This window comes from Streptomyces sp. T028 (assembly GCF_048159505.1).
Classification (GTDB): Bacteria; Actinomycetota; Actinomycetes; order Streptomycetales; family Streptomycetaceae; genus Streptomyces.
In genome coordinates this window covers 32,177-89,847 of sequence record NZ_JBLRVZ010000016.1, presented here as the reverse complement: position 1 = coordinate 89,847, position 57,671 = coordinate 32,177, and the positions used below count along the sequence as shown (strand labels likewise).

Below are 57,671 nucleotides of genomic sequence, written 5' to 3'. Positions count from 1 at the left end.
TCTGATCGAGGATGTGCCCGGCACCGGCAAGACGACCCTGGCGCGCTGTCTGGCGTCCTCCATCGAGGCCGACTTCGGGCGGGTGCAGTTCACCCCGGACCTGCTGCCCTCCGACATCACCGGTGTCACCGTCTACCGGCAGAACACCGGTGCGTTCGAGTTCCTCCCCGGCCCGGTCTTCGCCAACATCGTGCTCGGCGACGAGATCAACCGCGCCTCGCCGAAGACACAGTCCGCGCTGCTGGAGGTCATGGAGGAGCGCCGGGTCACGGCGGACGGCAAGGCCCACCAGGTGCCCCGTCCGTTCATGGTGCTCGCCACACAGAACTCGGTCGACATGGGCGGCACCTACCCGCTGCCCGAGGCGCAGCTGGACCGCTTCCTGATGCGGATCACCATGGGCTACCCCGACCACGCCTCCGAGGTGGCGATCCTCACCGGAGCCGCCGTCAGCGCCACCCCGGAGTCGCTGTCCACCATCGCCACCGCCCAGCACATCGCGGACTTCGTCAAGGTCGCCGCCCAGGTGCAGGTGGCCGAGCCGCTCTACGACTACCTGGTGCGGGTGGTGGCGGCGACCCGCTCGCTGCCCGACGTACGGCTCGGCGCCTCGCCGCGCGGCTCCGTCGCCCTGCTGCGCGCGATCAGGGTGCGCGCGGCCTCCGAGGGACGGTCGTACGCGCTGCCCGAGGACGTCAAGGCGCTCGCCGGGTCCGTTCTCGCCCACCGGCTGATCCTCACGCCGGAGGCCGAACTCAGCGGCCGTACCGGCGCGGACGTGATCGCCGAAGTGCTGGCCTCGGTACCGCAGAGCGGTGGGGCGCGCGTCTGATGCTGTCGGCCACGGGGTGGGGCACGGCGGTCGGCGGCGCCGCGCTGACCGCCGCCGGTTACGCGCTCGGATACGGCGAGGCCGCGGCGCTCGGAGGGACCTGTCTGCTCGCGGTCGCCGTCGCCGCCCTCTGGACCCTCCCCAGCCCCAGGCTGGGCGCCGAACGGCGGATCGCGCCGCGCAAGGTGGGCCGGGGCGAACCCGCCGAGGGCATCGCCGTCCTGACCAACAAGGGAGGGCGCACCCGGCGGGGGCTGCGGGTCACCGACCACAGCGGCGACGAGGAGATCACCGTCGGCATACCGCCGCTGCGCGCGGGCACGCCGTACGAACTGCGGTACGCGCTGCCCACCGCCCGCCGCGGCCCGGTGCCGGTGGGACCGCTGCGCCTGGAGCGTACCGACCCCCTGGGACTGGCCCGCCGGCTGCGCTCGTACGGCGCCTCGGACACGCTGCTCGTCAGGCCCCGGATCTGTCTGCTGCCCGTGCTGCCGTCCGGGCGGGCGCACCATGTGGAGGGCCCGACCTCCGACACCGCCGACGACGGTTCGCTGACCTTCCACGCGCTGCGCGAGTACGTGCTCGGCGACGACCTGCGCCGGGTCCACTGGCGGTCGACGGCCCGTACCAACAAGCTGATGGTCCGCCAGATGGTCGATGTCTCGCTCCCGCACACCACCCTTGTGCTGGACACCCGGGAGCGTGCCTACGCCACGGAGGACGACTTCGAACTGGCCGTGGACTGCACGGCCTCCATCGCCTACGCGGCCGCCCGCTCCCATTTCCCCGTGCATCTGCTCAGCGAGACCGGCACGGTCCTGCACACCGAGGGCTCGGGCAACGACGGTGAGGCGCTGCTGGACCGGCTGGCTCTCGTGCTGCGCTCGGACCTGGCCTCCGCGGCCGCCGCCTTCGACGGCCTGGAACACCACCGCGGCGGCGGGGCGCTGATCGTCGTCACCGGCACCGGCGACACCCAGGGGCTCAGCGCCGTCGGCCGGGTGCGGCGTCGCTTCGACCGGGTGACCATGCTGCGTGCCGGAACCGGCCCCGCGGCCGCCCCCGACCTCTCCGGCTCCGGCACCGACGTACCGCAGCCGCACATCGCCTCGCTCGACGAGCTGCTGGCCGGATGGCGCTGGGAGGCCGTGCGATGAGCATCCCCACCCGGACCACCCCGCTGCCGGCCGCCGGTGACGGACCGCGCTGGGACTGGGCCCCGGCACCCCCCACCGCGCCGCGTCCCGCCGAACGCCCACAGGCCGTGCGGGCGAGCGCCGCCGCCGGGGAGCTGGGCCGGGCCCGCCGGCTGTGGTCCCTGCTGCCGGTGGCGGCCCTGTGCGGCGCGTCGGGATACGGGTTCGCACGGGTCTTCCCGCCGGCCGATCTGCTTCCGGTGCTGGCGGTGGCCGTCCTCGCCCCGATCCTCCTGTCGGCGCTCCTGTCGGGCCTGCTCGGGCCCCGGGCCGGGGCATCGGGCCGCCCCGCCACCGCGCTCTGGCCGTCCCTGGTGCTGACCGTGGTCGCCTGGGCCGTGGTCGTCAGTGCCACCCTGTTCCGCGACGCGAGTGGCGGACTGCCCGGCGGGACCGCGCTGCGCGCCGCGTGGACCTCGCTGCTCGACGCCCCGCACGCGCTGCTCTCCACGATCCTGCCCGCGCCCGCCGACCCCGAACTGCTGGTGCTGCCGCACGCCGTCGTCTGGCCGGCCGCCTTCGCCGCCGCGGAACTCGCCCTGCGCACCCGCGCCCCACTGCTCCCCGCCCTGCCGCCGGTCCTCGCGTTCGGCTTCCCGCTGGTGCTCGGCGTGGACGGTCCGGGATCCTTGTACCCGGCCGTGGGCGCGCTGGCCGGGGCCACCGCGCTGCTGGTCCTGGTGCGCTCACGGACCCGGCTCCCGCTGCGCACCATGGCGCTGCGGCTGCCCGTCGTGGCCGCGCTCGCACTCGTCGCGGCCCTGCTGGGCCCACATCTGCCCGGCCTCGGCGCCCCCTACGACCCGCGGGAGGCCGTCACTCCGCCGACCGTACGGCCGCAGTCCACCAGCCCGCTGGACCAGGTCGCCGTCTGGACGCGCAACGGTGACGAGAAGGTCTTCACCGTACGCACTGCGGGCACCACCCCCGGGAACTACCGGCTCGCCGTCCTCGACACCTACGACGGGACGACCTGGACCAGCGGCGCCGAGCTGACCCCGACCGGCGGCCGGGTCCCGGCCGAGAAGAACGTCCGTCCGGGCACGACCAGGACGCTCGAACAGCGCTTCACCGTCCAGTCGCTGCCCGGCATCTGGCTCCCCGCCGCCGACCGGCCGACGACCGTGCGCATGCCCGGGGACACCGCTCTGGCGGTCGACCCCGACAGCGCGGTGCTCTCCACGGGACAGGCCCTGCCGAGCGGCTTCACCTACACCGTGACCTCGCACATCCCGGTGTACGACGCGGCGCGTCTCCAGTACGCGGCAGCCGCCCACGACCCCGCGCGTGTGGCGCTGCCCGACATCGACGCGGCCGGGCAGCCGATCCCGTCCGTGCCGTCGTTCAGAAAGATCGCCGAGCAGGCGACCAAGGGCAGCACCTACCCGTACCAGCAGGCCGGCCGGCTGGCGGACTGGCTGCGCGGGAACTACCAGCTGGATCCCGACGCACTGCCCGGGCACACCTACCGGGGTCTGGAGTTCTTCCTGGCCGACGGCAGGCGCGGCACCTCCGAGCAGTTCGCCGCCTCGTTCGCGGTCCTCGCCCGCACCCTGGGCCTGCCCACCCGGGTGGCCGTGGGCTTCCGCTCGGGACAGCGGACCGGCTCCGGCGCCTGGCAGATCCACGGACGGGACGTACTGGCCTGGCCGGAGGTGGAGTTCAGCGGCGTCGGCTGGGTGCCCTTCTACCCGACCCCCGGCGAGGCCACACAGGGCGGCTCCGTCGTCCCCCCGGCGGGCGAGCCCAAGGAACGGGAGCAGGTGGACCGGGAGATCAGCGGAGGGGCCCGGCCGTCGACCCCGCCGCGTACGACGCGGGAGGGCGACTCCGCCACCGCCGCGACGCCCGGCTCCGGACCGCCGGCGTGGCTCTGGGCCCCGCTCGGCGTGCTCCTGCTCGCCACTGCCTATGTGCTGTACGCGCTCTGGCTGCCCCACCGCCTGCGCCGACGGCGGCGCACCGACCCGGACGCCCGGCGCCGGGTCCGCGGCGCCTGGCAGCAGATCGTCGAACGGCTCACCGAAACCGGTCTGCCCACCACGGGAGCGCACACGGCGCAGGAGGTCGCCGCCTTCGGCGCGGCGCGCGTGGGCGGCCCCGTGGGCGGACGTCTGCCGGCCCTGGCCGCGCTGGTCAACGAGGTCGACTACGCGGGGCGTACGCCCGATGCCGCGGCCGCCGACGCCGCGTGGGCGGACTGTGACGCGATCGAGAAGACCGTCCTGCGCTCCGTCCCCCGCCGCACCCGGCTGCGGCGCCTGCTGCATCCTGCGGCCGTGTGGCGCGGACGGACCCGAGGGGGCTCCCGGTGAACTGGCAGGCATCCGGCGGCTTCAGAAGCGGTACGGCGCAGCAGCCCGCCGATCCGATGTGGAAGCCGCCGACCGGGTACGCGCAGCTCAGCCGACTCGCCGTCGGCCGGCACAGCACGGTGTTCCAGGGTCGTGAACAGGCCACCGGCGCCGTGGTCGCCGTCAAGATCCTCCATGCCGTCGTCCACGACGAGTCCCGCCGACTGTCCGCCCACTCCGAGTTGCTGTCCGCGGCCGTGGCGGCGAAGCATCCCTGCTCCGTGCCGGTGACCGAGGCCGGCTTCACCCCCGACCACCGGCCCTTCCTCGTCCAGGCGTTCCTCCGGGGCGGCACCGCGCAGGCCCGGCTCGCCGCATCCGGCCCGCTCTCCGCCGCCGACGCCGTCGTCGTGGGCATACGGCTGTCCCTCGCCCTGCACGCGTCCCACCACCGTGGAGTCCTGCACCTCGATGTGCGCCCCGCGAACATCCTCTACGACGACGTCGGCGACGCGTTCCTCGCCGACCACGGCATCTCCCGCATCCTCCAGCGCTGCGATCCCGGCACGGGGGCGGTCTTCGACCCCGCGTACGCCCCGCGCGAACTCCTCGGCTGGGAGAACCCCGGACCCGCCACCGACGTCTACGGCCTCGGCGCCACCCTGTACGCCCTGCTGAGCGGCGGACCCCCGCGCAGCGAGGCCGCCCGCACCAGCCCCTCGGCGCTCTACACGGAGGTCCTCGGCGGCGAACCGCCGCCCCCGCGCACCCCGGGTGTCCCCGACCAACTGCTCGCCCTCGTACGGCGCATGATGTCCCGGGACCCGGAGGGCCGCCCTCCGCTGACCGAGGTGCACCGCGTCCTGCGGCTGCTGTTGCCCGCCTCGCACACGGCCCGCGTCCCGGAGCTCGAACCCGAGCCCGCGCCCAGGCCGCCGCTGCCGGGCTGGGACCCCGCGGAGGACGTCGCGGCGGAGGAGGCGGCCGAGGAGACCGGCGTCCACGCGCGCGACCGGTCCCGCAGACGGCTCATCGGCACCGGAGTCGTCACCGCCGTCTTCGCCGCCACGGCGGTGACGGTGACCCTGGTGCTGAGCGACGGCGACGCCTCGGACGGCCCCGGCTCCAAGCCCTCGCCGACGGGCGCGCAGACCGCCCAGCAGGTCCCCGCCGCCGAACTGCCGGCGCTGATGCCCCGCAACGTGACGGCGATCAGGGTCGAGGACAGCGTCCAGGTCACCTGGCAGGCCCCGGAGAAGACGACCGGGGTCGTCGGGTACGTCGTCGACGCCCGCGCGCCGGACAACGGCAAGCCGGTCCGCAAAACGACGAGCACCGCGGAGCCGACGGTCGTCTTCTCCGCAGGCTCCGTCCCGGACGGCACCTGTTACACCGTGACCACGCTCATCCTGACCGATGGTCAAAGCCGCTTCGCGCCCGCGGAGCCGCTGTGCCGGACGGAGGCGCCGTAGGCCGATGGAGTTGCAGCTGAGCGTGATCGACCCGGCGGGCGACCACCGGACCGACCTCCTGGTCGACGCCGATCCGGCCGCGCCCGTGGGATCGCTGGCCCTGGAACTGGCGCGCCGGCTCGGCATGACCGCCGAGGCCGGCCGCCCGCCCGCCCTGCACATCAACGGCTTCCGGGTCGACCCCGAGCTGCCGCTGGACGCCTCCCCGGTCCGTGACGGAGTGCTCGTCTCCATCGACGGGCCCACCGCGTGCCCACCGCCCCCGGCCCAGGGCAACGTCGAGATACGCGTCGTCGGCGGCCCCGACGCGGGCGGGGTGCACCGGCTCGGACCCGGAGCGGCCGTCGCCGGCAGCGGCCCCGAAGCCTGGATCCGGCTCGCGGACAGCGCGCTGCCGAGCACCGCGGTCGAGATCGACGTCGCCGTCGACGGCAGCGTCGCCATCGACCCGGCCTTCGGCAGCTCCGTGACCCTGGACGGCGAGCCGGTCGGCGGCCGCACCCCCTGGCGGCGCCGCAGCGTGGTCGCCGTCGGACAGTCCCTGCTCGAACTGCGCGACCCCGTCTTCCCCGACACCGCGCTCAAGCCGTCGGAGGACGGCACCGGTCTCGACTACAACCGGCCGCCGCGGATCACCCCTCCGTCCCGCAGGACCGCCTTCCAACTCCCCCCGAAGCCGCGGCAGCCGGACCCCCACCCGCTGCCCTGGGCCATGGCGCTGCTGCCGCTCGTCGGCGCGGTCACGCTGGCCGTGGTCATGGGCAGGGCGATCTATCTGCTCATCGCCGTCCTCAGCCCCCTCGCACTGGTCGGCAACCACCTCGCCGACCGCAGACACGGCAGGAAGTCCCACCGCAGGACGCTCGCCGAGTACGAGCAGCAGAAGGTCTCGATCGACCGTCAGGCACGCCGGGCGACCGCCGAGGAGACCGCGGCCCGCCGCGACGCGCATCCCGACCCGGCCGAGGTGTTCCTCGCCGCCACCGGCCCCGGACAGCGGCTGTGGGAGCGACGCGTCACCGACGACGACCACGGCGTGCTCCGCGTCGGCACCGGAACCCTGCCGTCCGAGGTCGAGCTCACCGACCCCGACCAGCAGGAACACCGGCGGACCGAGCGCCACGGGCTCGACAACGTCCCGGTCTGCGTTTCCCTGCGCACGCACGGCGTGCTCGGCGTCGCGGGCCGCGGCGAACTGCCCCGCGCCATCGGGCGCTGGCTCGTCGCCCAGGCCGCCGTCCTGCACAGCCCCACCGACCTCACCGTCCACGTCCTCACCGAACCCTCCGGGCGGGTCGGCTGGGAGTGGGTGCGCTGGCTGCCGCACGCCCGGGCCCGCGAGGGGCGCGGCGCGGTCGCCCTCCTCGGCACCGACGCGGACAGCGTGGCCCGCCGGATCGCCGAGCTGCTCGCCGCTCTCAGCGCCCGCCACGAGGCACTGAACGAGGTCGGCCAGAGCAGCGGCCGGCCGTGGAACGGCCCGTCCATCCTGGTCGTCCTCGACGGCTCACGCCGACTGCGCGCCCTGCCCGGCCTCACCCAGGTGCTGCGCCAAGGGCCACGCGTCGGCATCCATCTGATCTGCCTCGACACGGACCGCAGACAACTGCCCGAGGAGTGCCGTGCGCTCGTCGAGGAGGACCACCACGGTCTGCTCCAGGTCTCGCAGGCCGGTGCGGAGCCCGTCGAGTCGGTGCGCCCGGACTGTGTGACCCCGCAGTGGGCCGAACAGGTCGCCCGCGCCCTGGCGCCCGTCCGCGACGTGACCGACGAGGAGAGCGGCGGGCTGCCGGACACCTGCCGGCTGCTGGACGTGATCGGCATGGAGCCGCCGTCCCCCGACGCGATCGCCGCGCGATGGTCCCTGAACGGCCGCTCCACCACCGCCGTGATAGGGGAGTCCCTCGACGGCGCGTTCGCGATCGACCTGGTGCGCGACGGTCCGCACGGCCTGGTGGCCGGCACCACGGGTTCCGGCAAGTCGGAGCTGCTGCAGACGATCGTGGCCTCGCTCGCCGTGGCCAACCGCCCCGACGCGATGACCTTCGTCCTCGTGGACTACAAGGGCGGCGCGGCTTTCAAGGACTGCGTGAAGCTCCCGCACACCGTCGGCATGGTCACCGACCTCGACACCCACCTTGTGGAGCGGGCGCTGGTGTCACTCGGCGCCGAGCTGCGACGGCGCGAGCACATCCTGGCCGACGCCGGCACCAAGGATCTGGAGGACTACATCGTGGCGATGCGAGGCGACCCCTCGCTGGCACCGGTGCCGCGCCTGCTCATCGTGATCGACGAGTTCGCCTCCATGGCCCGCGAACTGCCCGACTTCGTCACCGGCCTGGTCAACATCGCCCAGCGCGGCCGCTCCCTGGGCATCCACCTCATTCTGGCCACCCAGCGGCCGAGCGGCGTGGTGTCCCCGGAGATCCGCGCGAACACCAATCTGCGGATCGCGCTCCGGGTCACCGACGCCTCGGAGAGCACGGACGTGATCGACGCCCCGGACTCCGGCTTCATCGCCAAGAGCACCCCGGGACGCGCGTTCGTCCGGCTCGGGGCGTCGTCGCTGCTGCCGTTCCAGTCGGGGCGCGTCGGCGGCCGTCGGCCCGGACGGAGGGCACCCGACGCCCCGGCCGCGCCCTGGGTCGTTCCGGTGGACTGGGAGGCCGTCGGCCGCCCGGCGCCCACCCGCCCCGCCCCCGCCCAGCAGGACGACGACCTGCTGACCGATCTCGCGGTGCTCGTCGACGCGATCAACGCCGGCGCCGACACCATGGGCTTCGGCGAACAGCACCGGCCCTGGCTGCCGCCGCTGACCGACACCGTGACGACCGGCGAACTCCCGCGCCCCGAGCCGTCCGGGCACGGCGATGTGCAGCCCGCCGTCTTCGGCGTCACCGACGTCCCCTCCCGGCAGGCCCGGATGCCCCTCACCCTCGACCTGGTCGACGGTAGTCATCTGCTGCTGGTCGGCGGCCCGCGCTCCGGCCGCTCGACGGCGCTGCGCACCCTCGCCGGGGCGCTGGCGTCCACAGCGTCACCGAGCGATGTCCACCTCTACGGCGTGGACTGCGGCTCCAACGCGCTGATGCCGCTCGCGGAACTCCCGCACTGCGGCGCCGTCGTCACCCGGGACCAGACCGACCGCGTCACGCGCCTGCTCGGCCGGCTGCACCAGGAGGTGGCCCGGCGGCAGCAGCTCCTCGCCATGACGGGAGTCGCCGGCGCCGCCGAACAGCGTGCCTCGGCCGCGTCGCCGGAGGAACGGCTGCCGTGGCTGGTGCTCCTCCTGGACGGCTGGGAGGGATACACCGCGGCCTTCGAGTCGTACGACCTGGGCAAACTCGTCGAGAGCATGAAGCGGCTCTTCCAGGACGGCCCCTCGGTCGGGCTGCGGGTCGTGATGACGGCCGATCGCAGCAGTCTGACCGGAGCGGTCTCCTCCGCCTTCGGCGACCGGCTCGTCCTGCGGATGGCCGACCCCAACGACTACGCGTCGGCGGGTCTGTCACCCCGTGACGTACCGGGCGACATGCCGCCGGGCCGTGCCCTGCGGGCGACCGACGAGGGCGTGCAGGAGAGCCAGATCGCCCTGCTGGCCCCCGACCCTTCCGGACAGGCGCAGGTCCAGGCACTCCGCGCGATCGGAAGGGAGGCCGCCGAGGCCGGGGCGGGCCGGTCCCGCCGACTGCGTCCCATGCGCGTCGACGCCCTCCCGGTCCGGGCCACCGTGCGGGACGCGTACGCACTCGACCCGGACTTCACCCCGCCGTCCCCGATGTGGGCGCTGCTCGGTGTGGGCGGTGACGAACTCGGCCCGGTCGGGGTCGACCTGAGCGAGTCCGGACCGGGCTTCGTCATCGCGGGACCGCCGAGGTCCGGCCGTTCGACCACGCTGGTGGCCGCGGCGCGTTCACTGCTGCGCGCGCGGCTGCCCCTGGTCCTGATCACCCCGAGGAGGTCGCCGCTGCGCGGTCTGGAAGGCGAACCGGGTGTCCTGGGCGTGCTGAGGGACGGCGCCTCGCCGGACGACCTGCGGACGCTGCTCGCGCGTGTGCACGGCGGCCGCTACGTCGTCGTCGTGGACGATGCGGAACTCCTCTACGACACCCCGCTGGACGGCCCGCTGCAGGAGGTCGTGCGCAGTGGCCGGGACGGCGATCACGGACTGATCGCCGCGGGCGCGGTCGACGTCATGTCGTCGCAGTACCGCGGTTTCCTGGTGGAGTCCCGACGCTCCCGGAGCGGAGTGCTGCTGTCCCCGCAGAACGTCTCGGAGGGGGACCTGTTCAGTATCAGTCTTCCGCGCGGCATCGGCGGCGGACCCACGGGCCGCGGCCTGCTGATCCGTGGCGGCAAGGCCGTCCCGCTCCAGACGGTGACCGAGGAGTAGGCGGCGCGGCACGGTACGCGGGCGCGGAGGGCCCGGGGAACCCACTGGTGGGTTCCCCGGCTCGGGCCGAAACCGTGCTGCCGCCCGGAGGCGTCAGTACGTGGCACGCTCGATGTTGTCGGCGTTGATCTTGGTCGCCTGTCCGGCGTCGGTCAGCGTCTGGACGAACTTGTCGAACGTCGGCTTGAGCGAGTCCCATTCGCTGCGGAACTGGTCCGCCTTGCCGCCCTTCCAGTAGTCCGTGCTGCCGGTCGTGGCGGCCTGCAGCACTGAGATCAGGTCCTGGAGTTGCCCGGCCTGTGTGTCGAACTTGCCTGCCAGCTCTCGCAGCAGGGGGATGTCGGCACCGCTCATTCCTGACATGGAGGATCCTCCCCGTATGGACGTTCTGAGACGTCGTCTCCACTCCAGGACGGTAACGCAAGATCGCGGAAGCAACGCTCGCGCGGCCCTCGGACTGCGAGCCCGAGCAACCAGGTTCCGCCCCGTCCTGGATGAGGAAATACTAGGGCCGAAACGGGAGTTGGGGCGCGGGGTGTTCCGACAAACATGGGGGACGACTCATCATGAGCGACACGGTTCCGAATCCTTACAAGTCCGCGCTGGCGACAGCCATCGGCAGGGCCCGGCCGCATGCGCAGAACGCCGCCACGATGCTGGACCAGGCCATCCAGGCGATGCAGGGCAAGGCGTGGGTCAGCCCGACCGCCGACACGTTCTTCGCCGGACTCAAGGACGCCGACGACAAGGCGAGGGCCGGCGGTGAGGCGTGTGTCGCCGAGCTCCAGCGGGTGCACGACGGGGAGCCGGACCAGGTGGAACGGCACGCCTGGCAGACGCACTGGCGCAATCTCTGAATTCCACGGGGGAAGATCAGCATGAGCATGGCATCCATCGACATCAGCGGGATGCAGGCCCTGACATCGGCCATGGAGAGGGCCACCTCGGACCTGCCGAGCGTCAGGGGCGCACTCTCCGGCGTGTGCTCCGATGTTCAGGTGCAGTTCCTCGGTGGCGACGGCGGACTCGACCGGGCCGTCGCCTTCGTGTCGGACCAACTGCCCGGCGTACGCCGCAGACTCGCCCTGGCCATCGCCCTGCGGGACGCGGAACCGGGAGGCTTCCGGCCGGGCGTGGTGCAGATCGACGAGTCCACGCTGTCCACGCTCACTCCGCAGCAGGCGGAGGCGACGGCGAAGGAACTCGCCGACAAGTTGCGCAACACCTACGGCGATCCGAGCCCCGAACTCATCGCCGAACTGGAGAGGTACGCCAACGATCCCTACTTCGCGAGCGCGCTGGCGAAGAACCTCTCGCCGCAGGAAATGGCCACGCTGATCGCGGCGACCTCCTCGCGGTTCCAGAGTCCTCCGTCAATGCAGACCAAGGAGGAGTACGACGCGTTCAAGAACCGCTACGGCCGCCTGCTGAGCGCACTGAGCACCACGGTCTCGACCGCCACGCGCCAGACCGGCGCCGACCTGAAACTGCCGGCCGACTACGCCGACAACTGGGTCAGGACAATCACCGAGAGCATCGATCCCCGCTCGCCGGCCGCCGCCGCGCTGATTCTGCGCAACGGCGTGTACGGCAAGGATTTCCTGACCGCGCTCGGGACCGGCGTCCTGGACTTCGAGCGCCGGGAGAACCGCAGGGGGATGTGGGACAGCAAGAAGGAGGGGCACGGCGGCCAGCACATCCTCGGCCCCGACGGGAAGGCGTACTACGACCCGATGGCCGGCATCATGGAGGCCTTCGGCAACAACCCGGACGCCGCCCAGGCGTGGTTCAACGAGGACCGGCTCAAGTACCTGATCCAGGAACGCGTCTGGCCCACCGACGACGGCAGCGGGCTCGGCAACGCGCTGGAGGCCGCCACCACCGTCTATCGCGACCGTGGACCGCTGGGCGAGCGTTCCGCCGAACTGGCCAGCCTGAGCTTCAGACTCATCGGTGAGAAGGTCGGCACCGGCACGAGCGGCGGCTTCCTGGGAATCGGCAAGGACACCACCGGCTGGCAGGTGCCCGCGGGAATGCGGGACAGCGTCGGCCGTATGCTCGCCGGCTACATGCCCGACGTCTACCGGGTCGCCGCGGGAGGCGGCGACGACGGAGTGCCCGGGGTGTTCAAGGGGCAGGACGACGGCATGCCGCCCGGTTACCCCTGGGGGGCCAGGATCAGCCAGGACGACCTGGCGAAGATGTTGCAGTCGATCGGCGCCGACCGGACCGCCTTCGAGTATGTGTCGGGCGCCGCGCTGCAGATGCAGACCAACGTCATGGACTGGACGCTCAGCGAGGCGCTGAAACGGGACCCCGACGCGGTCAACAAGTTCCTGTCCGGACAGAACATCGACCTGGTGGACCAGAACGGCGACCGCTCGGCGGCCGTCCTGGGCTTTCTGCTGAAGAACGGAATCGACGGCAACCTGGCCGACGAGGACGCCCGGAAGGAACAAAGAGAGCAGCTGGTCGACCTGTTCTCGGGAGCGGTCGACCTCGTTCCCATTCCCGGCGGCACCTTCGTGGAATTCGTGGTCGACCAGGCCAAGTCCGGTCTGTGGGACCAGATGAAGGAAGTCGGCGGCACATCGGCGGCGGACTGGGGCGACACGACCGATGAACAAGCCAGGGGCATCATGGAACGGCAGGCGTACAACTCCCTGCTGAACGCGGGCTATCTGCAGGGGCCCATGAAGCCGCCGGACTCGATCGTCGTCAAGGAGGGCGACAAGTTCCGCCTGAAGACCCCGGAGGAACTCACCCGCGACGGCGCGACCGAGGAATACCAGAACTGGTACAACAACCACGCGCCGAAGTCATGGGTCAACGAGAACATTCTGACCCGGTACCAGAGCCAGTACCCCCTCATGTTCGGGAAGTAGCCAGATGCGAAGCCGCCCGTTTCCAAGGCGCGCCCCGGCCGCGGCCGTCGTGGCGCTGTGCGTGGTGCTGTGCGCGGTGCTCGGCGGATGTGCGGATGCGAAAGGTGATGACGTGGAGCCGACTTCGACCGCCCCCCTTGCCGCCCGGGCGTCGGGGAAGCGCGTATGCGACATGGTGGCGGAGCGGAGCCTGCGCGACGCCACCGGCGGCGTGGACTACGTCGTCCAGGACAACGGCGGTCCCGTGTACCGGAGCAACCGCGAGCTGAACTTCGCTTACTGCCGCGTTCTGCTCGCCGGTGACGCCAAGGGCACGGACGCCGATCTGCTGGAGGTCAGGGTCGCCCACGGCACCGACACCAACCTGCTGCGTGACGTCTACGCGGGCCGGAAACCGCAGAAGTACCCGGTCGCGGAGGTGCCGGGGTATGTCGAACCGCAGAGCTTCGTCGATCCGGAGGGCGCCGAGCACCCCGGTGCGGTGGCCAAGGCGCAGTGGGGAGACTGGACGATCTTCCTCACCCTGCGCCGCTCGCCGGAGGGCCGTGACCCGTCCGGCGACGTGGTGGCCCTCTCCCGACAGGTGGCGGACTCGCTGAAACTGTCCAAGGAACGCGAGGAACCCCTGCCCTCCGCCGCCGACCTGGGGGTCACGGCGACACCCGATCGGTGACAGTGGGAGCGAGGACGAGCGCCTGGACGTCCTCGGCCGACTCCTGGCCGACACCGAGATACCGGTGCGACTCCGTGTCGCCGGGATCATATGCAAGTCACTCACCGATTCAAGATCTACAGAGACCTCGTCATAGTGATCGTCCGTCGTCTTCCGCCACAAGCAGTCCGTCACGACGGGCACGCCGTCCTCGTCGGTGAACGCCGGCTCCTCGACGAAGGCCTGAAGACATCGGAAACGTCGTCGATCACTCCCGGCCAGATCGGCGATGGTGGGAAGCCGGCGGGCTACGTCATGGAATGGATGGTTCCGTCGACGACACCGAGGCCCCGGCCCTGAGCGTCATGAGCCAGGGCGAACCGCACTCGCGCAGAGACCCGACTGGTCGGCCACCGGTGCGCGGCGCGGCTGACGAGCGGACGGCCTGCCGGGCGCCCGCCCCGGCACAGGGGGCGGCTGACCGCGTCTCAGCGGCGCATCCGACCGTGTCTCAGCGGGGCCCCTCGATCAGGGCGAAGCGGGCCCCCTCGGGATCGGTCACCGTGGCCACGCGCCCGTACGCGCTGTCCCGGGCCGGTCCGAGGGCGTGTCCGCCGAGTTCGGTGACGAGATCGAGCGCCTGGTCCGCGTCGGCCACCTCGAAGTACGTCACCCAGTGCGGGCCCCGGTCGCGGGGCAGCGCGGAGCCCACCCCGTGGATGCCGGCGACGGGGTGCCCGCCGATGTGCAGGGTCACGTAGTCGAAGTCGGCGGACACCTCCGCCTCCTGGGTGTAGCCGAACACCGTCTCGTAGAACTTGCCGACGCTCGCGGTCTCGAAGGTCACCAGCTCGTTCCAGGCGGGGGTGCCGGGCACCCCGGTGATGTCCGTGCCGCGGTGGGCCGCAGCCTGCCAGATGCCGAAGACGGCGCCGGAGGGGTCGGAACCGATGGCGAGCCGACCGGCCTCGGCGGCGTCCAGCGGACCGACCCCGATGGTTCCGCCGCACAGCCGTACCGTCTCGGCACTCGCGTCCACGTCGTCGGAGGCGAGATACGGCGTCCAGGCGACCGGGAGATGGCGGTCCGGGGGCAGTTGGCCGATCCCGGCCACCTCACGGCCGTCGAGCAGGGCCCGTACGTAGGGGCCGAGCTGCTGCGGACCGGGTTGGAACTCCCAACCGAAGAGCTCGCCGTAGAAGGCCTGGGTGGCCGTCAACCCGTGCACCATCAAACTCACCCAACAGGGTGTACCGGGCGCGTACCGGGCGTGCGCTGTGCCGTCCAGGCCGGCCGACCCACGTGCCTCGGTCATCGTCCCTCTCTCCTCGGCCCCTCGCGGTGGCCGTGTCGCTTCCGCCTTCGGAGGATGCCTGATGGGGGGTTTCTCCGCGGTTTACGCGCGGTTGTCGCCGTATGTCGATCGCCTGTACGGCATGTGCTCGATCCCGTACGCCTCGTGATCGAGCGTGTCCGGCCGAGCAGAGTAGCCGGAGCCGAGCATGGGGGCCACCCCGTGCGCGAGGATGGTGGCCATGAACGCCATCATCACCGCAACCGAACTCGCCGGCGACCTGGCGGGGGAGAACCCGCCCGTCGTCCTCGATGTCCGCTGGCAGCTCACCGTGGCGAAGGCGGCGGGCGAACCGCCCTTCGACGGCCCGGCCGCCTATGCCGCCGGGCACGTCCCCGGCGCGGTCTACGTCGACCTCGACCGGGAGCTCGCGGGAGCGGCGGGCGCCGCCGGCCGTCATCCGCTGCCCGGTCTCGCGGAGTTCGGCGCGGCGATGCGCCGGGCCGGTGTGTCGGCCGCCCGGCCGGTGGTCGTGTACGACGGAGGGCAGGGCTGGGCCGCGGCCCGCGCGTGGTGGCTGCTGCGCTGGACGGGGCACCCGGACGTGCGGGTCCTCGACGGCGGGCTGCCGCAGTGGCAGGGGGAGCTCTCGACCGACGCCCCCGCGCGCGTGGAGGGCGACTTCGAGCCGGCGGCGGGCGCGGCGGGCCTCCTCGACGCGGACGGCGCCGCCGCTCTGGCACGCTCCGGGGTGCTGTTCGACGCGCGGGCGGGGGAGCGGTACCGGGGCGAGGTCGAGCCGATCGACCGGGTCGGCGGGCACATCCCGGGCGCGGTGTCCGCGCCCACCACCGACAACGTGGGTCCGGACGGCCGTTTCCTGCCCGCCGAGGAACTGCACGACCGCTTCAAGGCGCTGGGGGCGTCCGACGGTGCCGAGGTGGGCGTGTACTGCGGCTCGGGTGTCTCGGGCGCCCACGAGGTGCTGGCGCTGGCCGTGGCGGGAATTCCGGCGGCCCTGTACGTGGGCTCCTGGTCGGAGTGGTCCTCGGACCCGTCCCGGCCGGTCGCCGTGGGCCCCGACCCGCAGTGACCTGCCTCGCATCCGGGCATGGGAAAAGGGCCGCACCGAGCAGGTGCGGCCCTTCCGTACGTATGAACCGGTGTGCGAAGCGATTTACGTGAACCGGCGGGTGCCGGGGGCGAGTTGCCGGACGGCGACCCGGCCCCGTCACTCCTGTTTCTTGCGGCGCGTCCCGAACACGATCTCGTCCCAGCTCGGCACCGCGGCGCGGCGGCCCGGACGGACGCCGTCCGCCTCGGCCTGCCGGTCGGTGGCGCCGATCAGCCGGTCGCGGTGGCTGCCCACCGACCGCGGCATGAGGACGTCCGCGTAGGCGGAGCCGGCGGAGGCGGCGGGCGCCGGGGGCTCCTCGGCCTCCGGCTCCTGCTCCTCGGGCTCGTCCAAGGGCTCGGCGGGGCGCTCCGGGACGACCATGTCGCCCCGGAAGCTCGGTACCGCCTCCAGCAGGCTGGTCAGCGAGTCCCGCTCGCGCTCGCCGGTGCTCTCCTCGGCGGGCTCGGACGCCTGGGAGGGCAGGCTCGGCCGCTCCAGCGCACGGTCCATCGAACGGTCGCGCGGGAGCCGCGCGATGCGCGGGACGAACGGAAAGCTGGGCTCCGGGGCGGCGAGGTCGTCGGACTCGCCGATCAGCGAGCGCGCCTCGTCGTCGACGGCCTGCACGAGCCGCCGGGGCGGGTCGTACGTCCAGCTCGCCGAGTGCGGTTCGCCCGCGACCCGGTAGACGAGCAGGACCTCCCAGGTGCCGTCGTCGCGGCGCCAGGAGTCCCACTGGACGGTGTCCTTCTCGGCGCCGCGCAGCAGCAGCCGTTCCTGGACGGCCTCGCCGAGCTGGGGCCCCGCGGCGTTCTCGCCGGGCCTGCGGACGGGTGTCTTGCGGGCCCGCTCCGCCATGAAGGCGCGCTCGGCCAGCACGGGACCCTCGAACCGGCGTACGCGGTCCACGGGGATGCCTGCCATCTGCGCGACCTCTTCAGCGGTCGCGCCGGCTCGTATACGTGCCTGGATGTCTCGGGGGCGGAGATGGCTCTCCACCTCGATCTCGATCTGGCCGAGGCGGGGACGGTCGCCGCGTACGGCGGCGCGCAGACGCTCGTCGATCGGAAGCGTGTACTCCGTGCTGTCCGCAGCCTTCAGCACCAGCCGTGTGCCGTCATTCGAGACGGCCACGACACGCAGTTCGGGCATGGGGACCTCCCGGGTGGTGCCTGCCGACGTCACGTGCGTCGCTGCTTCCGCTAGTCGAGTGTGGCCTGCCCGGGTGCAGCCTGCCACAACCTTGCCGAGTTGCCCGGCGTGTCGGGCGCGTGCCCTGGATCGCCGTTATGGCACGGTTACCTGTTCGCCACGCTAAGTGACCAACTCCGTCACCCTGTGCAACTAGTCCCCTCCCGGCGGTCCAGCAGGACCTCGGCCACCCTGTGGGGAGGCCCAGGCCCAAGGCTCGCAACAGTACTCCATTTGGGCCACGTGCGTGGATTGGCGCGCCGGTCAACTTCTGGCAAGAGGTGCGACTTGGCCGTCCGTTACGCGCTTTCTGCGATCTTGAAAGTGGTGCACTTCACGCAATTTCCCGAATCGGAGCCATCGGGAGCGCTTCGCACGTTTTCCGCCATGGCGCCGGGACTCGACTACGCCCCGAGAACCCTCCGCAAGTAGTCGTTCTGGAACAGGCGATCGGGGTCCAGCCGGTCACGCAGGGCGGTGAACTCGCCGAAGCGCGGATAGACCCGGGCGAAGTACTCCGCGTCGCGCGTGTGCACCTTGCCCCAGTGCGGCCGGCCCTCGTGCGCGGTGAAGATCCGCTCGGCGGCGGTGAAGTACCCCTGGTAGGCCGTCCCCCTGACCATGTGGACGGCGACGTACGCGCTGTCGCGGCCGGAGGCGGTGGACAGCGTGATGTCGTCGGCCGGCGCGGTGCGCACCTCCACGGGGAAGCTGACCTTGAGGTTCGAGCGGTCGACCATCGCCTTCAGCTCACGCAGCACCTCGGTGACGGCCGCGCGCGGGACGGCGTACTCCATCTCCACGAACCGCACCCGGCGCGGAGACGTGAAGACCTTGTAGGGAATGTCGGTGTAGGTGCGCGCGGACAGCGCCTTGCTGGAGACCTGGGCGATCGCCGGGATCGTGGCGGGCACCGCCTGGCCCACCCACTGCGCCACCTGGAAGACACCGTTGGAGAGGAACTCGTCCTCGATCCAGCCCGAGACCTGGCTCACCGGCTTGCGCGGGCCCGCGCTGCGGTTGTTGCGCTTGGTGTTGGTGTTCCCGGTGTGCGGGAACCAGTAGAACTCGAAGTGCTCGTTCTCGGCCCACAGTTCGTCGAAGTCGGCGAGGACCTTGTCGAACGGCATCGGCTCCTCGCGCGCGGTGAGCAGGAAGACCGGCTCCACGGCGAAGGTGATCGCGGTGACGATGCCGAGGGCGCCGAGGCCGATCCGGGCGGCCGTGAAGACCTCCGGATTCTCCTTCTCCGAGCAGGTGAGCACCGTGCCGTCCGCCGTTACCAGCTCCAGGCCCTTGACCTGCGCGGCGATCGAGCCGGAGTCGCGGCCGGTGCCGTGGGTGCCCGTGCTCGTGGCTCCGGAGACCGTCTGCACCATGATGTCGCCCATGTTGGTGAGCGAGAGGCCCTCGCGCGTGAGAGCCATGTTGAGTCTCTTGAGCGGCGTACCGGCCTCTACCGTGACCGTCATGTTGTCGCGATCAATCTTGCGGATTCCGGTCAACAGTTGAGGGCGGATCAACACACCGTCGGTCGCGGCGATCGATGTGAAGGAATGGCCGGAGCCGACCGCCTTCACCTTCAGCCCGTCCTCGGCCGCCCGGCGCACCGCCGCGGCCAGTTCGTCGACGGAGGCGGGCATGACCTCCCGTGCGGGACGGGCGGTCACGTTGCCGCCCCAGTTACGCCACGTGCCGTTCTTCCCGCTCGCTGTGGTGCTCAACGATGCCTCCCCGACCCGGAGCCGGCCTGCTGAGCCGGCGGTACCCGAGGAAACCGACCGCGACCGCGACGGCCCCGGACACCGCCGGAACCCCGTACCCGGCCCGTGCCCCGGCCGCGTCGATGACCCAGCCGGCGATGGAGGACCCGAGCGCCACTCCGACCGCGAGCCCGGTGCTGATCCAGGTCATGCCCTCGGTCAATTGTGCGCGTGGTACGTGCTCTTCGATGAGGGACATGGTGGTGATCATCGTGGGAGCGATGGCCAGTCCCGCAGCGAACAGCGCCACGGCCAGAAACGGCAAGTTTCCGACCAGTAGGAGGGGGATCATACTCACGGCCATCATGAACACGCCCAGCAGCCAGCGCTTTTCCGGCGCCCCCTTGAGCCGCAGCAGCCCGAAGACGAGCCCGGCGACACACGAACCGGCCGCGTAGAGCGCCAGGACCACGCTCGCCGCGCCCTTGTGACCCCGCTCGTCGGCGAAGGCGACGGTGACCACGTCGACCGCGCCGAAGATCGTGCCGGTCGCCACGAAGGTGGCCACCAGGACCTGCAGACCGGGCGAGCGCAGCGCCGTACCGCCGCCGCGCTGCTCACGCGGGTGCGGCTCGGGCTCCGTGGCCCGCTGCGCCGTCAGCCAGAAGACCCCGACGGCGAGGAAGCAGGCCGCCAGCAGCGGGCCCGCCTCCGGGAACCAGACGGTGGACAGACCGATGGAGATGATCGGCCCGAAGATGAAGCACACCTCGTCGACCACGGACTCGAAGGAGTACGCCGTGTGCAGCTGCGGGGTGCCCCGGTACAGGGCCGCCCAGCGGGCCCTGACCATCGCGCCGAGACTCGGCACCGTGCCGATGCCCGCGGCGCACACGAACAGCACCCAGTCCGGCCACCGCAAGTGCGCGGCCAGCAGCAGCCCGGCCGCCGCGGCCAGCGCGAACAGCGTCGCGGGGCGCAGCACCCTGCGCTGGCCGTGCTGGTCCACCAGGCGCGATATCTGCGGCCCGGCCACCGCCGCCGCCAGCGCGATGGTCGCCGACAGCGCGCCCGCGAGGCCGTAGCGACCGGTGAGCTGGGAGACCATCGTGACCACGCCGATGCCCATCATCGACAGCGGCATCCGGCCGAGGAACCCCGCGGCGGAGAAGCCCTTGGAGCCTGCGGCGGCGAACAGGGCGCGGTAGGGGCTGGGCACGGTGTCTCCGGTCGGTCCGGTCACGCGCGCGTAGCGGCTCCGCGCGGCGAGAGGTGAAAGCGGCTCGTTCGTGCCCGGTAACGCTCGGTAAGGCGTGCAGGCAGCTCATACAGCTTACGAGTTAGGCGACCCTAACGCACCGGCACGTACGCCCCCGCGCGAACAGCGGCCGACACCACGCGCACGGCTTGCGGGCGGTGCCGTGCGGACGGCTTGCGGGTGACGCCGCGTGGACGGCTTGCGGGCGGCGCCATGTGCGCGGCTTGTGGCTCCCCCGCGCGCGGCTTGCCACCCACCCGCGTGCACGGCTTGCGGCCCACTGGCGCGCACCCGCCGGCGGCCGACTCGGCGCTTTGGCCGGTCCGGGGGCACCCCGCACAGGCTGGCGGGTGCCCCCACGCACGGTGGCGGGTGCCCCGCTCGTACGGCGGTGGGCGCGGACCCCGCAGGGTACGGCGACGGGCCCCGCACCCCGTGCGGCGGGCGCTTCGCGCGGGGTGGTGGGCGGCGCCCATCCACGGCGGTGGGCGGCTTTGCCGGTACGGCGGTGGGCGGATCCCACTCGTACGGCGGTGGGCCCCATGCGCGGGATGGTGGGCGGACCCCGCGCGTACGGCGGCGGGAGGTCGTCTCACGCGCGCTGGCGGGCAGCCCCAGCCACGGTGGCGGCGGGCGGACCCGTGCAGGGCCGTGGCCCAACCGCGGTGCTCGGTCCGGGGGCCGCTGTGCGTGCCGTCGGGCTCCGGGATCGCACCCGCCGTTTTCCGGGTGTCAGCGGCGGGTGGCAGGATCGACTCATGCCAGACGCGCTCGATGCCACTCCCTACGACGCCCTGCTCCTGCTCTCCTTCGGCGGCCCGGAAGGCCCGGACGACGTGGTCCCGTTCCTGGAGAACGTGACCCGCGGGCGCGGCATCCCGAAGGAACGCCTCAAGGAGGTCGGGCAGCACTACTTCCTGTTCGGCGGGGTCAGCCCCATCAACGACCAGAACCGCGCCCTCCTGGACGCCCTGCGCAAGGACTTCGCCGACCACGGCCTGGACCTGCCGGTCTACTGGGGCAACCGCAACTGGGCCCCGTACCTCACGGACACCCTGCGCGAGATGGTCGCCGACGGCCGCCGCCGCATCCTCGTCCTCGCCACCAGCGCCTACGCCTCCTACTCGGGCTGCCGCCAGTACCGCGAGAACCTCGCCGACTCGCTGGCCGCCCTGGAGGCCGAGGGCCTGCCGCTGCCCAGGGTCGACAAGCTGCGGCACTACTTCAACCACCCGGGCTTCGTGGAGCCCATGATCGACGGTGTCGTCCGGTCCCTCGCCGACCTCCCCGAGGACGTGCGCGACGGTGCCCACATCGCCTTCTCCACCCACTCGATCCCCGCCGCCTCGGCCGACACCTCCGGCCCCGTGGAGGGCCACGGCGACGGCGGGGCGTACGTCGAGCAGCACCTGGACGTGGCCCGTCTGATCGCCGCCGCCGTCCTCGAGCGCACTGGCGTCGACCACCCCTGGCAGCTCGTCTACCAGTCCCGCTCCGGCGCCCCGCACATCCCGTGGCTGGAGCCCGACATCTGCGACCACCTGGAGGAGCGCCACGCGGCCGGCGTCCCCGCGGTCGTGATGGCGCCCATCGGCTTCGTCTCCGACCACATGGAGGTCCTCTACGACCTCGACACGGAGGCCACGGCCAAGGCCGAGGAACTGGGCCTGCCGGTGCGCCGCTCGGCCACCGTCGGCGCCGACCCGAGGTTCGCCGCCGCGATCCGCGAGCTCGTCCTGGAGCGCGCCGCCGCCGAGAGCGGACGGCAGGTCACCCCATGCGCCCTGGGCGCGCTGGGCGCGAGCCACGACCTCTGCCCCGTCGGGTGCTGCCCGGCCCGTGCGCCCCGGCCGGCCGCCGCGGGCGTCGACAGCCCCTACGCGTGAGGAGCCCCGTGACCGACCCCCTGCACTCGGACCTGCTCGAGCTCGCCAAGGAGGCCGCCCGCCGGGCAGGTGAGCTGCTTCGGGACGGCCGCCCGGCCGACCTCGCGGTGGCCGCCACCAAGTCGAGCCCGATCGACGTGGTCACCGAGATGGACATCGCCGCCGAGAAGCTGATCACCGGCCTGATCTCCGAGCACCGTCCCGACGACGGCTTCCTCGGCGAGGAGGGCGCCTCCAGCGCCGGCAGCACCGGCATCCGCTGGGTGATCGACCCCCTCGACGGCACGGTCAACTATCTGTACGGCCTGCCCACCTGGGCCGTCTCCATCGCCGCCGAGCAGGACGGCGAGACCGTCGTCGGGGTCGTGGAGATCCCGATGCGCGGGGAGACGTACCACGCGCTGCGCGGCCGGGGCGCCCGGGCGACCGGCGCCTGGGCGGGCGAGCGCGAGTTGTCGTGCCGGCCCCCGGCCCCCCTCGACCAGGCCCTGGTCTCCACCGGCTTCAACTACGTCACCGAGGTCCGCACCCACCAGGCCGACGTGGCCCAGCGGCTCATCCCGCTGCTGCGGGACATCCGGCGCAGCGGCTCGGCCGCCGTCGACCTGGCCGATGTGGCCGCCGGCCGCCTCGACGGCTACTACGAGCGCGGCCTGCATCCGTGGGACCTCGCCGCGGGCGACCTGATCGCCCGGGAGGCGGGCGCGCTGACCGGCGGCCGCCCCGGAGAGCGCCCGGCCCGCGAACTGGCGATCGCCGCCACGCCGGCCGTCTTCGAGCGCCTCCAGCGCCTCCTGGAGGACTTCGGCGCCTGGCACGACTGACGGCCCGGACCGCGCACCGCGCACACGGAGGGGCCCCGGCGCTGGATTCGCCGGGGCCCCTCCGCCAACGCGTACGAACGACGCGTACCAACCGCTCAGACGCTTGTCGCGCCGACCTCCACACCGTGTTCGGCGGCGAGGCGGCGCAGGTCGTCGAGCTCTGCCTGCTCCACCTCGACGAGGAAGTCGTCGCCCTCGTCACGAGCCCTGGTCAGATCGGACTCGGTCGCCCTTATGCGCTGCAGAAGTCCTGCGGTGAATGCGTCCATGCTGCGCCCCCTCGTCCTTGGGTCGTGGGTCGATGGCACGGGGGTGTGCCGGTTCGGAAGGGGCGATCACGTCTCCAGTAGGTGCCCAGCGCTGCCCTGCCGGGCGGCGACGGTGCCGGACACCCACGCCCACTCTGCGGCAAGCGGATCGCGGAGTACCACATGGTGTTGCGGCACATGCAGAGCGTGATCGCGGGGTGTAAAGCCGTCCTCCCCCCGCTCCCTTCCACGGAAACCTCAACCGGACGAGAAAATCTCGCATTCCCGGGGTTCACACCCGTCCTTCATCGCGCGCTCACCGTCTTACCGCCGACTTATGGCCGAAAAGGGCAGGATGGAAGCACACACTCACCAAGCCCCTGCCCACGCACGCTCACGGAGCGCTACGCGGGTGGACACAGGAAGGACAAGCGACGTGCGCGTACTCGTCGTCGAGGACGAGCAGCTGCTCGCCGATGCGGTGGCCACCGGACTGCGCCGGGAGGCCATGGCCGTCGACGTCGTGTACGACGGTGCGGCCGCCCTGGAGCGCATCGGCGTCAACGACTACGACGTGGTCGTCCTCGACCGCGACCTCCCGCTCGTGCACGGCGACGACGTCTGCCGGAAGATCGTCGAGCTCGGCATGCCCACGCGCGTGCTGATGCTCACGGCCTCCGGTGACGTCAGCGACCGCGTCGAGGGCCTGGAGATCGGCGCCGACGACTACCTCCCCAAGCCCTTCGCCTTCAGCGAGCTCATCGCACGCGTGCGTGCCCTCGGCCGGCGCACCAGCGTGCCGCTGCCGCCCGTCCTGGAGCGCGCGGGCATCAAGCTCGACCCGAACCGCCGCGAGGTCTTCCGCGACGGCAAGGAGGTCCAGCTCGCGCCCAAGGAGTTCGCCGTCCTGGAGGTGCTGATGCGCAGCGAGGGCGCCGTCGTCTCCGCCGAGCAACTCCTGGAGAAGGCCTGGGACGAGAACACCGACCCGTTCACCAACGTCGTGCGCGTGACGGTCATGACGCTCCGCCGCAAGCTCGGTGAGCCCCCGGTGATCGTCACCGTCCCCGGCTCCGGCTACCGGATCTGATCCCCGTGGCCGCCGCACCCGCGCCTCCCCAGGCGCCTCCGAAGCCCACCTGGGACCCGAGGAGGCCGCAAGCCCCCTTCCCCTGGCTGCGCCCCACCATCCGCATACGCCTGACCCTGCTCTACGGCGGCATGTTCCTGATCGCAGGCATCCTGCTGCTGTCGATCATCTACCTGCTGGCCGCGCAGGCCATCAACACGGGCAACCAGCCGCCGTTCAAGATCGCGAGCGGTGCGGAGATCAAGGTCACCAGCGATGCCTGTCCCGCGGTCAACAACGCGAACAACATCCCGCTGTCCGACTTCAACGACGCGATCAGCAACTGCATCGACAAACAGCGCCAGGCCGCCCTGGACAACCTCCTCAGCCGTTCCCTGCTGGCCCTGCTCGGCCTCGCCGTGATCGCCTTCGCCTTCGGCTACGCCATGGCCGGACGCGTTCTGTCCCCGCTCGGCCGGATCACCCGCACCGCGCGCGCGGTGGCGGGCTCGGACCTGTCCCGGCGGATCGAGCTGGACGGCCCGGACGACGAGCTGAAGGAGCTGGCCGACACCTTCGACGACATGCTGGAGCGGCTCCAGCGGGCCTTCACGGCCCAGCAGCGCTTCGTCGGCAACGCCTCGCACGAGCTGCGGACACCGCTGGCGATCAACCGCACGCTGCTCGAGGTGCACCTGTCCGATCCGAACGCGCCCATGGAGCTGCAACAGCTCGGCAAGACCCTGCTGGCCACCAACGAGCGCAGTGAGCAGCTCGTGGAGGGTCTGCTGCTGCTCGCCCGCAGCGACAACCAGATAGTCGAGCGCAAGCCGGTGGACCTGGCCGAGGTCGCCGAGCAGGCCATCGACCAGGTGCACGCGGAGGCCGAGGGCAAGGGCGTGGTGATCCGGGGCGAGCAGAAGCCCGCGGTGGTCCAGGGCAACGGTGTCCTGCTGGAGCGGATCGCCCTGAACCTGGTGCAGAACGCCGTACGCTACAACGTCGCGGAGGGCGGCTGGGTCGAGGTGACCACCGAGGTCCAGCACGGGCACGCGGTCCTGGTCGTGTCCAACACGGGTCCGGTCGTGCCGGCGTACGAGATCGACAACCTCTTCGAGCCGTTCCGGCGGCTGCGCACGGAGCGCACGGGCAGCGACAAGGGGGTCGGGCTCGGGCTGTCCATCGTGCGGTCCGTGGCCCGGGCGCACGGCGGGCACATCGCGGCCCAGCCGCGCGAGGGAGGAGGGCTCGTGATGCGGGTCACTCTGCCTGTCTGAGATCATGTCGCCGACACACGCGGGGGATGTTCGCTTTGCGCGGAATTCTCGGGGCCCCGGTCCGGCACCCCCGTGTGTGATCGATCACAGGGGCGAATTTCCGGCCATCTACTCTCCGTGATCATGATTGCCGTCGGAAAGCCCGGAAAATCCGGGTTTTCGGGGGTCGTGATCACGGGAAGTACACGGTGAGACGCCTTTGAAGTGCGACATCGGGACCGTGTACGGTCCCGATCGCCACCCCAGCCGATCACTCGTGAGGAGTCCGGTTGGGTGTCGATTGAGTAACAGACCTTGATGTGAGGCAAAATCTCCGCCTCGAGGCGGGCACAAGTCCGGCCTCTCACGCGTTACGTGCGCTGGAGACACCGCATTCACCCAGAGGGGGAGAGGCGAAATGGCAACCGATTACGACACCCCACGCAAGACCGACGACGATGTCGACTCCGACAGCCTTGAAGAGCTGAAGGCCCGGCGGAACGACAAGTCCGCCTCCGCCGTCGACGTCGACGAGTTCGAGGCCGCGGAGGGGCTGGAGCTCCCCGGAGCGGACCTGTCCAACGAGGAGTTGGCCGTCCGGGTGCTGCCGAAGCAGCAGGACGAGTTCACTTGCATGAGCTGCTTCCTGGTGCATCACCGCAGCCAGCTGGCCCGGGAGAAGAACGGTCAGCCGATCTGCCGCGACTGCGACTGAGGCGGGGTCGGCCGTGACTGGCTCGACCCCCTCTCGGAAGCGCCGCTTCCGCAAGCCGGGAGCGGACCAAGGGCCGGCCGACGGCCCTCACGGCGTGCGTGACGACGAGCGAGGCTCATCCGGTACGGGAGTGGTCCCTGCGGGATCGGCCTCGCTCGGTACGACAGGCGACCGGAGTGACCTCCCGGTGCCTGCGCGAGGCCCCGTGCCCGTCGCCAGGCGACGGGCCGCGGTCATCCGGGACAAGGCCAAGGACCTGGCCCGGGAAGGCGCCCGCAGGGGCGGGGACCGAGCCAGGGCCGGTCTGGCCCACCTCGCGGACCGGATCATCGAGATCGCCCCCAGGATCCCCGTACGGGACCTGAGGACGCTCCGCAGGCAGTTCCCCGGCCTCGGGCCGGAACAGCTCGCCGACAAGCTCGTGACGGGCGCCGCGAACGCCACCTCCACGGTCGGCGCGGGCGTCGGCGCGGCGGCCATGCTGCCCGTGCCGCCCGCGATGCCGACCGAACTGGCCGCGGAGATCACCGGGGTCGCGGCGATCGAGCTGAAGCTCATCGCCGAACTGCACGAGGTGTACGGCCTCAGGCCGCCCGGCAACCTCAAGGACCGCAGCACCGCGTATCTGCGCGCCTGGTCCGGTGAGCGCGGCATCGACCCGCTCAAGCCGTCCTCGGTCAACGCCGCGCTCGGCGGCCAGATGAAACGCGAACTGCGTCAGCAGATCATGAAGCGGCTCGTCCGCGACCTGCCGATGCTGGTGCCGTTCCTGGTGGGCGCCGTGGTCGGCGCGGCCATGAACCGGCGCGACACCAAGAAGCTGGCCGCGAGGATCCGCACCGATCTGCGCAAGGCCCAGGTGCCCTGGGAGGCACTGGAGGCCCTGCCCCCGCTGGAGAAGCCGGAACACCCGCTGGACATGCGAGAGCTCCCCGGGAATCCCAGGGAGCTCGGGTACTGAGACGCCGCCTCCGGACCGCGTGTGCCCCTAGGCCGCGGCCTCCCGCGCCGTCCGCAGTGCCTGAGCCAGGCGCTCCGGCTCGCGCGTCGACAGATACACGTACGGAGTGGGGTCGTCCGGATCGGTGACCTGCACCTTCAGCGCGGTGGGGATGTAGGCGCGCAGCAGCAGGAACGCGCGCGTGTCCGCCTTGTACGTGCGCCAGGCGCGCGCCTCCTCAGGAGCCAGGACCTCCGCCTCGCCGAGGGCCGCGACCGGGATCTTCGCCTCGCCGGCGATCAGCGCGTCGCCCACGACACGGATGCGCACGGAGCCGTACGAGCTGGCGACGACCGCGGCCGCCGCGGTGCCGCCGACCAGGCCGCCCAGCAGCGGCAGCGTGCCGAAGGGCAGCAGGATCAGGGCGAAGGAGACGCCCACGAGGAACGAGATCAGCCACCAGGTGCGGGGGGCGGTGAGGCGTTCTTCGTAAGGGGTCGTGGAGAGCTGCATGGAGTCAAGCTTGGCATGGTGTCCGGCATCGGCCGACGCGCGGGTAAGGTCTGCGGCTGTGAGTGGTACTTCCGCAGCTCTTGAGCCTCCCGCCGACGCCGTGAAACCCGTTCGGCACCCTGACGCCCCCGTGCCCGGCGAGCTTCTCGGTGCCCACTACGAACAGTGTTTCGGGTGCGGCGGCGATCAGGCGCACGGGCTGCACCTCCAGGCGCGGGCCGGCGAGGGAGTGACCGTCACCGCCGAGTTCACCGTGCAGCCCGCCCACCAGGGGGCTCCGGGACTCGCGCACGGCGGCGTCCTCGCCACCGCCCTGGACGAGACGCTCGGCTCGCTGAACTGGCTGCTGCGCACCATCGCCGTGACCGGCCGGCTGGAGACCGACTTCGTCCGGCCCGTGCCCGTCGGCACCACGCTGTACCTGGAGGCCGAGGTGACGGCGGTGGCCCGGCGGAAGATCTACTCGACGGCCACCGGACGCATCGGCGGCCCCGACGGACCCGTCGCGCTCCGCGCCGACGCGCTCTTCATCGAGGTCGAGGTGGCGCACTTCGTCGATCACGGCCGTCAGGAGGAGATCCAGGCGGCCATGAGCGACCCCGACCAGATCCGGCGCACGCGCGCCTTCGAGGTGAACCCGTGAGCCGTGCCCCCCTGAACGTCCTGATCCGGCGCGTCCAGCCCGACGTACCGCTTCCGGCGTACGAGCATCCCGGGGACGCGGGGGCAGATCTGCGGACCACCGAGGCCTGCGAACTGGGGCCGGGGGAACGGGCCGTGCTGCCCACGGGGGTGTCGATCGCGCTGCCCGAGGGGTACGCGGCGTTCGTGCATCCGCGGTCGGGGCTCGCCGCCCGGTGCGGAGTCGGGCTCGTGAATGCCCCGGGGACGGTTGATGCCGGGTACCGTGGGGAGATCAAGGTGATCGTGGTGAATCTCGACCCGCGCGAGTCCGTGCGGTTCGAGCGCTTCGACCGGATTGCCCAACTGGTCGTCCAGCAGGTCGAGAGGGTCCGCTTCCAGGAGGTCGCGGAGCTTCCCGAATCGGCACGGGCCGCGGGGGGCTTCGGGTCCACCGGCGGGCATGCCGCGGTGGGCGATGCAAGCGGTCAGGCCGCCCTGGGCGGCAGTGTGGGTGGGTATCGATACGCTTCGGTCGTATCCGACCGGGAAGGACAGTGACGTGTTCGGACGTCGCAAGAAGAAGGGTGCCGCCGAGGACGCGGCCGGCGAGGCCGAGCAGGTCGTCGACAGTGTCGACACTGAGGCGGACGAAGAGGTAACGGGCGAGCGCGAGCGCGTCCGGCTCGAGCCCGAGCCGCGGCCCGACGGACCGTGGGACAGCTCCGAGGTCCGCGACCCGGCCGAGGGCCGGGTGGACCTGGGCGGTCTGTTCGTGCCGGGCGTCGACGGCATGGAGCTGCGCGTCGAGGTCGCCGGTGACGCGATCGTCGCCGCCACCGTCGTACTGCGCGACAGCGCAGTCCAGCTGCAGGCCTTCGCCGCGCCCAAGCGCGAGGGCATCTGGGGCGAGGTGCGCGAGGAGATCGGCGCCGGCATCACCCAGCAGGGCGGCATCATCGACGAGGTCGAGGGCCCGCTCGGCTGGGAGCTGCGGGCCCAAGTCCCGGTGCAGCTGCCGGACGGCACCGGCGGCTTCCACGTAGTCCGGTTCGTCGGCGTGGACGGACCCCGCTGGTTCCTGCGCGGAGTGATCTCCGGCCAGGGCGCGGTGCAGCCGCAGGCCGCCGGGCTGCTCGAGCAGATCTTCCGTGACACGGTCGTGGTGCGCGGCGACGGCCCGATGGCGCCCCGCGACCCCATCGTCCTCAAGCTGCCGAACGACGCGCAGATGGTCCCCGAGGGCGTCACACAGCAGGAGGAGGGTTCCCGCTTCTCCGGCGGCATGGGCCAGCTCCAGCGTGGACCGGAGATCACCGAGGTCCGCTAGGGCGTCGGCAGTCCGTACGGCTTACCAGGGCCGCATCCCGAACAGGGGTGCGGCCCGTTCTGCGTTTGCGGGGCGGTGCCCGGAAAAAGGCACGTCGGCGGTGAACCGGATCGGGGGGCTCGTCCGATGAAGCGGGTGAGGGGGGATGCAGATGTCCGGAGTGTCGTACGAAGAGCCCAGGGGCGGGCCGTGGGGCGGGCCCGTCGCGTCAGGGTTGCGTCAAAGGCGTCCCCCACCGCCCCGCTCGTCTCTTTTGCCGGGACCGGTGGTCGTAGGGTCGACGCTGCGTGGGCAGGAGTCACGGGAAGACAATGGGGCCATGGCGCGCGGCAAGCTTCGGATCTACCTCGGTGCGGCACCCGGCGTGGGCAAGACGTACGCCATGCTGTCCGAGGCGCACCGCCGGGTGGAGCGCGGTACGGACTGTGTGGTGGCCTTCGTCGAGCACCACGGCCGGCAGCGCACCGAGGTGATGCTGCACGGCCTGGAGCAGGTCCCGCGCCGCGAGCTGGAGTACCGCGGCGGCGTCTTCGCCGAGATGGACGTCGACGCGGTCCTCACCCGCCGCCCCCAGGTCGCCCTGGTGGACGAACTGGCGCACACCAACATCCCCGGCTCGCGCAACGCCAAGCGCTGGCAGGACGTGGAGGAACTGCTCGCGGACGGGATCGACGTCGTCTCGACCGTCAACATCCAGCATCTGGAGTCCCTCGGGGACGTGGTCGAGTCCATCACGGGGGTGCGGCAGCAGGAGACCGTGCCCGACGAGTTCGTCCGGCGCGCCGACCAGATCGAGCTGGTGGACATGTCGCCGCAGGCGCTGCGGCGCCGGATGGCGCACGGCAACATCTACCGGCCGGACAAGGTCGACGCGGCCCTGTCGAACTACTTCCGGCCCGGCAATCTCACCGCCCTGCGGGAGCTGGCGCTGCTGTGGGTCGCCGACCGGGTCGACGAGTACCTGAAGCAGTACCGCAGTGAGCACCGGGTGTCGGCGATCTGGGGCTCGCGCGAGCGGATCGTCGTCGGGCTCACCGGCGGTCCGGAGGGGCGCACCCTCATCCGGCGGGCGGCCCGGCTGGCGGAGAAGGGCGCCGGCGGCGAGGTGCTCGTCGTGTACATCGCGCGCAGCGATGGGCTGACCTCGGCCTCGCCCAAGGAGCTGGCCGTCCAGCGCACCCTCGCGGAGGACCTCGGCGGCACCTTCCACCATGTGGTCGGCGACGACATACCGGCCGCGCTGCTCGACTTCGCCCGGGGGGTGAACGCCACACAGATCGTCCTCGGCTCCTCGCGCCGCAAGGCCTGGCAGTACGTCTTCGGGCCGGGCGTCGGGGCGACGGTCGCCCGCGAGTCGGGTCCCGACCTCGACGTGCACATCGTCACGCACGAGGAGGCGGCCAAGGGCCGGGGGCTGCCGGTGGCCCGGGGCGCCCGGCTCGGGCGGGCCCGGATCATCTGGGGATGGCTCGTCGGCCTGGCCGGCCCGGCGGCCCTGGCGGTACTGCTGAGCACCGTCCACCTGGGACTCGCCAACGACATGCTGCTGTTCCTGACGGTGACCGTGGCGGCCGCGCTGCTCGGCGGACTGCTGCCCGCGCTGGCCTCGGCGGCGCTGGGCTCGCTGCTGCTGAACTACTTCTACACGCCGCCCCTGCACCGATGGACGATCTCGGACCCGAAGAACATCGTCGCCATAGTGATCTTCGTGGGGGTGGGGGTGTCGGTGGCGTCGGTGGTCGACCTGGCGGCCCGGCGCACACACCAGGCGGCCCGGCTGAGAGCCGAGTCGGAGATCCTGTCCTTCCTCGCGGGCAATGTGCTGCGCGGCGAGACCAGCCTGGAGGCGCTGCTGGAGCGGGTGCGGGAGACCTTCGGCATGGAGGCGGCGGCGCTGCTGGAGCGGGCGGACGACAGAGCCCCGTGGACCTGCGCGGGCCATGTGGGCTTCGGGCGGCCGGTGCGGCGGCCGGACGAGGCCGACGTGGACGTGCCGATCGGCGACCGTGCGGCGCTGGCGCTCACCGGCCGGGTGCTGCCCGCCGAGGACCGGCGGGTGCTGGCCGCGTTCGCGGCGCAGGCCGTCGTCGTACTGGACCGCAGGCGTCTCCAGGAGGAAGCCGAACACGCCCGCGCGCTGGCCGAGGGCAACCGGATCCGCACCGCGCTGCTGGCCGCCGTCAGCCACGATCTGCGCACCCCGCTGGCCGGGATCAAGGCGGCGGTGTCCAGCCTGCGGTCGGACGACGTGGCCTGGTCCGAGGAAGACCGGGCGGAGCTCCTCGAAGGCATCGAGGAGGGAGCCGACCGGCTCGACCACCTGGTGGGCAACCTGCTCGACATGTCCCGCCTCCAGACGGGGACGGTCACCCCGATCATCCGGGAGATCGACCTGGACGAGGTGGTGCCGATGGCGCTCGGCGGGGTCCCGGACCCGGAGGAGAGCGTCGAGCTGGACATCCCGGAGACACTGCCCATGGTCGCCGTGGACGCCGGGCTGCTGGAGCGGTCGGTGGCCAACCTCGTGGAGAACGCGGTCAAGTACAGCCCGGACGGCGAGTCGGTGCTGGTCGCGGCGAGCGCGATGTCCGACCGGGTCGAGGTGCGGGTCGTCGATCGCGGTCCCGGCGTCCCCGACGAGGCCAAGGAGCGGATCTTCGCGCCCTTCCAGCGGTACGGCGACGCACCGCGCGGGGCGGGCGTGGGGCTCGGCCTGGCGGTGGCGCGTGGCTTCACCGAGGCCATGGGCGGCACCCTCAACGCCGAGGACACCCCCGGCGGCGGCCTGACCATGGTCCTCACGCTGCGCGCGGCGCCGACGGAGTCGACGCGAGAGGCGGCGGCCGGTACGTCGGAGGCGGTGGAAGGGGCGGCGGCCGGTGCGTCGGAGACCCGGGCGAGGTCGCAACGGCAGCCGCAGACACCCGGCGAGGCCGCCCCCGCGGCATCACCTGCCGGGGTCCCCGCGGCACCGCCTGGCGAGGACTTCGTGGTGCGACCTGGGAAGGGCCCCACCGTGCACCCTGGTGACGACTTCACGGCGCCGCCCGGTGAGGGCCCCGTGGTGTCGTCCGACACGGGTACCGCGGTGTTGTCTGGTGGGGATTTGGCGGTGCCGCCTGTCGTGAGTCTCGCGGGGTGGCCTGGTGGGGGCCCTGAGGTGCGGCCCGGCGGGGACTTCGTGGTGGCGCCCGGTGAGGGCCCCGTGGTGTCGTCCGACACGGGTACCGCGGTGTTGTCTGGTGGGGATTTGGCGGTGCCGCCCGTCGTGAGCCTCGCGGGTCGGCCCGGTGGGGACCCTGAGGCGCGGCCCGGCGGGGACTTCGCGGTTGCGCCCGGCGAGAGCCTCGCGGTGCGGTCCGGCGGGGACTTCGTGATGCGGCCTGGGGAGGGCCCCACGGTGCGCTCTGGTGGGGAGTTTGCGGTGCCGCCTGGTGAGGAGTTTGTGGTGGCGCCAGCTGAGGGCCCCGCGGTGGCGTCCGGTGAGGGCGCTGTGGCATCGCCCGACACGGGCACCGCGACATCGCCCGGCGAGGACTTGGCGTCCCCGCCCGGCGAGGGCCCCGCGGCTCCGCCCGGGGAGAGACCCGTGACGCCAGCCGGGGAGGGACCCGTGGCGTCGGCCGGGGAGGACCCCGTGGTGGTGGATGTGGTGCGAGGACGTTTGGTACGACTGGAAAGGGGGGCTTGATGGTGAGTCCTGCTGGGGGGAACTCCCAGATCGCCACGAGGGTGCTCGTGATCGACGACGAGCCGCAGATCGTGCGGGCCCTGGTGATCAACCTCAAGGCGCGCAAGTACGAGGTCGACGCCGCCCACGACGGTGCGACCGCCCTCCGGCTCGCCGCCGCCCGCCACCCGGACGTGGTGGTCCTCGACCTGGGACTGCCAGACATGGACGGCGTCGAGGTGATCAGGGGGCTGCGGGGCTGGACCCGGGTGCCGATCCTGGTGCTGTCGGCCCGGCACTCCTCGGACGAGAAGGTCGAGGCGCTCGACGCGGGCGCCGACGACTACGTCACCAAGCCCTTCGGCATGGACGAGCTGCTGGCCCGGCTGCGGGCCGCCGTACGCCGTGCCGAGCCGGCCGGGGGCGGCGAGGACGACGTCCTGGTGGAGACCGACGAGTTCACCGTCGACCTCGCCGCGAAGAAGGTCCACCGGGCCGGGAAGGACGTCCGGCTCACCCCGACCGAGTGGCATCTGCTGGAGGTGCTGGTGCGCAACACCGGGCGCCTGGTCGGCCAGAAGCAGTTGCTGCAGGAGGTGTGGGGGCCGTCGTACGGGACGGAGACGAACTACCTGCGGGTCTACATGGCGCAGCTGAGACGGAAGCTGGAGGCGGACCCGTCGCACCCGAAGCACTTCGTCACGGAGCCGGGGATGGGGTACCGCTTCGAGAGGTGAGCCGTGGGACGGGTTACGGCCCTGTCGGTGGGCCCCGGTACGCTTCTGATATGAGTGGTGTTCCGCGTTCCGAAAAGCCGGTGGGCCGGTTCCGGCGCATGCTCGACCGCCTCTCCTCGTCCCAGGAGGACCTGGAGTCCCAGGAGCTGCGGGAGGACGCCGAGACGGCCGGGTGCGTCAGGATCGGTGACTGCCAGGACCGGCAGATCGTGACGGTTACTGGTACCTTGCGCACGGTCACCCTGCGTCCGCGTGCCGGAGTCCCGGCCCTCGAGGCCGAGCTGTTCGACGGCAGCGCCGCGCTGGACGTGGTGTGGCTGGGCAGGCGCTCCATCGTGGGCATAGAGCCGGGGCGCAGGCTCATCGCATCGGGGCGGGTCTCCATGAGCCGGGGCCGCCGGGTGCTGTTCAACCCGAAGTACGAACTGAGACCCCTCGGTAGGGAGTAGCCGGTGACGTCGCTCGACAAGCCGACCGAAGACACGACCGCGGAGGACAACTCCGCGGCCGACGCCCGGGCGGTGACCGAGGCCGCGCTGTTCGAGGCGTTCGGCGGGCTCCGGGGCATGATCGAGACGGTCGTGCCCGGCCTGCTCTTCGTCACCATCTTCACGATCAACAAGGACCTGCACATGTCCGCGATCGCCGCGCTCGCGGTGTCGCTGGTCCTGGTCGTGGTCCGGCTGGCGATGAAGGACACCGTCAAGCACGCCTTCAGCGGCGTTTTCGGGGTCGCCTTCGGTGTCGTCTTCGCGATGATGACCGGCAACGCCAAGGACTTCTACCTTCCCGGCATGCTCTACACGCTGGGCCTGGCGCTGGCGTACATCATCACGACCCTGTGCGGGGTTCCGCTGATCGGTCTGATCCTCGGCCCGGTCTTCAAGGAGAACCTCTCCTGGCGCAAGCGGAACCCGGGGCGCAAGAAGGCGTACGCCAAGGCGAGCTGGGCCTGGGGCCTGATCCTGCTCGCCAAGTGCGCGATCCTCTTCCCGCTGTACTGGTGGGCGAACACCGCGCAGCTGGGCTGGGTCCTGGTCGCCCTGAAGATCCCGCCCTTCCTGCTGGCCGTCTGGCTGACCTGGGTCTTCCTCGCGAAGGCGCCCGCGCCGATCGACGTGTTCGCGGAGATGGAGGCGGAGGAGAAGGCGGAGGCCGAGCGGAAGGCTGCCGCCGAGGCCGCGCAGGCGGCCGAGGCGGGTGGCGGGCGGCACCGTCGGGACGGCTAGGGACCTGGGGGCGGCAGCCCCCAGACCCCCGCTTCGGCCCTGAAGGTGAAGGGGCCTCGTCCTCAAACTCCCCGGAGGGGAACCCCCCAGACGGGCTAGCTGTCGCGCCGTACCGACAAAAGGTCCTCCAGCTGTTCCTCCCGCGCCTGTGCCGCCACGAAGAGCAACTCGTCACCGGGCTCCAGGGAGTCCTCCCGGGTCGGGGTGAGGACCCTGGTGCCGCGGATGATGGTGACCAGGGAGGTGTCCTCGGGCCATTCGACGTCGCCGACCTGGGTGCCGGCCAGGGCCGACTCCTCGGGGAGGGTCAGTTCGACGAGGTTGGCGTCGCCGTGGCTGAAGCGGAGCAGGCGGACCAGGTCGCCGACCGAGACCGCCTCCTCGACCAGGGCGGACATCAGCCGGGGGGTGGAGACGGCGACGTCGACGCCCCAGGACTCGTTGAAGAGCCACTCGTTCTTGGGGTTGTTGACGCGGGCGACGACGCGCGGAACGCCGTACTCCGTCTTGGCCAGGAGCGAGACGACCAGGTTGACCTTGTCGTCGCCCGTGGCGGCGATCACGACGTTGCAGCGCTGGAGCGCCGCCTCGTCCAGGGACGTGATCTCGCAGGCGTCGGCGAGCAGCCACTCCGCCTGGGGGACGCGCTCGACCGAGATGGCGGTCGGCGCCTTGTCGACGAGCAGGACCTCGTGGCCGTTCTCCAGCAGCTCGCCCGCGATCGAGCGGCCGACGGCACCGGCTCCGGCGATGGCGACCCTCATCAGTGACCGCCTTCCTGCGGGCCCTCGGCGAACGACGCCTCGACCTTCTCGACCTCGTCGGTACGCATCATCACATGCACCAGATCGCCCTCCTGCAGCACCGTCTGCGAGGTGGGCAGCATGGCCTCACCGAGACGGGTCAGGAACGCCACCCGGACGCCCGTCTCCTCCTGCAGGTTGCTGATCTTGTGGCCGACCCAGGACGGGGCTGCGTGCACCTCGGCGAGCTGGACGCCGCCGGTGGGGTCGCGCCACAGCGGCTCCGCGCCCGAGGGCAGCAGCCGGCGCAGCATCTGGTCGGCCGTCCAGCGGACGGTGGCGACCGTGGGGATGCCCAGGCGCTGGTAGACCTCGGCGCGGCGCGGGTCGTAGATCCGGGCGGCGACGTTCTCGATGCCGAACATCTCGCGGGCCACCCGGGCCGCGATGATGTTGGAGTTGTCGCCGCTGGAGACGGCGGCGAAGGCGCCGGCCTCCTCGATGCCCGCCTCGCGCAGAGTGTCCTGGTCGAAGCCGACCCCGGTGACACGACGGCCGCCGAACCCGGAGCCCAGTCGTCGGAAGGCGGTGGGGTCCTGGTCGATGACGGCGACCGTGTGCCCCTGTTGCTCCAGGGTCTGGGCGAGAGCGGAACCCACTCTGCCGCAGCCCATGATGACGATGTGCACGACCGTCCTTCCGGAAGTAACGAAGTCAAGAAGTCAATAAATCTTCTGGCATGGCTCTGAACAGACTCTAGGCCGCGCACCAAGCTACACATGCGAGGTCCGCGCAGGGCACCCCCGTGCGCGGTTTGCGCGATCAGCGACGGCTGATGCTCCAGAGGCTGAGAAAGGTAAGAACTCCGAGGCCGACGAGAGCGCCGGCGGCGCCGATCAGCTCCGCGGTCGTGTGCATGGAACCTCCGAGGGGCGGCGTACAGCCGTGAGGTACGGCGGCGGGGCGGGGTTTGTCATATAGGCATGACGGTTGGGACGGCCGTGGAATCCGCAGCCGACGCGTGGCCGATTTCACCCGTGAGGCAGACGCGGTGCTGCGGCACCCGGCTCACCCCGGGGGAGGGTGGGCGCGCCCCAGTTCGAAGGCATACGATCCTCTGTTGTGTCCAAACTGACCGACGTGCCCAAACGGATCCTGATCGGGCGCGCACTGCGCAGTGACCGGCTCGGAGAAACGCTCCTGCCGAAGCGCATCGCCCTGCCCGTCTTTGCTTCCGACCCGCTGTCCTCCGTGGCCTACGCGCCCGGGGAGGTGCTGCTGGTCCTCTCCATCGCGGGCGTGTCGGCCTACCACTTCAGCCCGTGGATCGCCGTCGCGGTCGTCGTGCTGATGTTCACGGTGGTCGCCTCCTACCGGCAGAACGTCCACGCCTACCCGAGCGGCGGCGGTGACTACGAGGTCGCCACCACCAACCTCGGCCCCAAGGCCGGCCTGACCGTCGCGAGCGCCCTGCTCGTCGACTACGTCCTCACCGTCGCCGTCTCCATCTCCTCCGGCATCGAGAACCTCGGCTCCGCGATCCCCTTCGTCGTCGAGCACAAGGTGGCCTGCGCGGTCGCCGTCGTCGTCCTGCTGACGCTGATGAACCTGCGCGGCGTCAAGGAGTCCGGGAAGCTCTTCGCGATCCCGACGTACGTGTTCGTCGCGGGCGTCTTCATCATGATCGCGTGGGGTGCGTTCCGCGGGCTGTTCCTCGACGACACCATGCGGGCGCCGACCGCCGAGTACACCATCAAGGCCGAGCACCAGGGCCTGGCCGGTTTCGCGCTGGTCTTCCTGATGCTGCGCGCCTTCTCCTCCGGCTGTGCCGCGCTCACCGGCGTCGAGGCGATCTCCAACGGCGTACCGGCCTTCCGCAAGCCCAAGTCGAAGAACGCGGCGACCACGCTCGCGGCGATGGGCCTGCTGGCGGTCACCATGTTCTGCGGCATCATCGCGCTCGCCCTGGTCACCGACGTCCGCATGGCCGAGAACCCGGCCGTCGACCTGCTGAAGAACGGCGTCGGGGTCGGCCCCGACTACGTCCAGAACCCGGTGATCACCCAGGTCGCCGAGGCCGTCTTCGGCAAGGGAAGCTTTTTCTTCGTCGTCCTCGCGGCGGCTACCGCCCTGGTCCTCTTCCTCGCCGCCAACACCGCCTACAACGGCTTCCCGGTGCTCGGCTCGATCCTCGCCCAGGACCGCTACCTCCCGCGCCAGCTGCACACCCGCGGCGACCGGCTCGCCTTCTCCAACGGCATCGTGCTCCTGGCCGGCGCGGCCACATTCCTGATCATCATCTACGGCGCCGACTCCACGCGTCTGATCCAGCTGTACATCGTCGGCGTCTTCGTGTCCTTCACGCTCAGCCAGACCGGCATGGTCCGCCACTGGAACCGCCACCTGGCCACCGAGACCGACCCGGCCAAGCGCCGCCACATGATCCGCTCCCGCGCGATCAACACCTTCGGCGCCTTCTTCACCGGCCTGGTGCTGGTCGTCGTCCTCGTCACCAAGTTCACGCACGGCGCCTGGGTCGCCCTGCTCGGCATGGTGATCTTCTACGCGACGATGACGGCGATCCGTAAGCACTACGACCGGGTCTCCGACGAGATCGCGGCCCCCGAGGGCCCGAGCGACGACAGCGTACGGCCGTCCCGTGTGCACTCGGTCGTCCTGATCTCCAAGATCCACCGCCCGACCCTGCGGGCCCTCGCCTACGCCAAGCTGATGCGCTCCGACACCCTGGAGGCGCTCACCGTCAACGTCGACGCGGCGGAGACGAAGGCACTGCGCGAGGAGTGGGAGCGGCGCGGGATCGACGTGCCGCTGAAGGTCCTCGACTCGCCGTACCGCGAGATCACGCGGCCGATCATCGAGTACGTCAAGAGCATGCGCAAGGAGTCGCCGCGCGCCGCCGTCTCGGTGATCATCCCGGAGTACGTCGTCGGCCACTGGTACGAGCACCTGCTGCACAACCAGAGCGCGCTGCGGCTCAAGGGGCGCCTGCTGTTCACACCGGGCGTCATGGTCACGTCCGTGCCGTACCAGCTGGAGTCCTCCGAGGTGGCCCGGATGCGGGCCCGCAAGCGGCAGGAGTGGAACGCGCCGGGTTCGGTGCGGCGCGGTCCCGCGGAACAGGGGCGGACGAAGGAGGCGTCGGGTTCGGCGACCGGGTCGGGTGCGTCCGGTGCATCCGGTTCCTCGGGTTCCTCGGGTTCCGCTTCGGAGTCGTAGGGGACTCCCGGGGGCGTATGGAGGCTCGCCCTTGTGGTGAACGGCCGGACGACAGCCACGTAGACTGGTGGGCTGTTGTCCGGCCGTTCCTCGTTCGACGTTGTGGAGTCACCCCGCCATGCAGGCAGAACCGAAGAAGACCCTGGTGGGGACCGAGTACGAGGTCGAGATCGGCCCCGTCGCGCACGGCGGCCACTGCATCGCCCGCACCGACTCCGGTCAGGTGCTGTTCGTACGGCACGCGCTCCCCGGTGAGCGGGTTGTGGCCCGGGTGACGGAGGGCGAGGAGGGTGCGCGCTTCCTGCGCGCGGACGCGGTCGAGGTGATCGAGGCCTCCAAGGACCGGGTGGAGGCCCCCTGCCCCTTCGCCGGCCCCGGCCGCTGCGGCGGCTGCGACTGGCAGCACGCCAAGCCGGGCGCCCAGCGGCGGCTCAAGGGCGAGGTGATCGCCGAGCAGCTCCGGCGGCTCGCGGGCCTCACGCCCGAGGAGGCCGGCTGGGACGGCACCGTGATGCCGGCCGAGGGCGACAAGCTGCCGGCCGGGCAGGTGCCGCAGTGGCGTACGCGTGTGCAGTACGCGGTGGACGCCGAGGGCCACGCCGGTCTGCGTCGGCACCGCTCGCACGAGGTGGAGCGGATCGACCACTGCATGATCGCCGCCGAGGGCGTCTCCGAACTCGGCATCGAGAGGCGCGACTGGACCGGTATGGCCACGGTCGAGGCGATCTCGGCGACCGGCTCGCAGGACCGGCAGGTGATCCTCACCCCGCGGCCGGGCGCACGGCTGCCGATCGTGGAACTGGACCGGCCGGTCTCGGTCATGCGGGTGGAGGAGAAGGACGGGGGCGTGCACCGCGTCCACGGGCGCCCCTTCGTTCGCGAGCGCGCGGACGGCCGTACCCACCGCGTCGGCAGCGGCGGCTTCTGGCAGGTCCACCCGAAGGCCGCGGACACCCTGGTGACCGCCGTCATGCAGGGCCTGCTGCCCCGCAAGGGCGAGACGGCCCTCGACCTGTACTGCGGCGTGGGCCTGTTCGCCGGCGCCCTGGCCGACCGGCTCGGCGAGAAGGGCGCGGTCCTCGGCATCGAGTCCGGCAAGCGCGCGGTCGAGGACGCCCGGCACAACCTCGCCGACTTCGACCGCGTCCGCATCGAACAGGGCAAGGTCGAGTCCGTCCTCCCGCGCACCGGGATCACCGAGGTCGACCTGATCGTCCTCGACCCGCCCCGGGCGGGAGCGGGCCGCGGCACGGTGGAACACCTGGCGTCCCTGGGCGCCCGCCGGATCGCCTACGTCGCCTGCGATCCGGCCGCACTGGCGCGCGACCTGGGGTACTTCAGGGACGGGGGGTACCGGGTGCGGACGCTGCGGGCGTTCGATCTGTTCCCGATGACCTCGCATGTGGAGTGCGTGGCGATTTTGGAGCCTGCCGCCAAGAGCTCCTGACCTGCTGATTCTTCTGACTCCCCAGGTTTCTGGCGGGTCGGGCCGACCTGTTTTCACGGGCGCACCATGTGAGTGCGTTGCCATCGTTGAACCGGCCGCGAAGGGCGTCTGACCTGCGGTTTCGTGCGTGCGTGTTATGTGCGGTGTGGGTGTTACGGGCGATGTCCCGACGCTGGAGTGACGCTCGTGACGCTCATTCTGATGGGGTGTCAGGCGCCTTTCGGGCAGGTCAAATCCTGTCAAGGTGGCGAGCGTCGACGCGCCGAGCGCAGACGGGGCCTGACCCGGAATCTTGGATACGGGCTGCGGCTTGGGCCCAGGGTGGTTGATGTTGTGTCGAGGGCTGTCTCGTAGGCGATGGGACTGCGTTGACCGAGGCTGGAGTGGCGCCGTCGGGTGTTGTAGCGGTGCAGCCAGTGGAACAGGTCGAGGCGGGCTTCGCGCTCGTCAGCCCAGGCACCGCGGCCCTGGAGAGTCTCGCGCTTGCATGTCGCGACTGGTTGAATCCGGTCTGGGCCCCGTGATCGGTGTGCATGACGGCACCGGCGAGGCTGCCGCGGCACCGCTCAGCTGCGGCCAGGGCCTCGGTGACCAGTTCGGCGCGCATGTGATCGGATTGCCCAGCCGGCAAGGCGCCGGGAGGCGAGATCGATGAGGCACCAGCGTCCTGGGCCTCTGGAGGCGGGCGAGCAGCACGCGGGTCAGCGGAGTGCCGAGTTCACGTGCACGGCGGGGCGTTCGGCGAGCGCGTCGCGTAGCGCTCCTCCAGCACCTCGCTCTCAAAGACGTCGCGAGACGCCTCGAACAGGCCGTCGGCGTCGGCGTCGTGGACCGTCGGCAGGGCCCGGCGCATCGCGATCAGGAGGCGGGCGATACCCGCCCCCGCTCACCCACGAGCCGCCACGCCTCCGCCCGGGCCGCCTCGTCCCAGGCGGCTTACCCCCCGGCTCTCAGAGGCGGCCACCGCGTCCTGAGGGTGCCGCCGGAGCACTACGCGAACTCCCGCGCGTGGGCCCTCCCACCAAGTCCATGTCGTCTTATTCCAGGGTTCAGGCGATGTAGAGCTGCATGACGTAGAGCCACCTCTATATCGGGTATTGATCGGATGCCTATCCTCTCCTTGTTCCATGAGTGCATGAGGTGTGCTGATCCTGGGGCCGCGAGCACAGGGGGCAGGAGCTGGTACGTGCGTCCGTGGGTGAGCGATGACGTGTGGCCGAGCGGTGAGCCGGCGCCATCGTCGGTCGGGCGGCGGCTCACCCCGGACGAACGGCGTGAATACGCGGGCGACATCGAATCCCTCGGATCGATCGACTCTCCCGAACTGCGCTTCCGACACTACCGTGACGGACGGCTGCTGCTCGTCGGGGCCGGACCCGTGGCGGCGACGCTGCTGAAATCTGCTCTGCGGACCGGGTGCCGCGACATCGAGGTCCTGTGCACGGACCCGCCCGCCGCCGGTGGTGGCGTGGGTCTCGCCGGGCTGATCGAGGACGCCCGCCGCGACGGCGCACAAAAGGTTGGCGCGAGGTCGGACCTCGACGGGCTCGCCGCCCGCGATACCGTCCTCCAGGTGTCCGGCTCGGTGCCGGAACTCGTGGTGACCGCCGACCGGTGCGCCGATGCCGGAGCGCTTCTCGGGCAGGTGCTGATCAGCGGCGAGGAGATGTGGACCGGCCCCGTCGGGTCGGCCGCCCGCACGGCCGCCGCCTCCGCCTGGCGTCGGCTGCGCGGCATCCCCCTCACCGGGCCGGCGGTGTCCTCCCTCGCCGGTCGGCCGGCGGAGCTTGCCGCCGAGCAACTGCTGCGTGCCTGGTTCGAGTGCGCCACGGGCACCACCCGGCCGTCGGGAAGCCCGTACCTGCTGCGGACGGACCTGCGGACCGGGACGGTCGTCCCGCACCGTTTCCTGCCGCTTCCCGCCGGATCCACAGTGCCGCAGGTCACTGAGGCCCAAGCCCGGGCGGCGTTCCTGGGGAGGCTGAACGGAGCGGCCGTCGACGCCGATGTGCTGTTCGAGCGGGTTGCCGCGGTGGCGGACCCGCGCGCCGGGCTTGTGGGGGTGCTGGAGGAAAGGGAGGCCGCCGCGGGGCCGCTCGCCCGGTGGGAGTGCCGGACAACCGTGGCAGATGCGTTCGGTGCGAGACCCGCTGGGACGCCCGATGCCGTTGTGACGGGGCACGGGGGCGATCGCGAGACGGCGCGCCTGGCGGCGCTGCTCGCCGCGCTCGCGAACTATGGAAGCCTCGCTGGCTTGAGCCTCGCCGCCGGTTCGTGCGCCCGTATCCCCGACGTCTGGGGCCTCGACCTGGTGACGGGAGCATTGCGCCGGATTCCCGCGCGGGTTGCCCGTCCCGCGCCTGACAAGGGAGCGTCGTACCGGCCACCGGTCGGTGTGGCCGCCGGACTGACGTGGGCGCACGCCGTGGAAGCCGGGCTGGCCCAGCACTGCGAGGAGCTGCTGTCCCGGCGGCTCGCCGATCCCGGTCTGCGCGTGCCTCGGCTGTACCTTCCCGCGGACGAGGCCCCCGGTGCTGCCGACCCGCTGTACCTGCTGCGCACGCTGGGCGAGCCGGTCGCCCACGACCTCTCCGCCGTGCTGTCCGTGCCGGCCTGCGCGATCCGGCTCGGATCACGGACGGTGGTCGCAGTCGGCGCCACCCATGCCGAGGCCGTGCGGACCGCGGCCGAACGCGCCGTGCTCGCGCGGCGGTCCTCCGCCCGGACCGTACCGGCGATCACACCGGAACAGGAGCGACCCGCGCCCTTCTTCCCGGGCATGCGGACGGTAGCGGGCGGGGTGCGGTTCGTCGAGGCGCTGCGTGCCCAGGGCAGAACGCCGGTGGCGGTGCTGCTGGATCGCGATCCGCAGGCCGTCGTCGTCCTTCCGTACGTCGTTCAGGTGATCTTGACGGAAGAGTAGAAGCCGTAAACCTGGTGCCTTCCTTGACTGTTCATGGCATATTCGTTGCTCTGTTTGCCGGACACCTGAACGACGTCCGGTGACGGTGCGTTGGGGGCGTGTCCGTTGCAGCAGGGAAGGCTGGGTTCGTGGGGGGAGCCATCGACTTCAGCGTGCTCGGAATGGTGCGTGTGCACCGTGACGGGAACGCCCTGGCCATCGGATCACCGCAGCAACAGGCGCTGCTCGTGGCACTGCTGCTGCGATCCGGCAGAGTGACCTCCTCACACGAACTCATCCATTCCATCTGGGGAGAGGAGCCCCCGAGCTCGGCTCTCGCGAGCCTGCGAACCTACGCCTGGCGGCTGCGGCAGGCACTGGAGGAGGACGCGTCCTCGCCCGAGCTCCTCGTCTCGCAGCGCGACGGCTACCGCCTGGTGGTGCTGCGGTCGGCGGTGGACGTCGACCGCGCGGAACGACTGGCGGCGGACGCCGCTCGGGCCCGTGTCCAGGGGGACGACGAAACGTGCGGCCGACTGCTGACCGAGGCCCTGGATCTGTGGCAGGGCGTCCCGCTGGCCGGTGTGCCGGGGCTCTTCGCCGAGCAGCAGCGGGCACGGCTGACCGAGCTGCGCCTGGGCCTGCTGGAGGAACGCTTCGAGTGCGACCTGCGCGCGGGCCGGCACACCTCGCTCATCCCGGATCTGACGGCCTTCACCCGGGAACACCCCCTGAAGGAACGACCGTACGGGTTCCTGATGCGGGCGTTGTACGCCGCTGGACGCCAGGCCGACGCGCTCGCCGTGTACGCCCGGGTCCGTCACGTCCTGGCCGAGGATCTCGGCGTCGACCCCGGCCCCGAGCTCACGGCGCTGCACGAACAGGTACTCCTCGGTGATCCCTTGCTGCGGGTTGCGGCGCAGGAGCCCGGAAAGGTCCGGGTGCCCCAGGCCGAGCAGGTGCCGCAGGAGGAGACGGTTCCCGCTCCGGTGGACGCACCGGACCAGGTGCTCGTCCGTCCCGCCCAGTTGCCGGCCGACACCTCCGACTTCACCGGCCGGGCCGGGCAGGTGGAGGATCTGTGCCAGGTGCTCACCGATCCCGAACGGCCGTCGCTCGTGGTTGCCTCGGTCAGTGGCATGGGCGGACTCGGCAAGACCACGCTGGCGCTGCGGGTCGCCCACCGGATCAAGCATGACTTCCCCGACGGACAGCTCTACGCGGACCTGCGCGGAAGCGGGCTGGAACCGGCCGACCCCGGAGCCGTCCTCGGCAGCCTGGTTTGCGCGCTGGGCATCCCCACGCATGCCCTGCCCGCCATGACAGAGGACCGCGCACGGCTCTTCCGTACCCTGCTCGACGGGCGGCGCGTCCTGCTCCTGCTGGACAACGCTCGGGACGCCGCGCAGGTCGCACCGCTGCTGCCCGGCTCCGCCGACTGCGGTGTGATCGTCACCAGCCGTACCCGGCTCGTCGGCATTTCCAGTGTCGCCGCCGTGGCCCTGGACGTCTTCGACACCGACGAGGCCGTCGCCCTCCTCCGTGCGATCGTCGGTGCCGGGCGGGTCGCCGCGGAGCCGGACGCCGCGGTCGAGCTGGTGACCGCCTGCGGACACCTTCCGCTCGCGGTGCGTGTCGTCGCCGCGCGGCTCGCGGCCCGACCGCGCTGGGAGCTGAGGACCATGTACCACCGGCTGGCCAACGAGCGGCGCCGCATCGGCGAGTTACGCGTCGGTGATCTGGCGGTGGCCGCGGCCTTCGAGCTCGGCTACCGCCAGCTGCCGAAGGAACAGGGACGCGCCTTCCGCCTGCTCGCCCCGGTGGCCCGCGCGAGCATCGGACTCGAGGCGGCCGCCGCGGCCCTCGGACTCGACGAGTACGACGCCGAGGAGCTGCTGGAGGCGCTGGTGGACGCCGCCATGCTGGAGGCCATGCAACCCGGCCGGTACCGCTATCACGACCTGGTGCGGGCCTATGCCCTGCAGCTCGGGAACTCCCCGCTCGACGGGAACGCCGAGCCGGGCACCCTCGTCCTGGCCCGACTCCTGGAGCACCTGCTGGCCCGCGCGTGCGCGGCCTTCCGGTGCGTGGTCCCCGGTGATCCCGCCGATGTCTTCCTCACCCTCACATCCGAGTCGGCACCCGCATTCGCCGACACGGTCGACGCGCTGACCTGGGTGACCACTGAGTTCGAGTGCCTGACCAACGCGGTGACATTGGCCGGCCAGACCCCGGTCGACACCGACGGCAGGATCCTGCGGATGGCCGCGGATCTGCTGGTCGCCCTCAGCCCGTTCGGCAAGGACATTCCGTACGGGGAACTCGCCCTGGTAGCGAAGAGCCTGGCCGAGACGGCGGAGCGGCGCGGTGACGACCATGCCGCGGGCCGTGCCCGGTTCGTCTGCGGCAACGCCGCGCTGCAGAATGCCCGGCTCGAACAGGCGGAACTGATGACCCGTCTCGCCACCGAGTCCTGCGAGCGAGCCGACGACCTGGTCATCCTGCGTCAGACGCTCAACGACCGCGGTCTCATCGCGCAGTTCCAGCACCGCTACGAGGACGCCGAACGGTGCTACGAGCAGGCGATCGACCTGGCGCGCGAACTCGGACACCGCTCCGGCGAAGAGGTGACCAGACTCAACGCGGCGCAGGCCGCGCTCCGCAGCGGCCGGGCCGAACAGGCACTGCTCGCCTGCGACGAGGCGCTGACCGCGCTGCACGAGGTCGAGGACCAGCACGGCATCGCCTACGCGCTGTACGTACGGGGGATGGCCCTGCACGAGCTGGGTCAGTACGCCGACGCCATCGCGAGCCACACGAAGTGCCTGGACATCTGCGAGGCCTGGCAGATCCGCGGCCAGGAGTCACAGGCCCGCTTCCGGCTCGCGGAGACCCTGCGGATCACGGGCCGGGGCGACGAGGCGCTGTGGGAGGCCGCGCGGGCACTGACGCTGTGCGAGCAGCGGGGCGCCGATCGGGACCGGGGCCTCGTCCTGCTCGTACTCGGGTGCACGCTGGCCGATCTCGGTGACCGGGAGGCGGCGCTGCTCAGGGCCCGGCAGGCACACACCGTCCTCAGCCGGCTGGGGCTGCCCGAGGCCGACCGCGCGGCGGACCTGGTCGAGTGCCTGGACACCGAGCGGTGACAGACCGTTCGACGTGCTCGCAAGGCCGTCATCCCCGCAGATCCGAGGGCGTATTCGGCGCCTATTCCACGTAGATCGCCGGTTGGCAGAGTCTCACTCGACAGCGAGAACGACGAGTGAAAGTAGACCTGACGATGCGATTCATCAGCCCCTCCGCCCTGCTCAGCACCTCCGTCGTCGCCGCCCTGGGGCCGGCGCTCCTCCTCACGGCCGTGGCCCAGCACGCCGAGCCCGCGAAGGGCTTGTCGACGGGCGTGCTGGCCGGCGACGTCGTCCTGGACCAGCCCCTCACCTATGACCTCGACGAGTGGAACAGCAAGGGCTGAACGGGCCGGTATGGACCGCCAGAGAGGGGCTGACGGCCCGGTACGACTCGAACGGACACAACGGGGAGCACATGAAGGGCAGCAGTTCCACTACGTTGGATCAGTCGGCGGTGGCCGACATCGTGCGCACCGCGCGGACGCGCCGCGGGGTGAGCCAGCGCGACCTGGCGGCGAGATCCGGGATCGGCCTGCGCACCCTCCGGGAGATCGAGCGCGGGCGGGTCAGGGACCCGCGGTCCGAGTCGCTGCGCAGACTCGCGACGGCCTTGCAGGAGCCGGAGCTGCTCACACGGGTGGGCGAGGCGCAGGACGGCGAATCCACCCTCTCCTACGAGGGCGAGCCGCTGGTCCTGCGGATTCTCGGCCGCCTCTCGGCGTCACGCGGTGCGTCCGAGCTGGCCACGGGAACCCCGAAACAGCAGTGGCTGCTCGGCCTGATGGCCCTCCAGCCCAACGGGGTCGTCGAGCGCGACGAGATCATCGACGTGCTGTGGGGCGACCGGCTTCCGGACTCCTTCGGGCAGTTGATCCACACCTACATCTCGCGCGTCCGGCTGATGCTGGAGGCGCACCACGTCCCGGGCACCGACCGCATGGCGGTCGTCCGGCGCGGGGGCGGCTACGAACTCCTGATCGACGACTACAGCCGTCTCGACATTCTGGCCTTCGACCGCCTCACGCGTGCGGCCGAGTGCGCGCGTGCCGACGACGACCCCGTGGCCGAGCGGGGCTTTCTCGGCGACTCGCTCCGGCTGTGGCGGGGGCGGCTGCTGGAAGGCATGCCCCCGGCGCTGCAGCAGCACCCGGTCGCCCTGGAGCGGTCACGCCGCCGTGTCACGGCCGCGCTCCGGCTCACCGACCTCGCCCTCTCGCAGGGGCAGTACGAGGAGGCGCTGGTCTGGCTGGGGCCGATCGCCCGCCATGAGCCGCTGCACGAGGGGTTGCACGCCCGCCTGGTCACCGCACTCGCCGGATCGGGCCGGCGGGCGGAGGCGCTCGAACTGTTCATCTCCGTCGACCGGCGGCTGCGCGAGGAGAGCGGCATCGGTCCAGGGGACGAACTGCGCAGCGCCCAGATGGCCGTACTGCGGGAGGAAACGGCCGCGGGCCTGCACCGGCCGTGAAGCGCGAGCCCGTGGGCGGCGCCCCCAGGTGGAGCTCACCGGCGTCGGCAAGTCCGTCCTGACCCCACCCGTCACGGCTGCGGCGGCACGGCGTCCCCCCACCGGTGGTCGTCGACGGCGCGGCCGGGAGCAGCCGGTTCGGCCCTTGCCGCCGTCCGCCCGGGTGAAGCCGCGCCGCTGAACAGGCAGGTTGCGCTGCCGGACTGGAGGGGCACCGGACTTCGGAGTGGGGCCGTTCGCCACGTTGTGGAAGCGGTGGGCGTCCTGGCACGGGAAGGGCAACGGCGTGAGGGGACGGCCGGTGGTCACCGTCGTCCCCTCACGCCGTATCAGGTGGTGCCTTGGCGGCGCCGCTCCGGTGCCCGTCCCCGCTCACGCGTCGCGGTTGCGCAGGACGAGCCAGCCGCCGACCGCCGCCACGGCGGCCCAGATCCCCATGATCACCAGTCCGGTCACCGGGCTGTACGGGGCCGCGGCATCGAGGTGGATCCGCAGGGCGTACTGGCCCGCGCGGTCCGGCAGGTACCAGGCCAGGTCGCGCAGTCCTGGGATCTCGGCGAGCACAGGGGAGACGAGGAAGAGGAACGGGACCAGGAACCCCATGGAGAGCATTTGGCTGCGAAGCATCGCGGTGATACCCATGCACATGACGGCCAACAGAGGGAAGTACAGCGCGCCGGCCACGATCGCCCGGACGGTGCCCTCGTCCCCGAACGCCGCACCGTTCTCGGCGAGCAGTTTCTGTGAGGCGAAGAAGGTGGCGACGGAGGCCACGACACCCGCGAGCAGGGCCAGGGCCGCTCCGGTGGTCAGCTTGGCGCCGTAGAAGAGTCCGCGCCGCGGCACGGTGGCCAGGGAGGTCTGGATCGAACCGGTGTTGTACTCGTTGCCGACGACCAGAACCGCGAAGGCGATCACCAGGACATGGGCGAAGAACATGCCGTAGTAGCCGAACTGCACGGGGTCGAAGTTCTCCCCGTCGGCCTCGGCCGCGCCGACCGAGCCGGACACGCCGGCACCGATGCCGACGAGCAGGAGGACCGCCAGGGGCAGCGCCCAGATGACCGAGCGAACCGAGCGGATCTTCGTCCACTCCGAGTAGAGAACCGCGTTGACAGACATGTTCAAGCCACCTCTCCCAGGGACCGTGCCACGTATTCCACCGAGCCGGAGGTCATGCGCATGAAGGCGTCTTCCAGTGAGTCCTCGACGTGGGACAGTCCCAGGACGGGGGTGCCCTCGTGAGCCGCGATCCGGCCGATCTCCGCGGCGTCGGCGCCGTACACTTCGAGGCCGCCGTTGTCGGCGGGCTCCACCCGGAGTCCCTTGCGGTCGAGGGCTCTCCGCAACCGCGCCGGCTCGCTGGTGCGGACCCGGACCCGGCTGCGGCCGTGCTCCTCGGCGAACTCGGCCATGGACACGTCGGCCAGGAGATTGCCCTTGCCGATGACGACCAGCCGGTCGGCGAGCAGTGCCATCTCCGTCATCAGGTGGCTGGAGACGAATACGGCCCGGCCCTGTGCGGCGAGGTCCTTCAGGAAGTTCCGCAACCACCGGATGCCCTCGGGATCCAAGCCGTTGACCGGCTCGTCGAGAATCAGCACCTGCGGGTCGCCGAGGAGGGCCGCCGCGATGCCCAGACGCTGGCGCATGCCGAGCGAGAACCCCCCGATGCGCCGCTTGGCGGCGGTGGCCAGACCGACCTGATCGAGCACCTCGTCGGCTCGGGAGTCGGCGATGCGGTTGGCACGCGCGATGCACAGCAGGTGGTCGCGAGCCGTGCGGCCGGGGTGAGCCGCGCCGGCGTCCAGGAGGGCGCCGACGTGCCGCAGCGGTTCCCCCAGCTCGGAGTAGGCCCGTCCGGAAAAGAGGACCCGGCCCTCGGCCGGACGGTCGAGGCCGAGGATCATCCGCATGGTGGTCGACTTGCCGGCGCCGTTCGGGCCGAGGAAGCCGGTGACCATGCCGGCCCGCACCTGGAAGACGAGCCCGTTCACCACGGTCTTGCCACTGTAGGCCTTGACCAGGCCCTGGACATCGATGGCGGGTGCGTCCTCCGGACACTGCGAGAATTTGCTGTCGCTGTTCATGTCCTCGAGTCAATCGTTTCGCTGCTCGCGGCGGATCCCCCGACGGCGGGAAACTCATCCCCCCCGGGAGGGAGACCACGAAGGATGGCGTCATGCAGTTGAAGATCTTCGCCGCCACCCTGCAGAGCGCCACGTACTCGCGCGCTCTGCATGTGCTGATCAGCGCGGCCGTGGGACCGTTGTGCGTCCTGGTCTACCCGGGCTTCTCGGAGTCACTGCCGCGGACCCTGGCCGCGTCGGCCGTGGTGCCGGTGCCCGTGCTGCTGCTCCTCGGCATGGTGCCGGCCGTACGGCACGTGGAGGGCGTGCAGGCAAGGCTGTTGCTGGTCCCGGCGGACGAGGGAGAGATCGGGCTTGCCCCGGCGCAGGGTCTGGCGTCGCGGTGGCGCACCAGTGTCTGGCTCGTCGCGCGGGTGTGGTGGGGGCTGCTCGTCGCGAGCACCCTCGCCCAACTGCTGTCGGTCACGGGGACGCTGGCGACCCTCCCGGCCGCCAAACGCAGCAGCACGGTCCTCGGCGTCGAGCTCGAGGGCGGTCACGACCGGATCTGGGTCCTGGCCTTCGTACCGCTGCTGCTACTGGTCATCGCCGGGGTCGTCGTCGGTGCGGGACAGGCCCAACTCGCTGTCGCGAAGCGGCTGCTGGGGCCGTCCACGGCCGAGCGGCTGGCCGACGCCGAGCGCCGGGCGGACGAGCTGCTGGCGCGCAACCGGCTCGCCGGGGAACTGCACGACTCGATCGGGCACGCCCTCACCGCGACCGTCCTGCAGGCCGGTGCGGCCCGTGAACTTATCGACACCGACCGCGACTTCGTGGTCCGCGCCCTGGCCGCCATCGAGGAGACCGGACGGCGTGCCATGGACGACCTGGAACGCACCCTGGGATACCTCAAGGAGGTGGAACAGCCGTCGGCCCGCAAGGCCCGGCCCACGCTCGAGGACATAGGGCAGCTGCTGGAGACCAGCCGGGCGGCCGGGGCCACCGTCAGGTCCCGTACCGCCGAGGACTTCACGCCCGTCCCGGGGGTGGTCTCCCGTGAGGCGTACCGCATCCTCCAGGAGGCGCTCACCAACGCGATGAAGCACGCGCCCGAATCACTCGTGGACGTCGTGGTGGAACTCACCGACGAACACGTCGAACTCTCGGTGACCAACACGATCGTGGAGGGCACCCGCCGGGCGCGCGGCACGGGCAAGGGGGTACGGAGCCTGCGTGAGAGGGCCACGCTCCTGGGCGGCCGGGCCACGGCCGGATCCGATTCCGGGCGCTGGATCGTCAGCGCTCGCCTACCCCTACGGTTGGAATCATGACCATGAAGACCATCTCCGTCCTGCTGGTCGACGACGAGGAACTCGTCCGGGCCGGCATGTCCGCCATCCTCGGCAACAGCCCCGACATCACCGTGGTCGGCGAGGCGTCCGACGGCTCCGAGGTCGTTCCACTGGTGCGTCAACTGTGTCCGGACGTGGTGGTGATGGATGTTCGCATGCCCGAGGTCGACGGCATCACCGCGACCCGCGAGCTGCTGGCGTCCGTACCGGAACCTCCGCGGGTTCTGGTGATCACCACGTTCGAGCACGACGACTACGTCTACGAGGCCCTCAAGGAGGGGGCCTCGGGTTTCCTTCTCAAGCGCTCCCGGCCGGCCGAGATCGTCCAGGCCGTGCGTACCGTGGCCACCGGGGACTCGGTGCTCTTCCCCGCAGTCCTGCGCTCACTGGTGTCGGGACGCCCCAGGCCGGACTCCCGCGGAGTGCTGGCCCGCGCCCAGCTCACCGACCGGGAGGCGGAGGTGCTGCGCCTGATGGCGCAGGGAATGTCCAACGCGGAGATCGCCGAGGCGCTGTTCCTGGGGGTGCAGACCGTCAAGACCCATGTGAGCAGCACCCTGGCCAAGCTGGGGGCGCGTGACCGTACCCAGGCGGTGGTGATCGCCTATGAGTCGGGGTTCATCGAGATCCGCTGAGACGGGAAATCAGCCGATGAGGTCCTTCAGCCGGGCCAGGACCGACGCCTCGCTCTCGCCGTCCCGCGGGACGGGGACGATCTGGAGGTGGGTCACGCCCGCCTCGCGATAGGCGTCCAGCCGGTCCTTCACATAGCTCTCCGTGCCACAGAGCGTGGTGGCCTCCAGGAGCGCGTCCGGGACGGCGGCCGCCGCCCCGGCCTTGTCGCCCGCCAGGAACAGCCGCTGGACCACCTCGGCCTCCTCCGAGAAGCCGTACCGGCTGACCAGGTCGTAGTAGTAGTTGTGGCCGGGCGCGCCCATGGCTCCGATGAACAGGGCCAACTGACCCCGGGCCAGTTCCCGTGCGCGGGTGGCGTCCGGGCCGATGGCCAGCAGTGCGCCGGCCGAGATCTGCAGGGGGCCGAGCCGCGGGTCGCGGGCGGCGGCGCCGGCACGGAGCGCCGACCCCCAGACCCGGTCGCACCATTCGGGGACGAAGAACATCGGCAGCCAGCCGTCGGCGGTCTCGGCCACCATCCGGACGTTCTTCGGGCCCAAGGCGGCGACCCACACCGGGACCGAGGAGCGGAGCGGCGGAGTGAGCAGCTTCATGGGGATGCCGAGGCCGCTTCCCCGTCCTTCGGGCAGCGGCAACTGTACGGAACTGCCGTGGTAGCTCACGGGCTTGTCGCGCGCCCAGAAGGCCCGCATGATCTCGATCGTCTCGCGGGTGCGGGCGACCGGAGACGAGAACGGCACCCCGTGGAGGCCCTCGACAACCTGGGGGCCCGAGGAGCCCAGTCCCAGGTGGCAGCGTCCGCCCGACAGCGCGTCGACGCCGGCGGCGGTCATGGCGAGCAGCGCCGGGGTGCGGCTGAAGACCGACAGGATGCCGGAGCCGATCCCGATCCGTTCGGTGCGGGCGGCGAGGAAGCCCATGAAGCTGGGGGCGTCGTAACCGTAGGCCTCGGGAACCCAGATGAGGTCGAGTCCTGCGCTTTCGAACTCGGCGACCTGTGCGGCCGCGCCGACGATGTCCCTGTCGTACCTGAGCTGCATGGAGATCTTCACGGTGACGGACTCCGATTTGGGGGAGGGGGCGGCGGGGCGGTGGCGGAGGCGGGTTCAGCGGTCGGAGGCCGGGGTGTCGAGGCGGGTGAGGGCGCCCTCGGCGATGAGCTCGCGCAGCCGGAACTTCTGGACCTTTCCGGAGGCGGTCATGGGCAGCGCGTCGACGACGAACCACTGCGTGGGGATCTTGTGGGGGGAGAGCTGCTCCCGGCATCGCCCGAGGAGCAGCGCGGGGTCCGGACCCGCGGGGTGTTCGGAGGAGGGCAGCAGGACGGCGGCCACGGCCTCGCCCCACAGGTCGTCCGGGACACCCACCACGACGGCGTCGCGGACACCGGGCAGCGTGCTGAGGAAGGTCTCGATCGGGCCGGGGGCGATGTTCTCCCCGCCCCGGATGACGATGTCGCTGAGCCGGCCCTCGATGCGGACGGCACCGGTGGCGTCCATCGACCCCAGGTCACCGGTGTGGACCCAGCCGTCCGGGTCCACCTTCTCCGCGGTGGCCTCGGGGTCGCCGTAGTAGGCGAGCAGTTGCTGGTAGCCGCGGGCGCAGATCTCGCCGGGGACGCCGAGCGGCTGCACGTGTCCCGTGTCCGGGTCGACGATCTTGCAGGCGACGTTCGGAAGCGGCCGTCCGACGGTGCTGGTCTTGTACTCGGCCGTGTCGTCGGGCCGGGTGAGGGTCACCACGGAGGCGAGTTCGGTCTGCCCGTAGAGGTTGAAGACAGTGGTCGAGAAGAGATCCTCGGTCTCCGCGATGAGCTGCGCGCGGACCGGGGCGGCGCCGGTGAGGACCGCGGACAGCCGGGCCGGTGCGTCGGTGGCGGCCCGTGCGACGTCGTTGAGCGCGGCCAGTACGGTCGGAACGCTCGTCAGCACCGCGCCGGGGGAGCGTCGCAGCACCTCGAAGAGGACCTTGGGCTCGAAGCGCTCCAGCAGGGTGAAGGTGCCCTTGCTCCACAGGGGGCCCAGGCAGGAGATGACGGCTCCGGCGGTGTGGAACATCGGCAGCGGCGAGACCACGGTCGCGCCCTCCGGGACCTCGAGGCCCTCGAAGGTCAGCCGGGCGACATTGACCACGGACCGGTGGGACAGCAGAACGGCCTTGGGGGCGCCGGTGGTGCCCGAGGTGAACTGGATCTGGGCAGGCAGGCCGGACTCGACGATCTCCTCCTGGGAGGGCAGGGGCGCACTCCCGCGCAGCGACTGCGGGTCGCCCAGCGAGAGGACGTGCCGCAGCCCGGGCAGGTCCGCCGCGACGGCGCGGGCCACTTCGCCCATGTCGTAGGCGCGGCTGTGGTCCGCGTGGATGAGCATCTGCGCCTCGGACGTGCGCAGGGCGTACGACAGTTCACCGGCGCGCAGCGCCGGGTTGAGCGTCACCAGGGTCACCCCGGCCAGTGCCGCCGCGTACTCGATCATCGGCCACTCCGGCACGTTCGGTGCCCACAGGGCGACCCGTGCGCCGCTGCCGACACGCTCGCGCATACCGGCGGCGATGCTCTCCGCCTCGGCGAGGAGCTGGGCGTAGGTCCAGCGGCGGGACGGGGAATGGTCGTCCGGGATCGCCTCCAGGGCGACCGTGTCGGGGCGTTCGCCGGCGACTGCTCGCAGCAGGGAGCCGACGGTGTGGGGGGAGAGCGGGAGGGTGGTGTCCGCGAGCCGGATCGACTCCGTGAGCGTGCTGTCGGCCAGGGTCCGTTCGGCGGACCGTGCGGTGATGGTACGCATGGTGACTCTCCTCGGCGGTGAGCGGCGGTGCTGTCCGGTGATGCTCAGAGCCAAGCCGGGGCGCCGCTTCGCCGGATCCCCCCGGCGGCTGGAAACGGCTCCCTCCCCGGAGGGAACGCGCAGATGGAGGCAGGTTCCCTACAGCTTCCGTCCAGCCCCGGACCGTCGGCCGACAGATAACGTGTGCCCGCTCGTGCCTGCTCGGAGGGCGCGTCGAAGGGGGAGCGGGATGCGGGTGGACATGACGGCGGACCGACGGCTCGGGTCGGCCGGCATACGGGTCCTCGATCTGTCGAGGCTGCTGCCGGGCGGGTTCGCCACGGTGCTGCTGGCCGACCTCGGCGCGGACGTGATCAAGGTGGAGAGCCCTGACGGAGGCGACTACGGCCGCCTGGTGGACCCCGCGACGTTCGCGGCGCTGAACCGCAACAAGCGGTCGGTCGTCCTCGATCTGCGGGATCCGGCGGGGCGGGAGACGCTGCTGCGGCTGGTCGAGCGCAGTGACGCGGTCGTGGAGAGCTACCGGCCCGGTGTCCTGACGGGCATGGGTGTCGGTTACGAGCGGCTGAGGGAGGTGAACCCGCGCGTGGTGCTCTGCTCGATCACCGGCTTCGGCCAGACCGGTCCGTACGCGGCCAGGCCCGGGCACGATCTCAACTTCCTGGCGCTGTCGGGATTCTTCGCGGTACCGCACCGTCCCGGGGAGTCCGTCGACCGGGTCGGGGTGCGGGTGGCCGACCTCGCGGGCGCGATGTACGCGGCCCTGTCCCTGGTGGTGGCGGTCGCCGCGGCCCAGGAGTGCGGCGAGGGCCAGCACCTGGACGTGTCGCTGCACGAGGCGGCGGCGAGCTGGGCGGGACCGCTCGCCCTTCCCCTGCTGGGGCTGGCCGACCCCGCAGACAGTCCGCTCGTCACCGGCGACAACGACGTGTTCACCGTGGCCGACGGCCGGCGGATCGCCTTCGCGAGCTTCGAGGACAAGTTCTGGCTGGTGTTCAGGAAGGCGTTCGCCGCGGAGTTCCCCGAACTCGACGACGACCAATACGACCGCAGGGCCGACCGCACCCGGGCCCGGAAGGAGGTCAGGGAGCTCCTCACGGCCGTCTTCGCCCGTCGTGATCTGGCGTGGTGGTGCGCCGAGCTCTCCCGGCTGGACCTCCCCTGGGCGCCGGTGTACGAGACGCCCGGCGAGTTCCTCGCGGACGAGCACGTCGCGGCCCGTGACCTGGTGGGTGTCCTGCCCGGCTCGGCGACCGCCGGCCCCTGTCGGCAGGTGAGGTTCCCGGTACGGTTCGGCGCTGGTCTCGACTCGCTGCGCGGCGCCGCTCCCGGGCACGGGGAGCACACCGCGGAGATCCTCGCGGAGCTGGAGCGATGAGCGCCCGGACGGGGCGGACGGGCGGCTTCGCCGAGAGCGCGGAGCAACGGGCGCTGCGCGGGGCCGTGGCCGACCTCGCCCGGGCGCGGGGGCGAGACCGTGGCCCTGGCCCGCGATCGCCGGAGGAGCTGTGGGCCGAGACCGGAGAGCTGGGGTACCTGGGGGTCAACCTGCCCGAGGAGTACGGCGGCGGGGGCTGCGGCATCACCGAGCTCTCCATCGTCATGGAGGAACTGGGCGCGGCCGGCGTCCCGCTGCTCATGCTCGTGGTGTCGCCCGCGATCTGCGGGACGGTCATCAGCCGCTTCGGTACACCGGAGCAGAAGCGGCGGCTGCTGCCGGGGCTCGCCGCCGGGACGTCCCGGATGGCCTTCGGCATCACGGAGCCGGACGCGGGATCCAACTCCCACCGGCTGACCACCACCGCGCGGCGCGACGGCTCGGACTGGCTGCTGACCGGCCGCAAGGTGTTCGTTTCCGGAGTGGACGAGTCCGACGCGACCCTGGTCGTGGGCCGTAGGGAGGACGAGCGCAGCGGCAAGCTGAAGCCATGCCTGTTCGTCGTCCCGCGCGACACCCCCGGCTTCGGCTTCCGGGAGATCGAGATGGAACTCAACGCGCCGGAACGGCAGTTCCAGCTGTTCCTCGACGATGTGCGGCTGCCCGCCGACGCGCTGGTCGGTCACGAGGACGCCGGCCTCCAGCAACTGTTCGCGGGCCTGAATCCCGAGCGGATCATGATCGCCGCCTTCGCGGTGGGCATGGGCCGGTACGCCGTGGCGAAGGCGGTCGACTACGCCCGAACCCGCCGGGTGTGGTCGGCGCCGATCGGTGCGCACCAGGCGGTGGCGCATCCGCTCGCGCGCATCCACATCGAGCTGGAGCTGGCCCGGCTGATGACGCGCAAGGCCGCCGAACTGTACGACAGCGGCGACGACATGGCCGCGGGCGAGGCCGCGAACATGGCGAAGTACGCTGCCGCGGAGGCGGGCGTTCATGCCGTCGACCAGGCGATCCACACTCTGGGCGGCAACGGCCTCACCTCCGAGTACGGCCTGGCATCGCTGCTGACGCTCTCCAGGGTGGCCCGGATCGCTCCGGTCAGTCGGGAGATGATCCTCAATTTCGTCTCCCACCACACGCTGGGGCTGCCGAAGTCCTACTGATCCGCCGGGTGTTCCCGTCCTCCTGTGTGAGTGGAGG

General features: G+C 71.6%; 47 protein-coding genes and 1 pseudogene (1 of these 48 cut by a window edge). 32 read left to right on the top strand and 16 right to left on the bottom strand.

Annotated elements, in window-relative coordinates; all coding sequences use genetic code 11:
• The 5 genes in view from ACLZN2_RS16940 to ACLZN2_RS16920 are tightly spaced (at most 4 nt apart) and all read left to right on the top strand, a layout consistent with a single transcriptional unit that may run on beyond the window.
• Positions 1-832, top strand: the 3' portion of a protein-coding gene (locus ACLZN2_RS16940) for an AAA family ATPase (protein WP_416979301.1). Its footprint begins 140 nt before the window's first position; only the last 832 of its 972 coding nucleotides appear in the window; the start codon falls outside the window, past its left edge; it ends in the stop codon at positions 830-832.
• Positions 832-1,989, top strand: a complete 1,158-nt coding sequence (locus ACLZN2_RS16935; RefSeq protein WP_416979300.1) for a DUF58 domain-containing protein — start codon at positions 832-834, stop codon at positions 1,987-1,989. Before ACLZN2_RS16940 ends, ACLZN2_RS16935 begins: the two co-directional genes overlap by 1 nt.
• Positions 1,986-4,343, top strand: a complete 2,358-nt coding sequence (locus tag ACLZN2_RS16930) for a DUF3488 and transglutaminase-like domain-containing protein (RefSeq protein WP_416979299.1) — start codon at positions 1,986-1,988, stop codon at positions 4,341-4,343. Before ACLZN2_RS16935 ends, ACLZN2_RS16930 begins: the two co-directional genes overlap by 4 nt.
• A complete protein-coding gene (locus tag ACLZN2_RS16925) occupies positions 4,340-5,794 on the top strand; it encodes a protein kinase domain-containing protein (protein ID WP_416979298.1) in 1,455 nt (484 codons plus the stop codon). The genes ACLZN2_RS16930 and ACLZN2_RS16925 overlap by 4 nt, the downstream gene beginning before the upstream one ends.
• A 4-nt stretch (positions 5,795-5,798) precedes the next feature.
• Entirely contained in the window at positions 5,799-10,187 is a 4,389-nt protein-coding gene (locus ACLZN2_RS16920; RefSeq protein ID WP_416979297.1) for an FtsK/SpoIIIE domain-containing protein, read from the top strand.
• A 93-nt stretch (positions 10,188-10,280) separates the two neighbouring features.
• Here the strand turns inward: ACLZN2_RS16920 and ACLZN2_RS16915 are convergent, their stop codons facing one another.
• Positions 10,281-10,550 carry a WXG100 family type VII secretion target gene (locus ACLZN2_RS16915; RefSeq protein ID WP_416979296.1) on the bottom strand — a complete coding sequence of 90 codons (270 nt, stop codon included), beginning with the start codon at positions 10,548-10,550 and terminating at the stop codon, positions 10,281-10,283.
• Between the two features lie 203 nt (positions 10,551-10,753).
• On the opposite strand from ACLZN2_RS16915, the gene ACLZN2_RS16910 reads away from it, so the two are divergent.
• From ACLZN2_RS16910 to ACLZN2_RS16900, 3 genes are all read left to right on the top strand, one after another.
• On the top strand, positions 10,754-11,044 hold the full coding sequence (locus ACLZN2_RS16910; RefSeq protein WP_416979295.1) for a hypothetical protein: 291 nt from the start codon (positions 10,754-10,756) through the stop codon (positions 11,042-11,044).
• A gap of 21 nt (positions 11,045-11,065) precedes the next feature.
• Positions 11,066-13,072 carry a DUF6571 family protein gene (locus ACLZN2_RS16905; protein WP_416979294.1) on the top strand — a complete coding sequence of 669 codons (2,007 nt, stop codon included), beginning with the start codon at positions 11,066-11,068 and terminating at the stop codon, positions 13,070-13,072.
• Positions 13,073-13,184: 112 nt separating this feature from the next.
• Complete coding sequence (locus ACLZN2_RS16900) at positions 13,185-13,745, top strand: hypothetical protein (protein WP_416979293.1); 561 nt, start codon at positions 13,185-13,187, stop codon at positions 13,743-13,745.
• A 490-nt stretch (positions 13,746-14,235) separates the two neighbouring features.
• Here ACLZN2_RS16900 and ACLZN2_RS16895 read toward each other — a convergent pair whose 3' ends face one another.
• Positions 14,236-15,039 (bottom strand): VOC family protein, encoded by an 804-nt coding sequence (locus tag ACLZN2_RS16895; protein WP_416979292.1) that lies wholly within the window; start codon positions 15,037-15,039, stop codon positions 14,236-14,238.
• 81 nt (positions 15,040-15,120) lie between these two features.
• Positions 15,121-15,261, bottom strand: coding sequence for a hypothetical protein (locus ACLZN2_RS16890; RefSeq protein WP_416979291.1), 141 nt, complete (start codon positions 15,259-15,261; stop codon positions 15,121-15,123).
• Here ACLZN2_RS16890 and ACLZN2_RS16885 point away from each other — a divergent pair.
• On the top strand, positions 15,260-16,111 hold the full coding sequence (locus tag ACLZN2_RS16885; protein WP_416979290.1) for a sulfurtransferase: 852 nt from the start codon (positions 15,260-15,262) through the stop codon (positions 16,109-16,111). The genes ACLZN2_RS16890 and ACLZN2_RS16885 overlap by 2 nt on opposite strands.
• 138 nt (positions 16,112-16,249) lie before the next feature.
• Here ACLZN2_RS16885 and sepH read toward each other — a convergent pair whose 3' ends face one another.
• The 3 genes from sepH to ACLZN2_RS16870 form a co-directional block, all read right to left on the bottom strand.
• On the bottom strand, positions 16,250-17,287 hold the full coding sequence (gene sepH, locus ACLZN2_RS16880; protein ID WP_416979289.1) for a septation protein SepH: 1,038 nt from the start codon (positions 17,285-17,287) through the stop codon (positions 16,250-16,252).
• A 443-nt stretch (positions 17,288-17,730) separates the two neighbouring features.
• On the bottom strand, positions 17,731-19,050 hold the full coding sequence (locus tag ACLZN2_RS16875) for a D-arabinono-1,4-lactone oxidase (RefSeq protein ID WP_416979288.1): 1,320 nt from the start codon (positions 19,048-19,050) through the stop codon (positions 17,731-17,733).
• On the bottom strand, positions 19,010-20,248 hold the full coding sequence (locus ACLZN2_RS16870) for an MFS transporter (RefSeq protein ID WP_416979335.1): 1,239 nt from the start codon (positions 20,246-20,248) through the stop codon (positions 19,010-19,012). Before ACLZN2_RS16870 ends, ACLZN2_RS16875 begins: the two co-directional genes overlap by 41 nt.
• Before the next feature lie 797 nt (positions 20,249-21,045).
• Here ACLZN2_RS16870 and ACLZN2_RS16865 point away from each other — a divergent pair.
• Together ACLZN2_RS16865 and ACLZN2_RS16860 are read left to right on the top strand one after the other, a co-directional pair.
• Entirely contained in the window at positions 21,046-22,173 is a 1,128-nt protein-coding gene (locus ACLZN2_RS16865) for a ferrochelatase (protein ID WP_416979287.1), read from the top strand.
• A gap of 8 nt (positions 22,174-22,181) precedes the next feature.
• Positions 22,182-22,997, top strand: coding sequence for an inositol monophosphatase family protein (locus ACLZN2_RS16860; protein WP_416979286.1), 816 nt, complete (start codon positions 22,182-22,184; stop codon positions 22,995-22,997).
• A gap of 95 nt (positions 22,998-23,092) precedes the next feature.
• On the opposite strand, the gene ACLZN2_RS16855 is transcribed toward ACLZN2_RS16860, so the two are convergent.
• A complete protein-coding gene (locus ACLZN2_RS16855; RefSeq protein WP_351909625.1) occupies positions 23,093-23,266 on the bottom strand; it encodes a hypothetical protein in 174 nt (57 codons plus the stop codon).
• Between the two features lie 415 nt (positions 23,267-23,681).
• On the opposite strand from ACLZN2_RS16855, the gene ACLZN2_RS16850 reads away from it, so the two are divergent.
• From ACLZN2_RS16850 to ACLZN2_RS16835, 4 genes are all read left to right on the top strand, one after another.
• The gene (locus ACLZN2_RS16850) at positions 23,682-24,335 is read left to right on the top strand and encodes a response regulator transcription factor (RefSeq protein ID WP_003993508.1); all 654 of its coding nucleotides are present in this window, start codon (positions 23,682-23,684) and stop codon (positions 24,333-24,335) included.
• 5 nt (positions 24,336-24,340) lie between these two features.
• Complete coding sequence (locus ACLZN2_RS16845; RefSeq protein WP_416979285.1) at positions 24,341-25,591, top strand: sensor histidine kinase; 1,251 nt, start codon at positions 24,341-24,343, stop codon at positions 25,589-25,591.
• A 397-nt stretch (positions 25,592-25,988) separates the two neighbouring features.
• A complete protein-coding gene (locus ACLZN2_RS16840) occupies positions 25,989-26,285 on the top strand; it encodes a DUF4193 domain-containing protein (RefSeq protein ID WP_003993510.1) in 297 nt (98 codons plus the stop codon).
• A gap of 13 nt (positions 26,286-26,298) precedes the next feature.
• Positions 26,299-27,246, top strand: a complete 948-nt coding sequence (locus tag ACLZN2_RS16835) for a hypothetical protein (protein WP_416979284.1) — start codon at positions 26,299-26,301, stop codon at positions 27,244-27,246.
• A 27-nt stretch (positions 27,247-27,273) separates the two neighbouring features.
• On the opposite strand, the gene ACLZN2_RS16830 is transcribed toward ACLZN2_RS16835, so the two are convergent.
• Complete coding sequence (locus tag ACLZN2_RS16830) at positions 27,274-27,738, bottom strand: DUF3093 domain-containing protein (protein WP_416979283.1); 465 nt, start codon at positions 27,736-27,738, stop codon at positions 27,274-27,276.
• 58 nt (positions 27,739-27,796) lie between these two features.
• Here ACLZN2_RS16830 and ACLZN2_RS16825 point away from each other — a divergent pair, with 58 nt between their 5' ends.
• From ACLZN2_RS16825 to ACLZN2_RS16795, 7 genes and pseudogenes are all read left to right on the top strand, one after another.
• Positions 27,797-28,381 (top strand): PaaI family thioesterase, encoded by a 585-nt coding sequence (locus ACLZN2_RS16825; RefSeq protein WP_416979282.1) that lies wholly within the window; start codon positions 27,797-27,799, stop codon positions 28,379-28,381.
• Positions 28,378-28,920, top strand: coding sequence for a dUTP diphosphatase (gene dut, locus ACLZN2_RS16820; protein ID WP_416979281.1), 543 nt, complete (start codon positions 28,378-28,380; stop codon positions 28,918-28,920). The genes ACLZN2_RS16825 and dut overlap by 4 nt, the downstream gene beginning before the upstream one ends.
• A gap of 1 nt (position 28,921) precedes the next feature.
• Positions 28,922-29,689 (top strand): DUF3710 domain-containing protein, encoded by a 768-nt coding sequence (locus tag ACLZN2_RS16815; RefSeq protein ID WP_416979280.1) that lies wholly within the window; start codon positions 28,922-28,924, stop codon positions 29,687-29,689.
• Between the two features lie 319 nt (positions 29,690-30,008).
• Positions 30,009-32,508: pseudogene (locus ACLZN2_RS16810) on the top strand (ATP-binding protein); the annotation flags it as partial.
• 871 nt (positions 32,509-33,379) lie between these two features.
• Positions 33,380-34,096 (top strand): response regulator, encoded by a 717-nt coding sequence (locus tag ACLZN2_RS16805; protein ID WP_416979279.1) that lies wholly within the window; start codon positions 33,380-33,382, stop codon positions 34,094-34,096.
• A gap of 50 nt (positions 34,097-34,146) precedes the next feature.
• Positions 34,147-34,545, top strand: a complete 399-nt coding sequence (locus tag ACLZN2_RS16800; RefSeq protein ID WP_055633564.1) for an OB-fold nucleic acid binding domain-containing protein — start codon at positions 34,147-34,149, stop codon at positions 34,543-34,545.
• Positions 34,546-34,548: 3 nt separating this feature from the next.
• Positions 34,549-35,325: a DUF3159 domain-containing protein gene (locus ACLZN2_RS16795; RefSeq protein ID WP_416979278.1), complete on the top strand. Its 777-nt coding sequence runs from the start codon at positions 34,549-34,551 to the stop codon at positions 35,323-35,325.
• A 95-nt stretch (positions 35,326-35,420) separates the two neighbouring features.
• Here ACLZN2_RS16795 and ACLZN2_RS16790 read toward each other — a convergent pair whose 3' ends face one another.
• Positions 35,421-36,089, bottom strand: a complete 669-nt coding sequence (locus ACLZN2_RS16790; RefSeq protein ID WP_416979277.1) for a potassium channel family protein — start codon at positions 36,087-36,089, stop codon at positions 35,421-35,423.
• Positions 36,089-36,757 carry a potassium channel family protein gene (locus ACLZN2_RS16785; protein ID WP_416979276.1) on the bottom strand — a complete coding sequence of 223 codons (669 nt, stop codon included), beginning with the start codon at positions 36,755-36,757 and terminating at the stop codon, positions 36,089-36,091. Before ACLZN2_RS16785 ends, ACLZN2_RS16790 begins: the two co-directional genes overlap by 1 nt.
• A 433-nt stretch (positions 36,758-37,190) precedes the next feature.
• Here ACLZN2_RS16785 and ACLZN2_RS16780 point away from each other — a divergent pair, with 433 nt between their 5' ends.
• Positions 37,191-39,305 (top strand): APC family permease, encoded by a 2,115-nt coding sequence (locus ACLZN2_RS16780; RefSeq protein ID WP_416979275.1) that lies wholly within the window; start codon positions 37,191-37,193, stop codon positions 39,303-39,305.
• A 118-nt stretch (positions 39,306-39,423) separates the two neighbouring features.
• On the top strand, positions 39,424-40,752 hold the full coding sequence (locus ACLZN2_RS16775) for a class I SAM-dependent RNA methyltransferase (protein WP_416979274.1): 1,329 nt from the start codon (positions 39,424-39,426) through the stop codon (positions 40,750-40,752).
• Between the two features lie 239 nt (positions 40,753-40,991).
• Here the strand turns inward: ACLZN2_RS16775 and ACLZN2_RS16770 are convergent, their stop codons facing one another.
• On the bottom strand, positions 40,992-41,315 hold the full coding sequence (locus ACLZN2_RS16770) for an integrase core domain-containing protein (RefSeq protein ID WP_416979273.1): 324 nt from the start codon (positions 41,313-41,315) through the stop codon (positions 40,992-40,994).
• Between the two features lie 155 nt (positions 41,316-41,470).
• A complete protein-coding gene (locus ACLZN2_RS16765) occupies positions 41,471-41,605 on the bottom strand; it encodes a hypothetical protein (RefSeq protein ID WP_416979272.1) in 135 nt (44 codons plus the stop codon).
• A 345-nt stretch (positions 41,606-41,950) separates the two neighbouring features.
• On the opposite strand from ACLZN2_RS16765, the gene ACLZN2_RS16760 reads away from it, so the two are divergent.
• The 4 genes from ACLZN2_RS16760 to ACLZN2_RS16745 all read left to right on the top strand — a co-directional run bounded on the left by ACLZN2_RS16760 (position 41,951) and on the right by ACLZN2_RS16745 (position 48,250).
• Positions 41,951-43,675: a hypothetical protein gene (locus ACLZN2_RS16760; protein WP_416979271.1), complete on the top strand. Its 1,725-nt coding sequence runs from the start codon at positions 41,951-41,953 to the stop codon at positions 43,673-43,675.
• 128 nt (positions 43,676-43,803) lie between these two features.
• On the top strand, positions 43,804-46,800 hold the full coding sequence (locus ACLZN2_RS16755) for an AfsR/SARP family transcriptional regulator (protein WP_416979270.1): 2,997 nt from the start codon (positions 43,804-43,806) through the stop codon (positions 46,798-46,800).
• Between the two features lie 134 nt (positions 46,801-46,934).
• On the top strand, positions 46,935-47,126 hold the full coding sequence (locus ACLZN2_RS16750; protein WP_416979269.1) for a hypothetical protein: 192 nt from the start codon (positions 46,935-46,937) through the stop codon (positions 47,124-47,126).
• 71 nt (positions 47,127-47,197) lie between these two features.
• Positions 47,198-48,250 (top strand): BTAD domain-containing putative transcriptional regulator, encoded by a 1,053-nt coding sequence (locus ACLZN2_RS16745; RefSeq protein ID WP_416979268.1) that lies wholly within the window; start codon positions 47,198-47,200, stop codon positions 48,248-48,250.
• Between the two features lie 372 nt (positions 48,251-48,622).
• On the opposite strand, the gene ACLZN2_RS16740 is transcribed toward ACLZN2_RS16745, so the two are convergent.
• Complete coding sequence (locus tag ACLZN2_RS16740; protein ID WP_416979267.1) at positions 48,623-49,372, bottom strand: ABC transporter permease; 750 nt, start codon at positions 49,370-49,372, stop codon at positions 48,623-48,625.
• A gap of 2 nt (positions 49,373-49,374) precedes the next feature.
• Entirely contained in the window at positions 49,375-50,340 is a 966-nt protein-coding gene (locus tag ACLZN2_RS16735; protein ID WP_416979266.1) for an ABC transporter ATP-binding protein, read from the bottom strand.
• 92 nt (positions 50,341-50,432) lie between these two features.
• Here ACLZN2_RS16735 and ACLZN2_RS16730 point away from each other — a divergent pair, with 92 nt between their 5' ends.
• Both ACLZN2_RS16730 and ACLZN2_RS16725 read left to right on the top strand, forming a co-directional pair.
• Positions 50,433-51,650: a sensor histidine kinase gene (locus tag ACLZN2_RS16730; RefSeq protein WP_416979265.1), complete on the top strand. Its 1,218-nt coding sequence runs from the start codon at positions 50,433-50,435 to the stop codon at positions 51,648-51,650.
• Positions 51,647-52,306 (top strand): response regulator, encoded by a 660-nt coding sequence (locus ACLZN2_RS16725; protein ID WP_416979264.1) that lies wholly within the window; start codon positions 51,647-51,649, stop codon positions 52,304-52,306. Before ACLZN2_RS16730 ends, ACLZN2_RS16725 begins: the two co-directional genes overlap by 4 nt.
• A gap of 9 nt (positions 52,307-52,315) precedes the next feature.
• On the opposite strand, the gene ACLZN2_RS16720 is transcribed toward ACLZN2_RS16725, so the two are convergent.
• On the bottom strand, positions 52,316-53,359 hold the full coding sequence (locus ACLZN2_RS16720; protein WP_416979263.1) for an LLM class F420-dependent oxidoreductase: 1,044 nt from the start codon (positions 53,357-53,359) through the stop codon (positions 52,316-52,318).
• A gap of 54 nt (positions 53,360-53,413) precedes the next feature.
• The gene (locus ACLZN2_RS16715; RefSeq protein ID WP_416979262.1) at positions 53,414-55,090 is read right to left on the bottom strand and encodes a class I adenylate-forming enzyme family protein; all 1,677 of its coding nucleotides are present in this window, start codon (positions 55,088-55,090) and stop codon (positions 53,414-53,416) included.
• A 229-nt stretch (positions 55,091-55,319) separates the two neighbouring features.
• On the opposite strand from ACLZN2_RS16715, the gene ACLZN2_RS16710 reads away from it, so the two are divergent.
• Together ACLZN2_RS16710 and ACLZN2_RS16705 are read left to right on the top strand one after the other, a co-directional pair.
• Entirely contained in the window at positions 55,320-56,468 is a 1,149-nt protein-coding gene (locus ACLZN2_RS16710; RefSeq protein WP_416979261.1) for a CaiB/BaiF CoA transferase family protein, read from the top strand.
• Entirely contained in the window at positions 56,465-57,634 is a 1,170-nt protein-coding gene (locus tag ACLZN2_RS16705) for an acyl-CoA dehydrogenase family protein (protein ID WP_416979260.1), read from the top strand. Before ACLZN2_RS16710 ends, ACLZN2_RS16705 begins: the two co-directional genes overlap by 4 nt.
• Positions 57,635-57,671 lie beyond the last annotated feature (37 nt).

What these genes read in the sequence shown, in the direction of transcription:
- ACLZN2_RS16705 (WP_416979260.1), top strand. Translation starts at nt 56,465, where the DNA reads ATGAGCGCCCGGACGGGGCGGACGGGCGGCTTCGCCGAGAGCGCGGAG.
- ACLZN2_RS16920 (WP_416979297.1), top strand. Translation starts at nt 5,799, where the DNA reads ATGGAGTTGCAGCTGAGCGTGATCGACCCGGCGGGCGACCACCGGACC.
- ACLZN2_RS16725 (WP_416979264.1), top strand. Translation starts at nt 51,647, where the DNA reads ATGACCATGAAGACCATCTCCGTCCTGCTGGTCGACGACGAGGAACTC.
- ACLZN2_RS16885 (WP_416979290.1), top strand. Translation starts at nt 15,260, where the DNA reads ATGAACGCCATCATCACCGCAACCGAACTCGCCGGCGACCTGGCGGGG.
- ACLZN2_RS16745 (WP_416979268.1), top strand. Translation starts at nt 47,198, where the DNA reads ATGAAGGGCAGCAGTTCCACTACGTTGGATCAGTCGGCGGTGGCCGAC.
- ACLZN2_RS16710 (WP_416979261.1), top strand. Translation starts at nt 55,320, where the DNA reads ATGCGGGTGGACATGACGGCGGACCGACGGCTCGGGTCGGCCGGCATA.
- ACLZN2_RS16895 (WP_416979292.1), bottom strand. Translation starts at nt 15,039, where the DNA reads ATGACCGAGGCACGTGGGTCGGCCGGCCTGGACGGCACAGCGCACGCC.
- ACLZN2_RS16890 (WP_416979291.1), bottom strand. Translation starts at nt 15,261, where the DNA reads ATGGCCACCATCCTCGCGCACGGGGTGGCCCCCATGCTCGGCTCCGGC.
- ACLZN2_RS16805 (WP_416979279.1), top strand. Translation starts at nt 33,380, where the DNA reads ATGGTGAGTCCTGCTGGGGGGAACTCCCAGATCGCCACGAGGGTGCTC.
- sepH (WP_416979289.1), bottom strand. Translation starts at nt 17,287, where the DNA reads ATGCCCGAACTGCGTGTCGTGGCCGTCTCGAATGACGGCACACGGCTG.
- ACLZN2_RS16840 (WP_003993510.1), top strand. Translation starts at nt 25,989, where the DNA reads ATGGCAACCGATTACGACACCCCACGCAAGACCGACGACGATGTCGAC.
- ACLZN2_RS16750 (WP_416979269.1), top strand. Translation starts at nt 46,935, where the DNA reads ATGCGATTCATCAGCCCCTCCGCCCTGCTCAGCACCTCCGTCGTCGCC.
- ACLZN2_RS16765 (WP_416979272.1), bottom strand. Translation starts at nt 41,605, where the DNA reads ATGCGCCGGGCCCTGCCGACGGTCCACGACGCCGACGCCGACGGCCTG.
- ACLZN2_RS16855 (WP_351909625.1), bottom strand. Translation starts at nt 23,266, where the DNA reads ATGGACGCATTCACCGCAGGACTTCTGCAGCGCATAAGGGCGACCGAG.
- ACLZN2_RS16715 (WP_416979262.1), bottom strand. Translation starts at nt 55,090, where the DNA reads ATGCGTACCATCACCGCACGGTCCGCCGAACGGACCCTGGCCGACAGC.
- ACLZN2_RS16830 (WP_416979283.1), bottom strand. Translation starts at nt 27,738, where the DNA reads ATGCAGCTCTCCACGACCCCTTACGAAGAACGCCTCACCGCCCCCCGC.
- ACLZN2_RS16915 (WP_416979296.1), bottom strand. Translation starts at nt 10,550, where the DNA reads ATGTCAGGAATGAGCGGTGCCGACATCCCCCTGCTGCGAGAGCTGGCA.
- ACLZN2_RS16740 (WP_416979267.1), bottom strand. Translation starts at nt 49,372, where the DNA reads ATGTCTGTCAACGCGGTTCTCTACTCGGAGTGGACGAAGATCCGCTCG.
- ACLZN2_RS16905 (WP_416979294.1), top strand. Translation starts at nt 11,066, where the DNA reads ATGAGCATGGCATCCATCGACATCAGCGGGATGCAGGCCCTGACATCG.
- ACLZN2_RS16735 (WP_416979266.1), bottom strand. Translation starts at nt 50,340, where the DNA reads ATGAACAGCGACAGCAAATTCTCGCAGTGTCCGGAGGACGCACCCGCC.
- ACLZN2_RS16930 (WP_416979299.1), top strand. Translation starts at nt 1,986, where the DNA reads ATGAGCATCCCCACCCGGACCACCCCGCTGCCGGCCGCCGGTGACGGA.
- ACLZN2_RS16800 (WP_055633564.1), top strand. Translation starts at nt 34,147, where the DNA reads ATGAGTGGTGTTCCGCGTTCCGAAAAGCCGGTGGGCCGGTTCCGGCGC.
- ACLZN2_RS16865 (WP_416979287.1), top strand. Translation starts at nt 21,046, where the DNA reads ATGCCAGACGCGCTCGATGCCACTCCCTACGACGCCCTGCTCCTGCTC.
- ACLZN2_RS16910 (WP_416979295.1), top strand. Translation starts at nt 10,754, where the DNA reads ATGAGCGACACGGTTCCGAATCCTTACAAGTCCGCGCTGGCGACAGCC.
- ACLZN2_RS16790 (WP_416979277.1), bottom strand. Translation starts at nt 36,089, where the DNA reads ATGAGGGTCGCCATCGCCGGAGCCGGTGCCGTCGGCCGCTCGATCGCG.
- ACLZN2_RS16775 (WP_416979274.1), top strand. Translation starts at nt 39,424, where the DNA reads ATGCAGGCAGAACCGAAGAAGACCCTGGTGGGGACCGAGTACGAGGTC.
- ACLZN2_RS16935 (WP_416979300.1), top strand. Translation starts at nt 832, where the DNA reads ATGCTGTCGGCCACGGGGTGGGGCACGGCGGTCGGCGGCGCCGCGCTG.
- ACLZN2_RS16730 (WP_416979265.1), top strand. Translation starts at nt 50,433, where the DNA reads ATGCAGTTGAAGATCTTCGCCGCCACCCTGCAGAGCGCCACGTACTCG.